The organism is Desulfonauticus submarinus (genome assembly GCF_900104045.1).
GTDB classification, from domain to species: domain Bacteria; phylum Desulfobacterota; class Desulfovibrionia; order Desulfovibrionales; family Desulfonatronovibrionaceae; genus Desulfonauticus; species Desulfonauticus submarinus.
Map to the genome: position 1 here is coordinate 57,672 of NZ_FNIN01000006.1, position 54,855 is coordinate 112,526.

Here is a 54,855-nt window from a genome sequence, read left to right on the forward strand (position 1 = left end):
ATAAACAAGATTCCTTCTAAGTGATCTATTTCGTGTTGGAGACAAATCGCCAGTAATTCTTCAGCTTCTAACTCTATTTTTTCTTTGTCTAAATTTGTAGCAACTACTTTTACCTTGGCTGCTCTTTTAACTTTTGCTCTATAACCAATAACACTTAAACATCCTTCTTCGCTTTCTATTTCACCTTCTCGATAGATAATTTCAGGATTAATCAAGGTTAAAAGAGATTCTCTTTTTTTAGGTCCAGAGATGTCCACAGTTATTAAGCGAATATTTTGGCCTATCTGGGGAGCAGCTAAACCAATTCCGTCATTTTCATACATGGTAAGGGCCATATTTTGGGCCAATGTTTTTATTTCTTCATCTATGGTTTCAATGGGTATAGATTTGCGGGTCAAAATTTCATTAGGATAGGTAATAATTTTTAAAACTTCGCTCATTATCTTTTAAACCTCTTTTAACACTATTGTTTTGTGAGAAAATTTGTAACATGCTTAGCTTATTTTTTTTCTTTTACTTTAAGCCCCAACTCTCTTAATTGTCTTGAGCTTACTTTTGACGGAGCTTCTGTTAGTAAACAAGTTGCTTTCTGAGTTTTTGGAAAAGCAATAACATCTCTAATTGATTTTGCCTTTGTCATAAGCATAATAATACGATCAAAACCAAAGGCAATACCTCCATGAGGAGGAGTCCCATATTTTAAGGCTTCAAGTAAAAAACCAAATTTTTCTTCTGCTTCTTGGGAATCAATGCCAAGTACTTTAAACATTTTATTTTGAAGGTCTTGAGTATGAATACGAATAGAGCCACCGCCAATTTCATGACCGTTTAAAACTAGATCATAGGCTCTGGCGAGGACCTTTTCAGGTTCTTTTTCAAGTAAAGCTAAATGTTCTGGTTTAGGTGCTGTAAATGGATGGTGTCTGGCTACCCAACGTTTTTCTTCTTCATCCCATTCTAGAAGAGGAAAATCAACAACCCAGGTAAAGGCATAAGTGTCTTTTGGAATTAGATTAAACATTTCAGCTAATTTTATTCTTAAATAACCTAGGGCTGTATTTACTATCTCAGGATTTCCTGCTTGGAAAAAGACAATATCCCCTACTTTTAGATCTAGAGCATTAGTTATTCCTTGTTTTTCTTCTTCACTTAAAAATTTAGCAATAGGAGATTGCCATTCATTATCCTTGATTTTTATCCAAGCCAGCCCACCAGCTCCATATATTTTCACTAATTCTGTTAAATCATCGATTTCTTTTCGGGATAATTTAGCTCCTTGGGGTAATTTTAAGGCCTTTACTAAAGAGGCTTGTTTAAATAATCTAAATTCAGAATTTTGAACAATATGGGTAATATCTTTTAACTTTAGATCAAATCTAATATCTGGCTTATCTAAACCATATTCTTCAATAGCTTGGGCATAACTTAGTCTTGGAAAAGGCAAGTTGACCTCTATATTTAGAATATCTTTAAATAGCTTGGCAATAAGTCCTTCTGCCATTTGAATTACATCTTCTTCTTCTACAAAAGACATTTCTATATCAATTTGAGTAAATTCTGGTTGTCTATCTGCTCGTAAGTCTTCGTCTCTAAAACATTTAACAATTTGGTAATACTTATCAAAACCAGAAAACATTAAGAGCTGTTTAAAAAGTTGTGGTGATTGTGGAAGTGCATAGAAACTTCCTTGGTTTAATCTACTTGGGACTAAAAAATCTCGAGCCCCTTCAGGAGTTGATTTAGTTAAAATGGGTGTTTCTATTTCTAAAAAACCACATTCATTGAGGTATGAACGGACGCTTTGGGCGGCTTTGCTGCGTGTAATAATATTTTTGGTCATATAAGGCCGTCTTAGGTCGAGATAGCGATATTTTAAACGAAGATTTTCCGAAACTTCTGCTCTGTCTTCAATAAGAAATGGAGGAGTTTTAGAATTGTTTAATATCTTAAAATCCTTAACAACAACTTCTATTTCTCCTGTTTTTAATTTTGGATTAATCATGTCCTTAGGCCGAGGTCTAACTAGACCTTTAATAGCAATAACATCTTCACTTCGTAAGATATGAGCTTTTTCTAAAGCATCTTTGTTTACTTCTGGAGCAAATACTACTTGAGTAAGGCCTTCTCTGTCTCGTAGATCAATAAAAATAAGTCCACCATGGTCTCTTCTAAATTGAACCCATCCCATAAGACAAACTTCTTGGCCATCATTTTGCAAAGTTAACTCTGCGCAGTGGTGGGTTCGTTTCCAACCGTTTAGTTCATCTAAAATAACTTTTCTTTGTGTTTCCATATTTATCCCCTTTTAAGCTATAGTGCGTAAAATTATATAATTAAGAAGAGTAATCTTAAAAATTAATGCCTAGAGCTTGTTCTATATCTTCTAGAGCAATGGTTTGTTGAAGACCTGTTTCCATGTTCTTTGCCTGAATTACTCCTGAGGATAATTCATCTTCCCCTAGAATAAGGCAAGTTTTAACCTCTTTTTTGTGAGCGTATCGTAGTTGGCTTTTTAGACTTTTAGCCTCAAAACTTACCTCGCCTTTAAAACCTTTATTTCTAAGTTTTTGGGCAAGTAAAATTGCCTGATTAAGGGCTTTATCAGAAAGCACAGCTAGAAAAAAATCTTGTTTAAAGTTGTTTTGTTTGTCTAGCAAAAGGGCAATACGCTCCATGCCACAGGCAAAACCTAGACCTGGAATATCAGGTCCACCTAAATTTTTAACTAACCCATCATATCTACCGCCCCCTGCAATAGCGCTTTGAGACCCTATATTAGGATTTTCTGCAATTATTTCAAAAGTGGTTCTTTGATAATAATCTAAACCTCGAACTAGGAGGTGGTTTAATGTATAATTGAGCCCAGCTTTATCTAAAATAGCAAGAACATCTTTAAAATGTTTTTGACATTCTAAACAGAGAGAGTCTATTATTTTTGGTGCAGACGCAACCATTTCTTTGCAGGTAGAGACCTTACAATCTAATACTCGTAAAGGATTGGTTTGTTTCCTTCGTTTACAATCAGCACATAACTTTGATTCATCAATATGTTGAAGAAAAGATAAAAGTTTTTGTTTAAACTGTGGCCTACATTTGGGACATCCCAAAGAATTTATTTCTAAATGAAAATTATCTAATTTGAGGGCAGTAAGATAATGCCATAACATAAGAATTAACTCACCATCAGCCTGAGGAGTAGTAGGCCCAAAAAATTCTACATCGATTTGATGAAATTGTCGCATGCGCCCTTTTTGAGGACGTTCATACCGAAACATAGGCCCAAGGGTAAAATATTTGGCTATACTTCCTTGGGAAGGGCCTGATTCGATAAAAGCTCTTACCATTCCTGCTGTTGCCTCTGGACGCAAAGTGAGACTTCTGCCCTTACGATCTTGGAAAGTATACATTTCTTTTTGAACAATGTCTGTTTCTCCGCCAATAGTTCTAGCAAAAAGCTCTGTTTTTTCTACAATAGGAATACGGACTTCATTACAGCCATAAGCACTAAAAACTTGTCTTGCTGTTTCTTCCATTTGCACATACACAGTGCTTTCAGGTGGAAATAGATCTGCAAAGCCTTTGATTTTAGTTATTTTGTTCATTTGTTTACCTTTAAGATTATAATAATTGCTTTGTATTAAATTTTTTCTTAAGAAACTGATTTTTGTAGTGCAAATAAGGTAGACTTGTCAAAGTTTTAAAGGGAGTGGATATGAAGGGTGAGTTAAAGGCTCTTGGTTTTGTAGGATATAAAAATTCAGGGAAGACTTCTTTAATTGTAGAAGTGGCTAAAACCTTAACAGCTCAAAAATATAAGGTAGTGATGGCAAAATTTTCTCATCATGACTTTGATCGTGAGGATACAGATACAAAGAAATTTAAAAAATGTGGGTGTATAAGCATAGGATTAAGTGAAAATGAAACGTTTATAAGTTGGCCTTTTTTTAAGTCCTTAACAGATATTTTGCCATTGTTAGACGCAGATGTTTTACTAGTAGAGGGCGGAAAAGATTTAGGATGGCTTCCGCGTATAGTTTTGCCTAAAGACGAAGAAGATTTTGATAAATTGGATAATGGTTTAGTGTTGGGTTATTATCACAATTCGCTTAAATTTAAGTATAAACAATTTAAAAATCCTGCAGAAGTAGCTTCTTTAGTTTTAGAAAAAGGTTTTGCTTTGCCTGGTTTAAACTGCGGAGCCTGTGGATTTGAAGATTGTTCTGGACTTGGAAAAGCTATTGTTCAAAACAAAGCAGATATTTCTTTTTGTAAGATATTAAATAATAGTGAGACTATCGTAAAAGTAGATAATAAGAGGATTTTACTAAATCCTTTTGTAGAACGAGTATTAAAAAATAATATTTTAGCTGTTTTAACAGAGTTAAAGGGTTTTAAAAAAGGCAAAATTGAGGTTAAATTTACAGTATAGATTTTATTTTTCCACCTTTATTTTCATATTTTTTTGTCTAATTAGAATTGTTAAATTAGTCGTTTTTTATTTTTGGTTAAGATTTTTTGAATCATTTCTTTAAGTCTAATTAAATATTTTCTTTTAATAAAATAATAAAAATATGAGAACATAAATTCCTTCCCGATTTGTATCTTTTGTTGACATAAAATAATTTTTTTCTTTAAGATAATAAAGACAAATTAATTTTTAGGAGGAGAGAGATGCGAGTATCCCTTAAAGTGAAATTATTGTTTTTGATTTTAGGCGGGGTGTTGTTTTCTGGGGTGATAAGCTTTGGAATTTTCGGCTATTATATAAAAGATATATCTCTCTCTTCTTTTCAGGATTCGATTCAGAAATATTTAAATCAATTTGACCGCAGTATTAATATATTTATTAACGAGTCCAAAGCCAATGTAGATGCTATTACTAAATTTTATTTAGTAAAAAAAATAGACGATAGTCTTACTTCTCATATAGATACCAATGAAGCTACCAAGACCATTCCGCGGGAAGATGATAAGTTAGGCCAGAAAATAGTTTTATTTATGAAAGCAATTCAACAAAGTCATCCTAATTATTTAGATGTGTATATAGGAACAAAGTATGGAGGATTTTTATTAGCTAGGGTAGATACTCTTCCTGCCCATTATGATCCGCGTAAAAGACCTTGGTATAAAGAAGCTGTCCAGCAAGCAGGAAAAATTATTATATCTAAAGCCTATACTTCTACTACAGGAGATGCAACCATAAGTATTGCCAAAACCATTTCTAAAAATGGAGAAATTTTAGGAGTTGCTGCTATAGATATTTCTTTAAAACTGCTTACCGAAATGGTAAAAAAAGCAAAGATAGGGCATGCAGGTTATATGTTGTTGATTCAAGATGATGGAGTAATTTTAGCTGACTCTAAAGATCCTCAGAATAATTTTAAAAAAATTAATGAAGTTAAACCGATTTATTCTAATTTATTTCAGTATGATAATACTTTTAAAGAAGTAAATATAGATGGAGTTAACTATTATGTTCAAGTTAAGACTTCAAAAATAGGTTGGAAGTTTTTTGTCTTTATCCCAGAATCTGAAATTATGCAAAATGTGTATAACTCTATTACTACAGCTACAATTTACTCAGGTATAGTATTAGTAATTATTGTAGCTGTCATTTTGTTAGTAACTCAGTTTAATATTTTGAAACCTCTTAGTAAAACAGTTGCTTTTTCTCAAGAAATTGCAAATGGAAATTTAAATGCAAAAATTAGCTTAAAAAATAGAGATGAGCTTGGAGATTTGGCAAATGCTTTGAATAATATGGGAGAAAGACTTAAAAGTATGTTTAGAATAGATGAGCTTAGAGAACTTACAGAAGTCCTTACTCGTTCTTCAGGATCAATGAATGAAATGTCAGATGAATATGCAAAACGAGCAGAAAGTATTGCAAGTAGAGCAAACACTGTTGCTGTTGCTGCCGAAGAAATGAGTGTAAATATGAGTAATGTAGCTCAAGTTATGGAAAGGTCGGCAGAATCGAGTAATACAGTGGCAACAGCTTCAGAAGAAATGAGTGCTACTATTGCTGAAATATCTAATAATACAGAAAAAGCAAAATCAATGACCACTGAAGCAGTAGGCAAAGCCCAGAATACTTCTGAACGAGTAAATAATTTAGGTGAGGCTGCTAAGGAAATTTCAAAAGTCACAGAAACTATTACAGCTATATCCTCGCAAACTAATCTTTTAGCTTTAAATGCCACCATTGAGGCAGCCAGAGCTGGGGAAGCTGGAAAAGGGTTTGCTGTAGTGGCTAATGAAATTAAAGAATTAGCCCAACAAACAGCAAATGCTACAGAAGAGATTAGGCAAAAAATTGACAATATTCAAAAAGCAACAGAGGTTACTGTAGAAGATATTAAGGACATTACCCAATCTATTAGTGATATTGACTCCATTATTTCTACTATTGCAGCAGCAGTAGAAGAACAATCTACCACCACTAGAGACATTGCAGAAAATATAGGCAGTGTTTCTCAACATATTGGAGAGGTAAATGAAAATGTAAATCAGAGCTCTCAAGTTGCAGGAGATATAGCCAAAGATATTTCTACAATTAATAGTGAAGTAAATGAAATGGCCACAAGCTCTGCTTTGTTAAAGGAAAGTGCTAAAGAACTTATTGCATTAGCCCAAAAATTAAAACAAATTATTAGTAATTTTAAAGTTTAATCATGCGTAGAAAAGATAGGGAAGCCTCTTATGAACAGGGGATAGAAATATTAAAAAAAGCAAAATACGGAATTTTGTCTTTAAGTTCTAAAACAGGCACTCCATATGGAGTGCCTGTTAATTTTTGTCTTGTAGATACATATATTTATTTTCATACAGCTCGTACAGGTCAAAAAATAGACTATATTCCTAAAAATCCATTGGCTTGTTTTTGTGTTGTAGAAGATGTTCGGATTTTAGCAAAACAGTTTACTACGCTTTATAAAAGCGTAATTGTCACAGGACAGATAAAAGAAGTATTTTGCAGAGAAAAAGAAAAGGTCTTGAAATCTTTGATTCAAAAATATTCTCCCGCCTATCTTTTAAAAGGCGAAAACTATATTCGTGCATTTCAGCATAAAGTTAGAGCCTTCAAACTATCTGTTTCCTCTCTTAGCTGTAAAATCAATGATATTTCTTAGGTTTTTTGCGTGTTCATGAGAAAATAGCTAACCAAAAGTTAGTTTTTACTAATTTTTCTTGACAGGGAAATTGCGTTTGGTTAATCAGGAGTCGTCTTTTGTGAATGTTTTAACTTTTGAGGAGGGCAAAATGGAATTTTGGCTAATAATGTTTATTGTAGGCATAGCTTGTTTGGGTTTGGTGTTTAGAGTAAAAAGAATTTTTTATTCCAGCGTTAGCAGGAAAGGGTCGTGTTCTTCTTGTGGAGGTGGTTGTAGTTTTTGTGCCAATAAAATTATGGATTTTTGGAGGTAATTTTTTTGCTTTTAAAGTTAGGAATACCTAATTAAAAATTAATTTTTTTATTTAAAATTCTTGTTTTTGGTTAGTTATGGCAAATTAATTTAAAGGAGGGTTTAAAATGAGAGAGGTGGAAGCGATTCGTCAAAGTGTTTGTTTACGTCATATGAAGAAAAGGCAAAAGGGGAGAATTTGTTTTGTTGAGGCTAGGGGAGAGCTTGGGCGAAGAATAAAAGACATGGGGCTTATTCCTGGAACAGAAGTAGAGGTTATTGGCAGAGCACCTTTAAAAGATCCTGTTGCTCTACGTTTAAGAGATTTTGTAGTTACTTTAAGAAATAATGAGGCAGATTATATTTATGTTCTTCCTGAAGGAGGGACAAGCAATGAATAAAAAGACAGTGTTAGCGGCTTTAGCTGGAAATCCTAATTCTGGCAAAACAACATTGTTTAATCTTTTGACTGGAGCAAGACAAAGAGTAGGAAATTATCCTGGAGTTACAGTAGAAAAAAAAGAAGGAAGTTTGGCTTATGGAGATAAGGTAATTAATTTTGTTGATTTGCCAGGAGCTTATTCTTTGACTGCTTATTCAGAAGAAGAGCTTGTAGCCAGAAGGTTTATTTTAGAAGAGAATCCAGATGCTGTGGTACAAGTTATAGATTCTACTGTGCTTGAGCGTAGTCTTTATTTAACTGTTCAACTTATGGAAATGGGGGCTTCAGTTGTTTTGGCTTTGAATATGATAGATGAGGCTGAGAAAAAGGGCATAACAATTAATGAAAAGCAACTTTCTTCTTTATTAGGCGTTCCTGTGGTTAAAACAGTAGCTAAAACAGGAAGGGGTAAGCAGGAATTAGTCCAAACTATTGTTGAATTAGGGTTAGGTAAAAGAGAGGGTACAAACAGAGCTCAGCTTGTGGTGTTTTATGGAGAAGATGTTGAATTGGCTATTAAGCAAATGTTGCAGTTAATGGAAAAACATCATTTTTTAGAAACCAAATATCCTTTGCGTTGGGTGGCCATAAAATATTTAGAAAACGATGAAGAGATTATTAAAGAGGGTAATGAGTGTTCTTTGGTTGTGAGTGAACAACTTTTGCAAATAAGGTCCAGATTAGAGCAACACATTAAAGAAACTCTAGGCACAGATATAGAAAGTGTTATTGCAGATTATAGATATGGATACATTGCTTCTTTGCTCAAGCAAGGAGTTTTAAAAAAAGAAATAAGCAGTCAACAGCGGCGTTCGTATTCTGAGCAAATTGATATGTTTTTGACTCATAAGGTTTTAGGCCCTGTGGTGATGCTTTTGGTACTGTATGGTCTTTTTCAGTTAACTTTTTTAATTGGTGAAATCCCTATGGGCTGGTTAGAGAGTTTTTTTGGCTGGCTTGGAGATACTGCGACTAATTTAATCCCTGAGGGTTTTTTGCAGTCGCTTGTTGTCTCTGGAATTATTGATGGTGTTGGTGGTGTTATGGGATTTGTGCCATTAATTTTGGTAATGTTTATTGGGATCTCATTTTTGGAAGACTTAGGATATATGGCTAGAATGGCTTATATGTTGGATAGGGTTTTTCGTTTTTTTGGTTTGCATGGAAGTTCTGTTATGCCCTTTATTGTTTCTGGAGGAATACCGGGAGGGTGTGCAGTTCCTGGAGTTATGGCTACAAGGACTTTGCGGAGTCCAAAGGAAAAATTAGCTACTGTATTAGTCAGCCCTTTTTTGGTTTGCGGGGCAAAAGTCCCTGTATTTATTTTGTTGGCAGCTGCATTTTTCCCTAATAATGGAGCAAATGTTCTTTTTTGGATTACTTTGTTCGCCTGGGCAATGGCACTTATTACTGCTATGTTTTTGCGATCTACTGTTATTAAAGGCGCTAGCACTCCTTTTTTGATGGAGCTTCCACCCTATAGGTTACCTAGTATTAAGGGAGTATTGATCCATGCTTGGGAAAGAGCTTGGATGTATATTAAAAAGGCAGGTACTGTAATTTTAGGAATTTCTGTTTTAGTTTGGGCAAGTATGACTTTTCCCCAATTACCACAAGAAAAGCTACAGTTTTTTGAGCAAAAGATCGCAGCCTTAGAACAACAAATGCAAGCAGCTTCAACTGAAGCAGATAGAGAGGAATTAAAGACAAAGATTGTTGATTTGGAAGATCAACTTGCAGAAGCTTCTTTAGAAAATTCTTTTGCTGGGCGTTTGGGTAAATTTTTAGAACCTGTCTCAAGATGGGCAGGATTTAATTGGAAGACAAATATCGCCTTAATAGGAGGCTTTGCTGCTAAAGAAGTAATAGTATCTACCTTGGGCACAGCTTATTCTTTGGGCGAGGTAGATCCAGAAGAAGCAGAGCCTTTAGTAAAACAATTACAAGCTGATCCTCAATGGAGTAAAGCCGTTGCCATTAGTTTGATTGTCTTTGTCCTTTTGTATGCTCCTTGTTTTGTTACGGTTGTGGCTATGGCCAAGGAGACTTCTTGGAAGTGGGCTATATTCGGAGTTTTTTTTAATACTTCTTTGGCTTTTGCTTTGTCTGTTTTAGTTTATCGTCTTTTATTTAATTTGATATAATTGTTCTTTATGCCTTTTCCCTCCCTCCTATTTCAGGCCATTGTCTTAGATAGCAATGGCCTGAATATAGGGTATATTTTATTAAATTATAAATAAGAGGTATGAAATATAATGTATAATTTAGAGATGTTAACACCTTATAGTAAGTCTGATAAAAATATTAAATTGAGAAACTTAGATAAATGTTCGAAAATCTTTCATCAATTGGCAGAAGTTTTAGGAACAGCTTTAGATGCAAGAGATAGACATACATACCTGCACTCTGTTCAGGTTGCAGATATTAGTTCTATTTTGAGTAATTACCTGCACTTTGATTCCCAAGAAAAAGAAATTTTACACATTGCAGCGCATTTGCACGATATTGGCAAAATAGCAATACCTGACTCTATTCTCCAAAAAACAGAAAAACTTAATGCAGAAGAATGGCAACTTATAAAACAACATCCAGTTGTAGGATGTAAGATTATTTCAGCCTTAAAAGAATGCTTAGGCAGTGTGATAGAAGAGGTTGTTTTACTGCATCATGAACGATTTGATGGGCATGGTTATCCTTATGGGCTTAAAGGGACAGATATTCCTCCTAGTGTAAGAGTGGTTTCTTTGGCTGATGCTGTTTCAGCAATGTTTCAAGATAGACCATATCGTCGGGGACTTGGTTTTGAAGAAATTAAAAGAGAGATATTGTTGAATAAAGGTAAACAATTTTGTCCAGTGGCAGTAGATGCATTCTTGAAAGCAGAAAAGGCAATAAGATTTTATTTAGGTAGATTTAAAAAATGCTCTTTCTTAGAGAAGAAGTAAATTATGGCTAAGATAATTTATAAACCTCATGCTAAAATATACAAAGATTGGATTTTAACTAAAATATTTATTTATTGCTTTTATGTTGCTGTTATTTGTTTTTGTTTAATAGGTGTATATTTTATTGAAGTTAAAAATATAGAATTTTTAAAATATATCTTTATTTTTTTTGTTTCAGTTATGTTAATTTTTTTTCGTCCCATAATTAAATTTTTTATGTATGTTTTGTTTTTTAATAATATAAATAAAATAAGAAAGGTTATAAAAGATTTAAAGGAAGGAACTTTTTCTGTATCTATCAAATTGCCACCAGAAGGTGAAGATGAAGATGAGTTTGTAAAGTTTTTAAGGGATATAAATTGGATGATACATTCTATAGTTAATGAATATTTAAAACTTGAAAAAGAAAAAAAGCAAGTTGAGGAGAGGGCACGTTTTTATCTTCGAGCATCATGTACAGATAGTTTGACAGGTCTTTATAATAAAAAAGCATTTTTTAAATTAATGTATAATATCTTAAGCCAAGGACAAACAGGTTTTTTGATTTTTTTAGATATAGATAATTTTAAAAGAATAAATGATAGATATGGACATTTAGTGGGAGACGATTGTCTACAAAAACTGGCCAAGATAATTTTGCTTTCAATTCGAGAAAAAGTTGATTTTGCTTGTAGGTATGGTGGAGATGAATTTTGTATTTTTTTAAAAACTTTGAAGAAGGAAGTAGTAAAAAAAGTTTTAAAAAGAATGTTTTTATTGTTTCAAAATGAGATAAAGTTGGCTGAAATTTCTTTTAGTTGTGGAATCGTGAATGTAGAAAAAATAAATTTACCTAATAGTCTTGATTTAAAAGATTATTTAGATGATGTTTTCAAAAAAGCAGATGTGTCTCTTTATAAAGCAAAAAAAACTAAAGGAAAAATTGTTTTTTATAATAAAAGTTTTAAAAAATAGGAGATTAAAAATGTGTATAAAAATCAAAAGTTCCATATCAAGTACCGATAAAAAAGAGGAATTAAAAAGATTTATCTTTAAATCATTTAAAGAGATGGGATTACAATTAACAAAGGATAAAGAGCAAGGAATTTTTTTAGAAAGAAAACATAATAAATTAATTGAATGATAAAGTGGTAAGAGTCGTTAATAAGCTTTAAATAATGTTTATCTAGATTTTTAAAGGAAATAACAATGGACAAATCTATACATTTATTAATTCCTACTTTTGCCTTTGCTTTGTTTATTTTATGTCCGCGTATGGCAGCTATGACCACTCTTATTCATAAAAATTTTCCCCAGTGTTCTATTTATGTGTTGGTTTTAGGAGGAGCGTTAATTAGTATCCCTTTTTTGTTTGTTTTAACTTGGTTAGTAGGAAAGTATGGAATACTAGCTGGTTTGGGTTTTGCAATACTGACTGATTTTTTATCTGCTTTGTTGTTAAGTTTTGTTAGTTTAAAGGCAGGTGTAGAAACTTTAATTATTGCTATTTTTGTAGTTATAGGAAGCAAAGTGGCCTCTACTTTAACGGCTAAATTGTTTCCTTAAGATATAAGAATCGTCAAAACTATTTTCAAAGGTTGAGTTTAAACGTTATATTGAATTGATTATGTGTAAGTGCAAAAAAAATATAGATAATGATTTTTTACTAGATTGTAATTGCTGCAAAAAGTGTGGTTGTAGGCATTGTTGCAAAAAGATATTAATTGTTGGAGGAGTTACTAAATTAAAAAGACACTATAAAGATTTAATAGAGTCTTATAATTTTGAATTTATGTATCATGATGGATATGTAAAAAGTGGAGTTAAAAAGTTGGAGAAAATGGTAAAAAAAGCAGATATTATTCTTTGTCCTCTTAATTGTAATAGTCATGGTGCATGTAAATTAACTAAAAAGTTTTGCAAAAAATATAAGAAATGTTGTAAGTTTGTGAAAAGCTCAGGTGTAGCTACGCTTAGAGAAATTATTTTTGAGAGTGTTTAATCTTTTTAATTTTTACCATAAATCTAGTAGATGGGAGATATGTAATAATATAGGTATGTCCTTTTTGATATTCAAAATGGGTAAAATAACTTAAGTCTTTTATTGTTAACTTATTTTCACAATAGATTCTTTTATTTTTAAAAATATTTATTGTCGTTAGTATTCCATTGGAATAAGATATAGGTAGATATACTGGCTTGGAAATAGATTTTACTTTACAGTTTGTTGTTTTTAAATATTTTTTATCATGAAGAAAAAAATTAAAACTATCTTTGATCACAGGTAAACTAAAAAAGAGCATTACAGCAATAGAATTTATTGCAAGTATAATAAAGAGTATCTTTACAAATTTTTTTTCTACATCTTCTTTTTTAGACTGGATAATAGATAATATTATTTTAAGAGTTAAAAAAAATCCTCCTAAATATAAACAATATTCTAGTCCCTTTGCTCCTAAAATGAGCCATGGACTTACTTCTGCACTGCTCATTTTTTTATTTAATGTTTTTAATAAATTTAATTAATAACTTTATCCTCCAAAATACCAATCAACTCCTTTTTTAAATCCATTAGTGAAGCCTAAGTATTTTTCCTTAAATTTATCCCATGTGTTTTGACCTAATTCTTTAAATGTGCTGCTAGAATCCAAAATTTCTTTTCCTTCTTCAAAAGTCCATGCTTGAGCCTCTGCGTCTTCTTGAAGTTGTTTTTGTAGTTCTTGTGAGCTTATGCAATCGTAACTAAACGATGACAGGCCTGCTATTCCAGGGATGTTTCCGGATAAACCAGCTTGGATTTTTTCTGTATTTGGAGTTAAAGCCTCTTTTGGTTGGGTTGCAGCTTCTAAATAAGATGCTAGACTTCGAGCAAAACCATGAGCGCACGTTTTAATTTCTGACCACTTATCTAATACCAAAGAAAAGCTTGCGGTTGACCATACTGAAACTTCTACTCCCATCCAAAAACCTGTTAAGAAGTCGTTTATGGCTGCGATGTCTTCGCCTAAGATGAGTTCTGTTGCCCCTCTTTCTCCTGTATCTAAAAAGGACCATACTCGGTAGGTATCTGGATCAATTTCTAGCCAAGCTATTTTGGCTTTGTTTCCAAAGATTAGGGGGTTGTTCGGAAAAAGTACTATGTTTTTACAATTTTTCATGTGATGCCAAACAGTATATGGATACCCTGTGTTTTTTAAATTGGTTGCAAAAGTGTCCATGTCTTCTGGAGAAATAGGGATTAGTTTGGTATTCTTAGGAAATTTTGAAAATAGAATAAAGGCATTAATTCCTTTACCTTTAGGTAAAGCCTTGGCTTCTAAGAAACTATAATAAAATCCTGCTAAGCTGTTAAAGGTTTTTTGTTTATTTTCTGGTCCTCTTAGCTTTGGATAAGGCCAAAGTAGATCTAAACTAGTTAAGTATTTTTTAGATTTAGATGTAGGTAGTACCTGAAATGTTGTTATGAGTATTCTTGGTGTTTTTAAGCGAACTGCTTTTAAGCCAAGTTTAGCTGTTAATTTTTGTTCATAAGTAGTTTGTGCTCCTACAAATCTGGCTAATATTCCTCTACCAAGCCATTTTAGACTAGAAATAGTATCTGGATTTTTTGCTTTTTTATATGCTGTGCTCCATATAGAGTTTGTTTGTTTTAATTTAGACAATGGTAAATCAGGCATATTAATTCCTATTACAAAGAAAAATTCTGTAGGCCATTGTTTAGGTTTTAGCTCTCTTATAGTTTCCAATGTATCTGTTGGAGTATATATTTTTAAGCGAATCCTTTTAGGTTCGTATTTTGTTAATTCTAATTTTTCTTCGCCTATTTTTCGCCCTTCTGGAGTGTCTAGAATAGCAAAGATAACTTTTCCGCTGGTTGGGTTCATTGTTTCAGCAAATCCCAAGTCTAGTGCATCTGTGCTGGCTGAGGAAAGGGATATTTTTTGAGATAAAAGGGTGATGGATTCTAGATGTTCTTCATTTTTTGCCGCCAAAGCATCAGTGAGCATTGCGCTTACTTGGTTTTGGCTAGAAGAAAGGGGTTTTGCTTCAATAATTACTTCTATAGATACGCTTGGGAAGCTTGAAGTATATTCATTTATATTTTTTATAAAAGATTTTAATTCCTGTTTTTCTTTAAACCAAGGGAAAATAAGAAAGTGTCTTTTCCCTAAATCATCTTCATAAGCTAGGGCAGGAAGTTCATATAAATCTACGTTTTGGTTTTTATATAGTTTTTTAATAGCTTGTTTTCCTTTATCATTTAAAGCTACTACTAACCTAGAAACTTCTAAACCTTGTTTGCTTAAAATCTTTTCTGCCATAAAAGCTATTTCATTCTCTGTACACCATCCTTGAGTAAATACTGCTTGAGGGGAATAAACTACTTTCCAGGCGCGCCAATTTGAAGGGATAATTTTTATTTGCTTAATGGCTTTTTTAAGGTCTGTAATGGTTTTAATATTTTCCCATGTTTTCCCTCCTGCTTGGATGAGAGAAGGAGGAGAGATTGGAAGTCCTGTGGGCTTAGTCCCATCTAAGGTAGTGGCTGCGGTTTTAATACTACCAGGTTTGACAAAGCCTTGAGCTTTCCTGATTTGGGTTAATTTAGCAAGGACTGTTGCAAGTTCTTGAGTAAAAGTATCATCTGTTTCATATTTAGATACTTTGGTTAATAAGTTTGAAAAGGGGAATTTTTTGGGGGATGTTAAGGGATAATTTAATTTTTTAAAAATCTTAGAAACAAGTACAAAATCAGAAAATTTAGTTTTTTCTGGCAAGGTAAAGAAAACAAAGTATCTTCTTGATTGCCCATTTAAGACGATTGTTTCCCAACTTACAGTGGTTAAGAAATTTTTTATATCATAAGATATATCTCCTGAAGGGATGTCTATTATATTTCGACCAAAATTACCTAACCCTTTTCTTTTTATATAAGAAGATTCGATTTGAGAAACAAGTTTTTTAAGACGTGCTCGCGCAGTTTGAGTAAATTTAAGCCCTATGAAAGATGATAAAGCAGTAGCAGAGTCATCTGGTTTGTCTTTTAAGGTAATATCAACAATAATCTGTTTAGCATTTATTTTATAGATATTATTTATACTTAAGTTAATACCATCACCTTCAACAGTAGTAAGAGGTTGCTGGGCTTTGAGGTTAGTTTTTTTAAGAGGTAATGTTACATTTCCTCCTTTTAAATCTACTAACAGAGAACAAGGATTGTTCTTAAGTGCTTTTGGTATTTCAAAGACCAGTCTTAGTTTGTTATAAGATCCAGGAGTAATTAGTCTGGAATGATAAAATCCTAAAGGAATGCGTTGAGTTATTGGGTGTAGCTTAAATATAAAGGGTCCGTATTCTGTGTTAATAGATAGAAAGAAGCGTTTTTTAGGATTAATAGCTAAATGAGCCTGTACTTTTGATTGTAAAGATAACTCTACTATCCTATAGACATTTTTTTCCTCTGGCCTATATTCAAAAAGCTGAGCAGTATCTTTGAGAGCATCAGCCGTTAGAGTAAAGGTGTCAGATAATTTTGTTTTTACTTTTTTCGGGAGTTTAGTAATTTCTTGATGTTTTATTTTGAGAATGCCACTAATAGGTAAATCAATATGTCCATAGGCAGTATCATAAAGATGTAAAGCACTTTGTTCCATGAAATCATTAGGCACAATAAAAATCAATGTCCCTTTGATTGGTTGATTTGGTTTTAGGTATATTTCATTTTCTGAAGGCAAAATTAAAGGTGTTTGGGCTAAATAAGTAGCATCTGAAAGGGGAAAACTGGTTTTATTGTTCCAGGAAAGAAAAAAGTGCATTTTAGCGTCAGGTATGAGATAATCTGGAATTTTTTCTTCTATACGTGCATTTTTAGTAGAGCCTCCACTTATCCAGCTAGCAGGATGAGCAGAACCATCTGGATAAACAATCACTTTTTGAGGTTTTAAAATATTTTTTAACTCTAAGGTAAGAGCGAGAAATCTTCCTCTTGGAGGAGTAATCCCTCTAAATTTTGACATAAATACTGCTTCTTTGAGCTTAATTTCTACAGCCTTGTTTTTGGCTACTATATTTAAGGGGATTCTTTTTAAAATTTGTACTTGTTTTCCAATAATATCATCACCAGTAATTAGATTACTTATTTCTCCTCCATACGGTCTTAATTTTTCTCCTTTTTTCCAAAATACTACTTCAGGATTTTGGGTTTTTTTAGAGGTTGTTGGAAGTTGTAAATTGGATATTGTAGCTGCTGAATAAATGCTGCTGCGTCCAAATTTGTCTCTACTTTTAAATACAACTCTTAAGAGGTGAGAAGCTTCTTCTTTAGATTGAAATGTGCTTGCCAAATTTTCTAGAGCAGTTTTCAATTTTTCTGGAGTTGGAGCTAATACTGCTTTGCCTCCTGTTAACTTGGCAGCTTTTTTAAAAACATGGTTTTTATCTTGATCTATCATGCCTACAAAAAGAGATTTGACCCCATCATCTTTGAGTTTTTGAAGGAAAAGATCGAGCTTGTCCCTCTCGTGTTCTTCTACATCCAAAGCTTCATCTGTAATATAGACAAGGTAACGATTGTTGCTAGGAACGGAATGTAAAAACACATAAGCACATTTTATTGAGTGTAAAATATTTGTTGCCGAGAGAGGTTTCATCTCTGAAATTGCTCGGAGCAAAGCTAACTTATTATCTGTAAGTACTTGCTTTACCTCAACATTGTTGCTGAAGATAAAAAGTTGAACTAAGAAATTGTTTGGTAGTTTTTGAATAAAATCGTGTAGTATTTGACGAACTTTTTCTAAACGTGTTTCCATTGAACCGCTATTATCTACTACTAAAGCTAAAACTGGCTTGGTGCTTAAAATTCCTTGCTTAGGACGTTTATAACAAATTTTCCATTGATGACCTAAATTGCTTTGAATTCTGGCAAATACCTTAGCTAGAGCTTTGGTATTGGAAGCTGAATAATAGGCTCCACCACTTAAGGACGCCAGTCTAGAAAGAGTAGAGGTATCGGGTTTTTTGCCAAATCCAATAGTAAAAATAGGGATATTATGTTTTTTTACTTCAGCAAAAACTTGTTTTTGGGTAGCCCTACTTCCAGGGCCAGAGTCATTCCAATTGGAATCCTTTCCATCAGTAAATAAGATAAGAGTAGGTCTGTTTGCTTTTTCAAGGAGCGTCAGGCCTTGTATTACAGCATCATAAAGAGCTGTAGCTCCATTAGCTTTTATTTTTTTAAGAGCTTTTAAAATTTTTTGTGGATTGCCAGAAGCAATTGTTTTTGGTTGAGTATCAAAATCTATTAATGTAATTTTAGAGTTTTTAGGCAATCCTTGTAAGAATTTTGCTGTAGCTTGCAGAGCTTTTTTCATAGTTTTTTTCATAGATCCAGAAGAATCGAGCAATATCACTATCTCAGGTGGAGTTTTGAGGCGTTCAATGGATAAAGTCTTTCCTGCCAAACCTGCTTCATAGATTGTAATATCTTTTGGCTTAGGAAGAATTTTTTGTTTTTTTACATTTAAGAGAGAAATATTTACATATCCATTTTCTTGTTTAGCTCCAAAATTTAATATTTCTAAGCGAACATTATCGTCTCGGCTAAATAATCGAGCAATAGAAGCAGGCCAATTTACTTCAGTTAAGTAACCGGGAAAAACAGGGATAAGGTGGGTTTCTAAATGACTTACTTCTTCATCTTGAAAAGGAAGAACTTTAAGTTTCCAATACCCTGGTGCGAGCCAAAATACTACATCTCCGTTAGGAGTTAAATCTCCTTCTAAATTATCGTCTGTTATGGCAGAGTGTAAATATTCTGCACCTTTTTCGGCTATTGCTTTTGCTCTGCCATAGGGAACATTTTTTAAAAAAATGCCACCTATTTTATCTCCATTGGGAATAGGACTTAATTTCCCTTCTTTGCAAAGAGAAATTTTAATATTTAAAGGTAGAGACCCACTATACTTTGAAATAGACCATAATTGTCGGCCTGCTACTAGCGGTAAATCATAAAGTATATGGCGAAGACTTTCTTCAGATTTTAATACTTTATTATAAGAAACTTTTTTAACCAGTTTTTTATTTTTGAAATAAGCTTCAGCTTCTACTTTAATCTCTGCTTTTTTAGGTATTTCTATACTTAGGGATAAATAAGCATCTTTAGGATAATCAAGATAAAAGAAAAATTTATCTTCAGAAGATAAATTTATATCTAATGTATCATTATTTAAAGATATGATATATTGTTTTAATATTAAAATCTGATTTTCATCATTATTAAATCGAATATAAATTTTTCCTTCAGGAATTTTTTTTGTTGCTTCTAATTTTTCAGAAGTTTTTGTTAATATGCTTAATCCATTGTTTTTTAAAATCGGAATAAGCTTATCAAGAGGGGAAAGTTTTTGTTTTTTGCATATCCAAGCGTTTCCATAAATATTAGTATTTTGAAAAATAAAATAATTCTGAGATTGTTTTATTTCGCCTTTACATAGTTGCAGTTCATTCCATAAGTTTTGTAGTGGTAAGTTTTGAGCCAAAGTATTAGCAGGAAATAGAAATATACTGATATAAATAATAAGTATAAGCCATTTTCTCATCATCTCCCCCGCTTTAAAGGTTTAACGATGTTTAAATAAAAAATTTTTTTGTTGTCAAACATAAAATAGCAATATAATAAGATATTCTAAAATTTGTTTTTGAGGATTACGAATTAGATGCATCTATAATTTAGTTTTTGTAAAAGAAAAGGTAATATGGTTTGATGATTTTTTATGGAATAGGTATGGACTTTTCTCTAAAGGTGAAATTGTATAATGCAAAAGGATTTTGATAAAATAGAGTACTGTAAAATTATTTTAGTTGTTGGTCCTAGTGGGGCTGGCAAGGATACCCTTATAAGGTATGCTAAGAAAAAATTTTCTGCAGATAAAAATATTATTTTTTTAAAACGTTATATTACCAGAAAGTCAGATGAGTACGAGGATAATTATTATATTTCTTCTAAAGAATTCTATATTTTAAAACAACAAAATTTTTTCTTTACTACTTGGGAAGCATATAATTATCAGTATGGAATAAGTTTCAATAATGTTGAGCTTAATGGAAAAAAAATTGTAATCTCCATTTCCAGGACTAAGGTTAATGATTTTGAGAAAAAGTTTAAAAATGTATTAACTCTTTTTATTACAGCAAGTCCTGAGTCTTTAAGAAAGAGATTAAAAAAACGCCATCGGGATAGTTTTTGGGAAAATAGGCTTGAAAGGCAACTTTTACCTTTTAATGCTAAGAGGTTGGTTAAAATAATTAATGAAGATATTGAGCTTGCCAAAAAACAATTTATTAATGCGATTAAATTTTTTTAATCCGTATTTGCATTTGCTGGAATTTTTAGTGTCACTTAAGAACAAAATAGGAACATTATTGTTTTTGTAAATAGTATAGACACAATTTTACTTAAAGGATATAAAAAAATAAATTTTAGAGGTTAATGTAAAAAAGGGGAGTTATATGTTGCGAAAAGTCGTTAAAGTAAATAAAAATACATATACTATCCAACTCCCAGATGAATATCTTAATCAAGAAGTAGAAATAGTTATTCAGCCATTGGGTGGAAGTGAATTTTTTGATCTTTCTAAGCTCACTTCAGGATTGTTGGCAGATAAAAATATAGAACCTATAAAATGGCAAATGAAGATGAGAAATGAGTGGAAATAGTAAACGTTTTTTAATTGATTCTAATATTTTTATTTATCATTTCAAAGGAAATGAAGAAGCTACTAATTTTTTATTAGCTTATGTAAAGGAAAGCTGTCTTTCTATTATTACCTATATGGAAATTTTATCGTTAGAGCTTTCTCCTTATGAATGTAATTTAATAAAACGATATTTAGAAAATTTTCAAATAATATATACAGATTTTACTATAGCAAGGCAAGTTGTCTTTAATAAAGAGTTTGAGAAGACATATCAATCTATCTTTAATCCAAGATTAAAGAAAATAAGACTACCTGACAACATTGTTCTGTCTACTGCACAGGTATATAACTTGACCCTTGTAACAAGTAATATTGATGATTTTAGAAAATTTAATGTAGATTTATTAAATCCTCTTTCTTCTCATAATAAAGAGAATTATTTTTTTAAAGATTTAAAAAGGCAGCATAAAAGAACAACTGCATTAGTTTAATTGAAGATTTTGTAGTTCTTGTTTAATTTTATCTAATTGATTCTGTTTTATTCCTTGTTTTTTAAGTTTTGATTCAATCTCTTTTTTTATTTCTTTTAATTCTCCTAAATTTTTAAATGTTAATCCTAAGTTGGGTAGGATTTTTTTAATAATTTCATTAGTAATTTTTTCTATCACTTGAGTAGGTGTTTGATTTTTACCCCCTAAGTTAGTGAGATGGATTTTATCTATAACAACAATTCGTTTTTGTTGTAATTTGGGTATATAAATTTCTACTTTTGCATTTTTAATGATAAAATTTTTTATAAATACACTTTTTGGGTCCTTATCTCCCTCCGTAGTTTTATTTTTTCTGTTTTCTGTATTGGATATTTTTTCTTGAGATGTGTTTTTCTTAGAAATTTTTTGTTGAAAACTCTGAATGTTTGATGTTGCGCCTTGTATCTCATAGCTAATATATGGAGATTCTATTAAAATTTTATTTATAATAATTTCATTTTTTAGTATTGATGCTGGTTGTAAGTCAATATAGAACTTTTTCACTTTAAACAAATATGGTAATTTTGAATTTTTAGGATTACTAAGAGCAAAGTTATACAAAATACCTTTTCCTGAAAAAATAGATATATCTACTTTATCTAAATACACTTTTGTATGTGTTATTTTAGGGCCTATTGTTTTTACTCCCTCTAAAATAATAGTATTTAACATAAAATATATTCCCACCATTGCAGCAATTAAAATAGCAATAATAGAACTTAGAATAATAATGAATTTCTTCATAGCGAGATCCTTTTTTAGATTTTAGATATTTTTTTTGAAGCTATCCTAAAAAATTATAAAATCCAAGATTTTTTTAAAAATTTTATGTCAGGGGTTTAAACAGGTTAATTTTTATAAAATGTCAAATTTGGATAACGATATTGTAACATTACTTATTTAACCATTTTTTACATATTTTGATAAGAGGAGGATATAAGTATGAGTAAAAAATGGTTTAAAGGAAAAAATTTTTTTATTTTATTTTTTATTTTTTGTTTTGTTTTTACAACACTCTCTATTGTAGAAGCAAAGAGGGTAAAATATATTTTTTTGTTTATTGGAGATGGAATGGCTTTTCCGCAAAGAGTGGCTGCTGAGCAATATTTAGGTAAGAAGCTTTTAATGAACACATTTCCTGCTCAAGGGATGACTACAACTTATGCAGCTAACAGATTTATTACTGGTTCTGCTGCTGCAGCCACTGCTTTAGCTTGTGGAATAAAGACCAATATAGGAATGATAGGTATAACTCCAGATGGGAGGATAGTGAAAAGCATTGCTGAGATGGCTAAAGAAAAGGGTATGAAAGTTGGTATTATTTCCTCTGTATCTCTTGATCATGCTACACCTGCTGGTTTTTATGCACATGTAAAAAAACGTAATCAATATTATGATATTGCTGTGCAACTGGCAAAAAGTAATTTTGATTTTTTTGGTGGTGGAGGACTTAAAGATACATTAAATAAGAAGAAAAATAGTGTTAATTTTCAAGGTGATGCTTTGAAAATAATAAGAGATAGTGGTTATCAAATTATAAAAGACAAACAGATGTTTTTAAAATTAAAAAAAGGAAATGGTAAGGTTGTAGTAATAAATCCATGGCTTCAAGATGCTGCTGCAGAACCTTATAGTATTGACCAAACAGATAAAGATATTTCTCTTGCTGAGCTTACAGAAAAAGCCATTGAAATATTAGATAATCGTCATGGTTTTTTTATAATGGTTGAAGGTGGTAAAATAGATTGGGCTTGTCATGCCAACGATGCTGTAACTGCCATTAAAGATACTATTGCTTTAGATGAGGCTATAAAGGTTGCTTATAATTTTTATAAACAACATCCAAAAGATACCTTAATTGTTGTTACAGGGGATCATGAAACAGGTGGTTTAACTTTAGGTTTTGCAGGCACTAAATATGCTACGTACTTTGATATTTTGCATAGGCAAAATCTTTCTTTTAGACGTTTTACAGATGAGTTTGTTAAAAAAATGAAAACAAGTAAAAAATTTACCTTTGAAGATGTAATGCCACTTATTAGCAAATATTTTGGTTTGCAATTTACAGGGTCAGCAGACAATCCCCTTCTTTTAAAACCTTACGAGGTTGTAGAGTTAGTAAATGCCTTTGCCATGACTATGAAAAATAATATAGATGAACATGATCCAGCTACTTATTTGCTTTATGGTGGATATGATCCACTTACTGTTACAATTACTCATATTCTAAATAACAAAGCAGGAATTGGTTGGACATCTTATAAACATACAGCAGTTCCTGTACCTACTTCTGCTATAGGCGTAAATGCAGGTATATTTAATGGGTACTATGATAATACAGATATTGCTAAAAAGATTATGCGCTGTCTCGGTATAAAGCCAAAAGTTTATTTTGTAGAGAAACAAGGTGAAAAGATTAAATTGGTAGCTAACTGGTAATCTTTAAAAAGGGGTAGGAACTTACTTCTACCCCAATTATGTATATTATGCAAAATATTATGCAAAAAAATGAGATAATTATTTCTATTATTTTTATTTTAATTAGTATTATTTTGTTTTTTATCCCAAATAAATACGAAAAACGTATTGATAATACTTCAATACGTTGTAAAGGTGTTATTTTAAGTATAGATAATACAGATATACATCAACAAGGACTAATTAAGGTAGGAACACAGGAAGTAAAATTAAAGATATTAAGCGGAAAATTTAAGGGTAAAATATTTTCTGCAACTAACCAGTTAATGGGTTATTTGGATCGAGACAAAATTTTTGAAGTAGGTGATGAGGTCTTGGTTGTATTATCCCTTAATAGCAAGGGAGAGGTTGTTTTTGTTCATCCGCAAGATATTTATAGGTTAGATTTAGAGTGGAAATTATTTTTGAGTTTTCTTTTTATAATTATTTTTTTTGGAGGTTGGACTGGTACAAGGGCATTAATTTCTTTTATTTTTACAGCGTTGGTACTTTGGAAGATATTGATTCCTTTGGCTTTAGATGGAATTAATCCCTTACTAATTGCTTTAGTTGTTGTATGTATTTTAACCACTAGTATAATTTTTCTAGTGGCAGGTTTAAATAAAAAGGCAATTGTGGCGCTTATTGGTTCGTTGCTTGGTATAATAATTACTTGTTTACTGGCTATTTATACTACATATCAAGCTAAGATACATGGGGCGGTTATGCCATTTTCTGAGCCTTTATTATATGCAGGTTTTGGGTATTTAAATTTAACAGCCATTTACATAGGCTCTATTTTTTTAGCCGCTTCAGGAGCGGTCATGGATATTGCCATGGATATTTCTGCAAGTATGAGTGAAGTGTTGCTTAGAAGGCCGGATATCTCGCGTATTCAACTGGCATGGTCTGGGGTAAGAGTAGGACGAGCAGTTTTGGGTACGATGGTTACTACTTTGCTTTTGGCTTATTGTGGAGGTTATATCAGTCTTTTGATGTTTTTTATGGCTCAAGGCATTCCCGTAGGAAATATGTTTAACTTGGTTTATGTAGCTGCTGAGGTTATTAAAACTTTGTCTGGTAGCTTTGGATTAGTTCTAACTGCTCCTTTTACTGCTTTTATAGGCGCTTGGATATTGAAACCATAATGCTATCTCTTTGACATAAGGTTGTCATTTATTGGAATTATTTGTTTTTATCCTCTCCTCCTAATATATAGAGGAAACTTTGCGCTAACGCACTCTTTGAAATGAAGAGTGCGTTTTTTCTTTTTAGATTGTAACTGAAAATATATTTTTTGACTGGCGTTTTATTTAAGAGTGTTTTAAGTCAAAAAAGACATGTTTCTGGGAGGTATAAGAATGGAAAGAAATATTTATTTAAATATGGTTAGTATTGAAGAGGCTATAAAAAAGATCAAATCTTTATTATTAGGTAAAAAGAATATTTTGGGATCAGAAGTGATTCCCACAGATAAGGCCTTATATAGGGTTTTAAGCAGACCTGTATTTGCTTGTTATTCCTCTCCTACTTTTCATGCAGCAGCAATGGATGGGATAGCGGTGCATTCAAATGATACGTTTGGAGCACGGGAAGGAAATCCTAAGATTTTAATAAGAGATAGAGATTTTATCGAGATAAATACAGGAAATCCCCTGCCAGAGGGATTTGATGCTGTAATTATGATAGAAGATGTAGTATTTTTAGATGAGAACACAGTTAGTATAGAAAAACCAGCATTTCCTTGGCAGCATGTGCGGCGTATTGGGGAAGACATTGTTGCTACTGAGCTTATTTTCCCTGCAGGACATAAAATAAGTCCCTATGATTTAGGTACACTTTTAAGTGCAGGTATTTTTGAAGTGGAAGTAAGGGAAAAGTTGAAGGTTGGTATTGTGCCTACAGGAGATGAGGTTTTGGACTTTACCTTAAAGCCGAATCCCAAAGCAGGAGAAGTAATAGAGAGTAATTCTCAAGTCTTGGCTAGTTTATTAGAGGATTGGGACTGCGAGCCTGTACGTATACCTCCTGTGGGAGATGATTTTGATCTTTTAGTAAAAAAGACCCAAGCTCTTTTAGAGGAAGTGCATATTTTGGTTATAGGAGCAGGTTCTTCTGCAGGAAGCAAGGATTTTACTAAAAAAGTTATGCAAGCACTAGGTGAAGTGGTGGTGCATGGCATTAAAGCAATGCCAGGTAAGCCGTCACTTTTAGGAATTAGTAGAGAAGGCAAGTTAATAGTAGGCGCTCCAGGTTATCCTGTGAGTGCTGTTATTTGTTTTGAATATTTACTTCGGCCACTTATTTATTGGTTAAGAGGAGAAAATTTGGATGATTTTGAAACCATAAATACAGTATTAACCCGTCCTCTTCCTTCAAAGCTTGGAATGCGGGAATTTATACGAGTAGGGATAGGTAAGGTAGGTGGGCGTTATGTATCCATTCCTTTACCCAGAGGAGCAGGCATGATTACTACTCTTAGCAGAGCCACAGGTTTAATTTCTATAGATGAAAATAGTGAGGGGTTCTCCGAAGGAGAGGTTGTTAGCACAAGAGTGCTTAGGCCCAAAAGAGAGATTGAGAATGCGCTTGTGGTTATTGGTAGCCATGATAATCTGTTAGATTTATTGAAAAACGAGCTAATGTCCTTAGGTGAGCCAGTATTTTTGTTTTCTGCGCATGTTGGTAGTTTAGGAGGTCTTAAAGCTATAAAAAATAAATATGCTCATTTTGCAGGAACGCACCTTTTTGATCCCGCAACAGAGGATTATAATTTTCCTTTTATTGAGAAGATTTTACCTGAAGAAGATACTGTTTTAGTTAATTTAGCTATTCGAAAGCAAGGGCTTATAGTTGCTAAAGGCAATCCTAAAAATATTAGGACATTGGAAGATTTAGTAAGAGATGATGTTGTTTTTATTAATAGGCAAAGAGGCGCAGGCACAAGAATTTTATTAGATTATTATTTAAATAAATTGAAAATTAAGCCAACTCAGATAAAAGGATATGACCAGGAAGAATTTACCCATATGGCTGTAGCTGTAAATGTTTTAACAGGTACTGCTGACTGTGGTCTTGGGATAATGGCTGCAGCTAAGGCTTTGAACTTAGATTTTATTCCTTTAGTTGATGAACGTTATGATTTGCTTATAAGGCGAGAGACTTTGAATGAGCCAGCCATACAAAAGGTACTAGAAATTATTTCTAGCGTCACATTTCGTCAAAAGGCCGAATCCCTGGGTGGATATGATTTGAAGTTCAGCGGAGAGATAATGCAACCAAAAAAATGATTTCAGAAAAAACGATTGTGGCGCCTAAAAAATCTCCATTGGCGCCACGATGTTTTCTGGCAAGGAATAAAAGGTAAAAACTCCATATTAGAAGCCCTAAAAAGGCCAAAGTATAAGTTAAAATATCAAATATTATAGTTATAATAAGAGCTGAAAGAATAAGGTTTAAGAGTACTTTTTGGAAAGAAATAGAAGAAAAAAATATTTTTCCCATACCTTTTTTAGCCCATTTTTTTAATGTCCATGCTGTAAAGATAAGGTTGCCTCTGCTAAAAACACAAAGTCCTACAATGGCCCAAAAGGAATGAATGTTTTTCAAAAGTATCCACATACTTAAAATGCCAAGAATAAGTCCTGTTACGCCAAATACTCCTATTCTGCTGTCTTTTAAGATATTAAAAAAATTTTCTTTTTGTGTATTGCTTCCTATGCCATCTAAAAGATCAGCAAATCCATCCCAATGAAAACAGCGGGTAAGAGATACAAGTAATACTAAACTAAGAAGAGCTTGAAGGTCAGGTTTGAGTGGAAAAATAAAGGGTAACCCAGCTATACTGCCTAATATAAGTCCTAGGGGGACCATATAGAACCAAGTTTTAGCCATCTCTTCTTCAGAGGCGATTTTTTCTGTTTTAACAAGAACTGTAAAAAATGAAAGAGTAAGGGAGAAATCGTTAAAAACGGTTTGTATTTTTTTGGTGAAAAAATTAGAAATAGATTTCAATAGATTCTCCCACAGTTAAATTTAATTTTTTAGCGAGATTGTCTTGATTTAAGCACAGTTCAACAAAGCCATGACTACCTGGCAATATTCCTACTTCATTGGGTGCTAGTTGAGAGTAAGTTTGGACTACTTTTAGAGGAAAAGATCTAAATGTTCCTTTTTGTTCTAATTTAGGGCTCCATTTTTTATTTTCGAGGTTTAGTATAACATTTCCAAATTTATCTATATAACAAATAGTAGCGGTTATTTTGTCTTTAGAACAACAGGCTGGCAGTATTTTTAAACTAATTAAATCGCTTAAATTGAATTTTTCCCACCAAGAAGAAGGACAGGAGTCAGTTATTATTTTTGCTGCTATAGGCGCAAAGATGTCTCGGCCATGGAAGGTAGTGCTTGCATTAACAAAATGATTTGTGTTTAATTTAAAAATTGTGGATATATTTTTTTTCCATATAAAAAAGCTAAGCAAACCATTATTGGGGACTAAAAAAGAATATTTTGATGTTTTAGCAAGAATGATTTCTCGCTCACTTCCCACGCCAGGATCAATGATGCCTACAAATAACGTATTAGCAGGAAAATAATGATAAGAAGTATATAAGACAAAACTAGCAGATAAGATATCAAAAGAAGGTATTTGGTGAGATATGTCTATTATTTGTATGTTCGGGGCATAAGACACTAAAGTTGCTTTAACTTCTGCTACATAAGGGTCTTTTAGACCAAAGTCAGTTAATAAAGCTATTAAGTAAGACATAACGTCTAGAAAAAAGTCTTTTTTTATTTAATATATCTTACGTCTAGAAAATCCTTTGCCCAATACGTTTAAAGTGTTATCTTCAATTACAAATGCGTGAGGGTCAAGAGAAAAAATAATTTCTTCTAATCGTTTTAATTGCACGCTATCTACAACAGTTAAGATTACTTTTTTATGTTTATGACTATAACTTCCTTGTCCATAAAGATAAGTGGCGCCTCTATGAAGACGTCTACTTATTTCTTCTACTATTTTTTCTGGCTGCTCAGCTATTATAATTACCATTTTGCGTTGATTAAATAAACCTAAGAAATATTCTCCCACATAAGCTGCTATGCCAATGGCAATGAGAGAATATAATATTAAATCCAAGGATAACACCTTTAAGCCAAAGCTAAAGATAATTAGAGTGAGAAGAAAGTTTGTTTGACCTATTCTAAGATTAAATTTATTATATAAGATTATGGCAATAATGTCTGTGCCTCCTGTTGAACCAAGACTGCGATAAGAAAATCCAAGACCTGATCCTAAAAGAGTGCCAAATGCTATAGTTGCCAAAAATGTATCTTTTATGTTTATTTGAAAATTTAAAACAAATAAAAATACAGAAGTAATAAACATACCATATAAGCTATATAAAAAAAACCTTCTACTCACATATACATATCCAAGAAGAAAGATTGGTACATTAAGGATAAAAAAGATATAAGATATTTTGAACTGAGGATATAGATAATGTAAAATTAAAGAAAGGCCAGATATACCTCCTGAAATAAGGTTATGATGTAGTCCAATTCCTTTAATGGCTAAAGAAATGAGTAAGGCTGAGATAGTGAGTAAAATTAAATTCCACCAAGGGCTATAAGTAAAAGAAATAAGTTTTTTTTTCATAAGTGCTTCCTTTTTAAATTTTTAGAAAAGCTAGAGGAGTTTTTATGCAATTTGAACCAGTTAGCCTTAGTTGGCAAGATGTTTATTTAAATTATTTTGTCAAGATGCAAGAAAAACCTTCTGATTTGAGTTTTGTCAATATATTTGGTTGGGCAGAAGAATATGGTTTACAACTAATTGAAAAAAATAATTTTCTTTGGCTGAAACAAACTTCTCCTACAGAGATTTTTTGGCCCCCAGTAGGAGATTGGGAAGTAGAGTGGAATAACGTGCTTACTTCTCTTCCATTTCCTGTATATTCTTTAGAAAGAGTTCCAGGTAGTTTAGCTTTTATATGGGAAAAACAATTTTCTAATATTAGGATTATTCCTCAGAGAGAACACTGGGATTATGTTTACTTAGTGAAAGAATTAATTGAGTTATCTGGGAATCGTTTTCACAAGAAAAAGAATTTACTAAATCAGTTTTTCAAAAAATATAACTATGTTTATAAAGAGTTACAACCTAAAGATATTGAGGAAGTCTTAACTTTGCAAACAGAATGGTGTTTATGGAAGGAGTGTGCAGACTCAAAGGCATTGGAGGCAGAAAATAAAGCCATTTTTCGAGTTCTTAGTTCTTGGGAACAACTTAAGAATCTTTTTGGAGGAGCTATTTGGATAAATAATCAGATGGTGGCTTATACCATTGCTGAACCTTTAGATCATGAGACTTTGGTAATACACTTTGAAAAAGGTTGTCCTAAAATAAAGGGTATATATCAAGCAATTAACTATCTCTTTTTAAAAAACTCTGCGGATAACTTTAAATTTGTCAATAGAGAACAAGATTTAGGGGACATTGGCTTACGTAAAGCCAAAAAGTCATATAATCCATATGGTTATGTTAAAAAATATAAAGTCGATTTAGGATTATCTTAAAATAGAGATATGAACTTTTACAGGTAAATTTTTAGACTAGATAGTAAGTAAGCTAAAACAGTATAAATCTTTAATTTTAAAAAGAATATTAAAATTAAATTTTGTTTTATAATTAAATTTTGATAGGCAACTGTATATTTTTAGCGTTCTCTTTTTAAGTTTTGTAATTAAATTAAAATAAAAAAAATATAAATATTTTTAAGCAGATGCTTATTGACAAATTTTTAAAATGTAATAAAGTCTACCTAAAATAGGGTGGAGGATTTTAAAGTTATTTGAATTTAACTTTAGGAGGGGGAGAGATGGAAGAATATTTAAAACAAGCGTTAGACATAGTTAAAGCACAGGCTTCTGTTCGTTCAATGACAGAAGAAGAAATTACATCTATGGTGCACAAGATTGCAGAAGGTATTAAAAGAGTTGTGGAAGGTAGAGAAGATGCGTCTCAAGCTCCTGTTATAGATCCTAAAAAAGCTATTAAAGAGAGAACTATTGTTTGTTTAGAGTGTGGTAAGAGTTTTAAAGTATTAACTAAAAAACATTTAGCATCTCATGGGTTAACTCCAAAAGAATATAAAGAAAAATGGGGTTATAAGAAGAATACTTCTTTGGTTTGCAAGTCTTTAGCTCGGGAAAGAAGAAAGAAAATGGAATCTATGAAACTTTGGGAAAGGCGTAAAGCTAGATAGTATTAGTAGTAGGTTGTAAGTCATTTTTTGAGTTAGGTGAAAAAGGGCTTTAGGAGTTCCTAAGGCCCTTTTTTTGTGTTTTTTTTCTCATACTTGCCCTTATCCAGATTTTTAGGTTGGGAAGAAGTAAACTAGACTATACAGCGATAGATTGATTTATTTTTTTAAAGTGTGGTTAAAGTTAATTTTAAGATAGGATAGATATTTATGAATTGGTTATTTAATTTTTATTTGGCGATAGATCCTTATTTAATTTTTTTCTTTAGGCTTATAAAGATTCCTATTTTAGGTTTTTATTTAGGAAATTTTGTTTTGGCTTTTGTTGCTACGTTGATTGGTGAAACTACCATGGTAATAATCTATCGGGCGAACAAGTCATATTTTGATTCCTTAAATAGGGAGATGTTAGATAATCATTCTTTATCTATTCGAGCGATTATGGTTAAAAGTAAGAAACATTTTAAAGCAGCCAATACTTTAGCTAATGAGGCTTTTGGAAAGGCATTTTTTGCTAGTTTAGCCCTGTTTGCTTCCTCTCTTTGGCCAGTGCCTTTTGCTTTAGGATGGCTTGGTTTTAGATTTTCGGGTATAGATTTCCCTCTTCCTTTTATAAATTTTAATGTTGGTTATTCATCAGTTTTTATTCCCATTTATATTTTAAGTAGAATGTTATTTGGTAAAATTAAACCATATTTTTCTTTTTTTAAGATAGGAGAGGATGTAAAAGAGGAGAAAGAATTTTTATCATGGTCTGATTTGCATAAAAAATAATTAACAAAGATTCTAAAGGATAATTTTTTTAAGCTAACATATGTTTTTTTTAACTTAAGAATAGAGGTAAATTATGAAGATAGGAGAATATTCTTTTTCTGAATTTAAAAATTTAGTCCGAGAATTTCATGGGAGTCCTGCTCCTGGTATTTTTTTAGGAGCAGTAATGGTGAAAAAGGCAAAAAGTCTGCTTTCTCCAGACATATTATTTGATGCTATTTGTGAGAGTGCCAAATGCTTACCAGATGCAGTGCAGTTGTTAACTCCTTGTACTATTGGAAATGGGTGGTTAAAAATTTTTCATTTGGGAAGATATGCACTTACGTTGTATGATAAATATAGTGGAGAAGGAGTAAGAGTATTTGTTGATACCGAAAAATTAGATAGTGCTCCTATAATAAAAGAGTGGTTTTTTAAGTTAAAACCCAAGCAAGAACAAAATTTGGAGGAAATTTTAAATGAAATAATGGAAAAGGGAGAGGAAATTTTATCTTGGCAAAAAGTTAAAGTACATCTTGATTTAGTTGCTAAAAAAAAGAGATCGGGCTTTGCTGTTTGTCCTTTGTGTAAAGAGGCTTATCCTGCAGCAGATGGAAGTATTTGTAGAGCGTGTCAAGGAGAGAGTCCTTATCAGGAGTTGGCTGAAGCTGAAGTTTCTTTGCAAACTGTTAAAATAGAAGAGGCTATTGGTAAACCATTAGTGCATGACCTTACTCAAATTATTCCTGGTAAAAGTAAGGGAGCAGTTTTTAAAAAAGGTGATGTAGTTTCCGTAGGAGATTTATGTAGATTACAACAAATGGGGAAAAAACATGTATATCTTCCCCTAACAGACGAAAAAGACTTTATTCACGAAGATAAGGTGGCTGAAGAATTTGCTAAGTATATGGCAGGAGATGGAGTAGATGTGGTGTTGCCTCCTAGTGAAGGAAAAGTGAATTTAGTGGCAGGTCGTGATGGTTTATTTGTGGTTAATAAGGAGGCTTTGATTGCTTTTAATCAGGTCCCTTATGTTATGTGTGCGAGTAGACAGAGTTTTTCTGTAGTAAGAAAAGGAGGATTGTTAGCAGGAACAAGGGCAATCCCTTTATATTTAGCTAAAAAGTATTTTCTACAGGCTCTTAGTTTTTTACAGACGCCAATATTTAAAGTAATTCCTTTGGTAAAAAAACGCGTTGGTTTATTAATAACAGGAAACGAAGTATTTTATGGTCATATTAAAGATAAATTTGAGCCTATAATACAAAACAAGGTAAAGGCTCTTGGTAGTGAGGTAGTAATAAGTTTAAAATCTCCAGACGATACAAATAAAATCAAGGGAGCAATCACTAAAATATTATCTGCTGGAGTTGATATAATTATTACTACGGCTGGTTTATCTGTAGATCCTGATGATGTAACTAGAAAAGGCCTTATTGAAGCTGGATTAGAAAATTTTGTTTATGGAGCTCCTATTTTACCTGGAGCTATGACCTTGGTTGGAAAGATTGGCCAGGTAAAGGTCTTAGGAGTACCCGCTTGTGCCTTATTCTTTAAAAGAACAAGTTTGGATCTTATTCTTCCTAGATTACTAGCTGGTTTAGATGTGTCTAGAAAAGATTTTTCTTATATGGCTGAAGGGGGGTTATGCCTCAACTGTAAGGAATGCACATTCCCTAAATGTTATTTTGGGAAATAAGTTTATTTTTAGTTGAGATAATTGTATTTAGTCAGACTTAATATCTTTTTTTAAAGTTGCAATTAATCTAGGGCGAAGGCGGGAGGTGAAATCAAAGTCAGCTAATGGTTCTAGGCCTGGCAAGATAGCTCTAACCACAGGTATCTTTAAGTATTTGTGTGTGAGGTCAACATAGAGAGGATAAATGTTTTGTTTAAAAAGATGCTTTTCTAGAATAGTTAAATCTTGCGTGGGATTAGAAGTAGAAAAGTTTTGAAAATCTGTCCATTTTTTAAGAGGCGCATTTAGTTTTTGGGTGGGCTCATCTGTTAGAGAATAGGGAATTTCTGTAAGGGCATTTATTAGGGCTAAAATAGGATTTAGGTTCGCAGCGGTGCCTTTAATAAGATTGTTGTGTTTATCTAAAACAAAGGCCTTAAAGCAAGGAACATTATGAACGTGGCTTAAATCTTGGAAATAAACAAATATTTCTCTTTGTAAGAGTTTTTGTTGAAAGTTTTCAAAAAAAGAGCCGTTAAAATCAACTTGAAAAATGTTTTTTTCATCATATAGGCTTAGAGTTTCGCTATCTCGTTCAATAATCTCTAAAAGTGCGTTTAGTTTGGCCTGATCTTGATTTATGCCCGCAGCTAGGCCTGTGGATCCTAGGTTAGATATAAGAGATACTTCTCCTGGATTAAAAAATAAAAATACTAATTGGGCGGGAATTAAAATATCTTGATTTTTCTCAGGCAGAGATATTTTACCTTTTAGCCAAAATATTTTTTCGTCTAAGTAAGGGGCATCTAATGCAAGGGAATTGGGATCTAATAAGTTAAATTTTTTGTTTTTTAGATTTGAATAAGAGTCAAAAACTAATTTTTGAGGTTTTAATAAATTAGTTAGATGTTCTTCTTCAATTTGAGCATAAGCTGAAAATCTTTCAACCATTTCCATATATAGTCTGATTCTTGCTTGGTCGAAATTAAATCCTCTTCCAAAGCTTATTTGTTCACCTTTAAAAACATATTCTAAAAATCTAGTTTTTATTTTTCTTTGGAAAACCCATTTGCGCCAAAGATTTATAGGAGCTAATCCATTTTTGTGTTGGTATTCGCTAGATTTAAATAGGTGTAGTTTTTTTAAATTTTCATAAATAGAATTTAATGTATTAAAGTCAAAAGAGGAGTCTTTTTTTATTAGGGGCAATGCTTGTAAGGAAAATTTATTATGAATATTGTTTGCTTGGCGAATTTTGGGAAATTTTTTGGGGATATTTGCTTGTTTTTGTGGTTTGTCTTGACGGAATTTTAAATAATTTATCCATTGTTGATGTAGGTCGTGGTCTTCCATGTATATAATTTTACTTAAAACTAAAGGAGATGGAAATTTTTTGGCTTTTTGTGTTGATTTTAAGATATTTGCAATATTAGGACTTAAGAACACAAGTTCTTTTATTAATAAATTTTTGAGATCAGAATCTGGCAGAGAATTAAAAAAATTTTCAAGTTCATTGATTTTTTTTATTTGAAGTTCTTCTAATAGATATTTATGGGCAAATAAATCTAAAGGGTGTTTTTCAAGATATGCAAAAAGTGCTTTTAAATTTAAGTTGGGTTGAGTGGAATAAAACCCAATTCCATTTTTTACTTTTTTTAAACTTAATAAATAAGTAAGCATTATAAAAAGTTAGCAAAAATTACCAATCCAGAGTCTTTTTCCAAGCGTAAGCTGCTTCATCTAGATTTAATTTAAAAATTTCATCCCCTTTGTATTGAAATTGTAATTCAGGTATTGCTGTAGTTTTTCCAATTAAAGCAATTCGTTGCCCCCAAAACAAAGATTCTATTTGCTGAGAATGTTCTGGTTTGACGGTTATAAGAAATCTACTGGCACTTTCACTGTAAAGAATTTCTTCTAAAGTTAGATCTTCGCAAGTAGGTATTAAACTTAGATCAATACTGGCACCTAATTTTCCACCAATAGCCATTTCTGCTAGGGCTACTCCCAAGCCCCCATCAGACAAATCATGACAAGCAGTAACAAGTCCTTTTTTTATAGCTTGGTGAAGGGTAAGATAGCGTTTTCGAGCAGAAAGAGCGTCTACTAAAGGGACCTCCCCTCCTTTTAGGCCAATTTCGTCTAAAAATTCACTTCCTCCTAATTCTTTTCTAGTGATACCTAGAATGTAAATATGTTCTTCTGGAAGCTTAAGATCAGAGGTTTGGCACCAGTTTATGTCATCGATGACACTAATTAAGGAGAAAAGCACAGTAGGAGGTATGGAAATTTTTTTCCCTCCTCCAGTATAATCATTTTTCATTGAGTCTTTTCCAGAAATACAGGGGATTTGAAATGCTTGACAAAAGTGAGCCAAAGCTTTGTTAGCCCTTACTAATTGAGCCAGTTTATAATAGCCATCAGGAGTTTTTTCTGATTGAACAGGATCACACCAACAAAAATTATCTACTCCAGCCATGTAATCTGGATTTGCTCCAACTGCCACACAATTTCTGATAGCTTCATCAATGGCATTTGCCATCATCCAGTAGGTGTCAAAATCACTAAATTTAGGACAAATGCCATTGCCTATTACTAGACCTTTTTCTTTATCCAAGACAGGGCGTATTACTGCGGCATCTCCAGGACCATCACTAACTAAGCCTACTAAAGGTTTAACTACACTGCCACCTTGAACTTCATGGTCGTATTGTCGAATAACATATTCTCTGGAACAAATATTTAAACGGCTAAGCATCTTTTTTAAAAACTCTGTATGGTTACCTATTTTTGTTTTATTAGTGTCAATTTGAGGAAATTGTGGTTTTTGCCAGATAGCTGTTAAGCGCATTTGGGGAACACCATGGTGTAGGAAGTCCATATCCAAATAAGCTACGATTTTTTCTCCATAACGAACTAAAAATTTTCCTGAATTTGTAAATTTTCCCAAGACACTTGCCTCTACATCCATTTCTTTGGCTAATTCTAAGAATTTATCTAAATTTTGAGGAGGAACAGCTAGTGTCATTCTTTCTTGGGCTTCAGAAAGTAAAATTTCCCACGGTTTTAAACCATCATATTTAAGAGGAGCTTTGCTTAAATCTAGATCGCATCCTCCAGTATCTTCTGCCATTTCGCCTACGGAAGATGATAAACCTCCTGCTCCGTTGTCAGTTATAGCATTGTATAATCCCATATCTCTTGCACGCATAATAAAATCGTACATTTTACGTTGCGTAATAGGATCGCCTATTTGGACTGCTGTGGCTGGAGAACCTTCGTGCAGTTCTTCTGAAGAAAATGTTGCCCCATGGATGCCATCTTTGCCAATACGTCCCCCGGTCATTATAATATAATCTCCAACTTGAGCTTTTTTTTCATATCCTGGTTTGCCTTTAATTTTGTGTGGAATTGTCCCTACTGTCCCACAAAAGACCAAGGGTTTCCCAAGATAGCGTTCTTCAAAGATGATACCTCCATTTACTGTAGGAATACCTGACTTATTTCCTCCGTGTTCTACTCCTTCTCGTACACCCTCAAATACTCTACGCGGATGAAGTAAACGAGGAGGGAGTTTTCCTTTATAAAAAGGAGAGGCAAAACAAAATACATCTGTATTACAAATAAGATTTGCTCCTAAACCTGTGCCCATTGGATCTCTGTTGACACCTACAATACCAGTTAAAGCGCCTCCATAGGGATCTAAAGCAGAGGGACTATTGTGTGTTTCTACCTTTATACACACATCAATATCTTCATCAAATTTTATAACTCCTGCATTATCTTTAAAAACAGAAAGGCAATAGTCTTTTTTTCCTTTTATACGTCTAATTTGTTTAGTGCTTCCAGCAATATAGGTATTAAAAAGGCTGTTTATTATTTCAGTCTTGTTGTTTTCCTTGTTTTCATATTTTATAAGAGCATTAAATATTTTATGCTTGCAGTGTTCAGACCAAGTCTGCGCTAAACACTCTAATTCTGCATCTGTAGGATTGGCAGGCAAACCTATTGCCTTCCGCTCTTGTTGGATATTTTGTTGCTGATAATAAGATCGAATGATTTTCATTTCCTCTAAGCTCAAGGCTAATACTCTTTTTTTACTTAGTTCAAGCAGCTCAGAATCATTAAGAGTCTGGAGGTCTATAATTTCTACTTCAGAATTTGCTTTTCCTGTTACTTTTGGTTCTATGACAGGAAATCCTGGTTCTTTTTCCCACTGTTCTTTACTTTTGATATAGAACCTTTCAATTAATTCATTGGCTAAGAGGCCTTTTGCAATTTGTTCTACTTGTTTTTGAGTAAGATCACCTTTTAGAAGGAATTGTTCTGCTGTATAAACTTTAATATTTGAATTTTTTAAGACTTTTTTTAAGGTTTCAGAAGCAGTACGTCCTTCATTGTCTGTTACTCCAGGCCTAAATCCAACTTCTATTATCCAGTCAAAATCCTTTGCTAAAGGAGAAGTACTTACAACATGCAATACAGGGTCAGATAATAAATGTTCTTCTATAACAGTTTTGATTTCAGATTCATTTATATTGGCAATAGTATATGTTTTTATAATTTGAACTGAGGATATATTAATATGTAAATGACTTTTAATCTTACGTGCGATATTTTCTCCTCTAACATCTCTAATATTTGATTTTAGGGAAACATCTATTTTAATAAGAGCCATATTTTACTCCTTAAGTTATTTTTATTTTCTATAGGATTATTCCCATACGATTTTATCTCCACCCATTCTTTTGGCCTTATAGGCCGCATTGTCTGCTCTGGAAATAAAAGATTCTTCTGTGTCATTATCTCGGAGAGTAGTTAATCCAATGCTTAAAGAAACTTCTTTTTTATATAATCTATCAAAACAATTTTTTATTCTTTTAGCGATAATGTCGAGAGCTTCTTTGCTTACTTCTGATACTAAAAGGACAAACTCATCTCCTCCATATCGACATGGAAAATCTAAGCCTTGACGAGAATTTTTTATAAGGATTTGTCCAAATTGCCTAATAATATTATCTCCTTGCTGATGTCCATGCAGATCATTGTATTCTTTAAATTTATCTAAATCGAAAAATATAAGTCCAAGACCTTTTTGAGTGCGTCTAGCTCTTTTTATTTCTCTGCCCAAGAATACTGCAAACTGATGGCGATTATATACCTTGGAAAGGTGATCAAAAGCTGCTTGTTGTCTTATTTTTTGTTCTAATCTTTTAATTACAGTAAGATCGCGGCCTACAACTAAGTAAGAAGCTTCTTCTTTTAAGGGGGAAACAAGTATTTCTAGAGATAGACTTTCACCATTAAGACAAAGATTTATTTCAAAAGGAACATTTTGTTCCTTTAAAATTTCCCTTCCCCATCTAAACTTGATAGGAGAAGAAGGAGAACTGACTTTAAAGAAGTTCTTTCCTTTTAAGTGGGATATGCAAGGAGAGGTGAAAATTATTCGTCCATCTTGATCAACTGTTAAAACAATATCTTGCATTGAAGAAATAAGAGCCTTTAAAAAATTTTGTTGATAAAGTATTTCGTTTTCTAAATTGGTAATTTCTTGAATATTTTGAACTATAACTAAAATTTGTTCCGTACCTTCTAGTATACGCCACGAGGCAGAAAAATTAAAACAAGGTGAATTTTCAATACTTTTTTCTGGGCTTAAGGGACAATATAGTTTTGAGTAAGAGGAAATTTTCTTTTGTAAAAAAGATTTCCATTCTTCGTCTAATTTTAAACCCAAAAGATTTTTCATAGCATTATGAAAACTTAAGCCCCTTAGTTCACTTTTTACTTGAAAAATTTTTTTAGCAAACGAATTTATTTGGAGTATTTTTCCTTTTTTATCCAAGCGCATAATACCTACAGGAATTAAGTCTAGGACCAGCGCTTTTCCTTTGGTTTCAAGATAGCGAAAATAAAATGTTTTATATTTTTGAGTTAAAAGAGATGTGTAAAGTTGGAGTTCTTTCTCATCAGGAGAGACAGGTTGAGATAAACAAATACAGCCAAACAGCTTATTATTGGCCTTAAGTTTAAGGCATGTTTTTTTAGAACAAATTTTAGAACAACTATCAGGAACACAATCTGTTTCTTGTAAAATACTAATTTTGCCTTCATTGATTTCAAAAGCTAATCGTTTGCCAGTAATAGGGGAGGAAAGTCCAAGACAAAAATTTTTAATTCCCCAAAGCCAAAAGAAGTGTCTAGAAATTAAGTGAGCAACTTCTTGGACATCTTTAGCAGTTTCTACTTCTTGGAGAAGATGATAAAAATTTTGTATTTTTTCTATAGGAAAAGTATAAAAACAGACTTTTTCTTGTTCTTCTTTTAGACCTAATGTTTCACATACAGAAATAAAGTTAGTATGAATTAAAGTCCTTAGTTCGTAAAATTTTTTATCATCAATGTTTAAAAGTAGGCGTAATAACTCTTTTATTTTGAACAAAGCTACTGTTGAGCTATCCTCAAACTCTGCTTCTGCCCATAATGTGCCTAAGATCATGGCTTGGACACTAGGAATATGGGATTCTACATGGTCAATGTCATGGTGATATTTAATTCCTTGAAATATTTCATTTAAAGGGAAATTCCACGTTTTTAGTAAAGCTAAAGTTATTTCTGGATGGCTAACACCCCATAATTCCCTTTCACGTTCTATTTGATCTTTTTTTAAAGAAATTAAATTATCTCCATCATAACATATTTGAGTGAATTCATCTACTTCCTCATCTTCAAGGCAGCAAATTAGAAGAAGACTTAAATCTTTAAGCAAAGTTGCTGTATAAATGATATCAGCTTCTTCAGGACATAGAAGGCTGGCTAAAACTTCGCTGCTTACTGCAGCCCATACAAGTTGCCTCCATGTCCTATACTTTAAGACATCACATGATTGAAACTTAAGGCTTAAATTTTTTTGAAAAGTCACAGACAATGCTATCTTTAAAATTTCTTTTGTTCCTAGAATGACAGCAGCTCGTTTTAGATTATGTACTTTTTCTTGTAATCCATAGTATGGAGAGTTTATTAAGGTCAGAATAGTAGTAGTAAGAGCAGGATCATAGCTAATTATTTGAGCTAGTTTATTAAAGTCTGGTTCAGAACTAGTAGCTTCTTGCAGTAAAGAAGACATTGCAGGTGGGAATGTGGCAGACATAGCCTCTTTAAGAGATAATTTGAGTTTTGCTGGTATTTTGCCTTTGTTCATACTTATTTCTCTCTCTCTAGTATGTAGTCAAGGATTGCAAACAGTAGAGTAGTTTCCTTAGAAGATGGGAAAACTTTTAAACTTTGTTTAGCAGAGCTTAAAAATGTTTTAGCCTTTTCTCTTACTTGAATAGCAATTTTATTATTTTGAATTGTCAAGGCAATCTGTTCTATTTCTTCTATATTTAAAGAGTTAGTTAGTATTTTTTGGAGAGTTTCTTCTTTTTTTAAGTCGGGAAGTTCTTTAAGATAAAGGATAAGAGGGAGGGTTATTTTACCTTCTTTTAAATCCCCCCAATTGGGTTTACCTAAAGTGGAAGCATTTTGAGTATAATCTAGGGCATCATCTACCAATTGGAAAGCTATTCCTATATTAAGCCCATAGTTTTTTGCTGCAAGAATAAATTCTTTATCTCTTCCGCTTAAAATAGCTCCACATTCACAAGCAGCTTGAATTAAAAAGGCTGTTTTGCCTTTTATGATTTCTAAATATGTTGTTTCTGTAATATTTTGTCCACTTAAACTAATTTCTTGGATTTCTCCATAAGCAGTGGCTAAAATTGCCTCAGATATTGTGTGGGTTAGAGCAGGGTTATTATACCTAGCTACAATAAGATTTCCTAGGGCTAATAGACCATCTCCTGCTAGGATTGACTCTTTTATACCAAATACAAGGTGTGATGCAGTTTTACCTCTTCTTAGATGGGCGTTATCTAAAATATCATCATGAATTAAAGTTGCAGAATGAAATATTTCTAATGCACTAGCAAGTGGGTAAATATCTTTTTTATTATAACCTAGTGCTCTAGCCGTAAGAATAGTAAGTAGAGGGCGGAGTCTTTTCCCTCCTGCGTTTAATACATGTTTAGCTACCTTATAAATAAAAGGGGGGAGAGACTTTATTTCAGTCTCTAGAGAAGTATTAATTTTAGGTAATTCATCTTTTAAATATTTTTTTAAATTAATTAAATTATTCGCCAATGTCCTATCCTACTATTTTTTTTAGTTTAATAAGAGCCTTTTCTCCATCCGATTGAATTTTTTTAGAATATTGATTTACATACGCTTTTATGTGTTTATTTAAGGTTTCTTCTTCCATTTCTTGGGCAAATGTTCGTAGTAGTGGTTTAATTTCTTGTGTTTTTAAGTAGGCAATGTCAAGACTTTCTTGAATTTTGCTTTCAACTTCTTTTTGAATATGTAAGTATTTTTTATGTAATAAAATTACTCCCAGAGGCAGTGGCAAGCCGTTTGTATTTTTTTCCCACCATTTACCTAAGTCTAGGAGAAGTTTAAATCCTTTTTGTAAATAAATAAGGGCAGTTTCATGGATTAATAGACCAGCGTCAACTATTTTTTGAGTGATAGCGTTAGGTATCTCGTTAAAGATCATTGGCACTGGTTTAAAAGGCTGTGCCCAACTAGCTTTAAGTAGATGATAAGCTGTGGTATTTAAGCCAGGAACTGCAATAGTTTTAATATGTTGAGGTAAAGTATTAGGCAGACTAACAAGTTTGGGACCATCTTGTATTCCAAATGCTCCTCCTGATTGTAAAATTTGATATTTTGAGGTAAGTTTTAACCCTGTGATAGCCGAAACTTTTATTAAATCGAATTGTTGTTTAAAAGCAGAGTTATTTAATTTTTCCACATCTTTAAAAACAAACTTTGAATGAAAATTTTTTAAATCATGGGTTAATCCCAGGATCCATGGGCCAAAGATAAAGATATCATTAGGACAGGGAGAGATCGCTATTTTAAAGATTTTCATAGGAAATATTCCTTTAATTTAGCTAATGAGGACAAAGCTTTGGCTATATCCCAAAATTTTTTGTCTTTTACCCCAACAACATTAGAGATAGTACGAATTTCAAGAAATGGAACTTTTAAAATATAGCAGGCATAAGCCAAGGCAAACCCTTCCATATTTTCTATATCTGCTTGAAAAGCTTTTTTTAATGTCTGAGCTTGTTTTTCAAATCCGCTGACTCCGGATACGGTTAGACTAGTAACTTTAGGAAAGGACAAGTTCAATTGAAATTTATGTAAAATTTTAGTTGGGTTTAAATCGATTTTATTGTCAATTGTGTCCCAAAGAGGAAATTTAAGTAGTTTTCTGTTTACCCCAGCAGGCATATATATACCAAGTTCTGGCCAGATTTCTGTTTTACAAATTACAGTAGAACCTAAACTATAAATGCTAGGAGAAAATGTCCCTGCAATTCCTAGATTTACTACTAAGCTGGGCTTTATTTTGGGGATAGTTAGAGAAAGGAAAAGAATACTATTTAAAATACTAATTCCTGTAACTAAAATCCAATTAGAAGCATTAAGTCGATATAACTCTCCTTGAGATACGCGTATTTTCTTACTTAAAAAAGATTCTGCTTCTTTTAATGTTGCAAAAACAAATAGTATTTTATGAGACATGGTATAAAATTATAATCTCCAATAGACTATAGATGTATTTTTAAAGTCTATAGGAGAAAACATTCCTTTTATATCAATAATTATAGCCTTATTGGGGTTTTTAAAAAATTTTAATAAATCTTGAGCGGAAAGTCTTTTATATTCTTCATGACAAACAGCTAAAATTATTGCATCAAGATCTTTTAATTTATCTATAGAACATAATTCTAAATTGTATTCCTGCTTAGCCTCTTCAGGTGAAGCTAAAGGATCATGGACAAGAACATGAATACAAAAATCTTTTAATTCTTCCACAATATCAATAACACGTGTATTTCTTAAATCAGGCACATTTTCTTTAAAGGTAAAGCCTAGTATTCCTACTTTTACTTGTCCCAAAAGACATTGCTGTTGGACAAGTAGTTTAACTGTTTTTTCAGCTATAAATTTTCCCATAGAATCATTTATTCTACGCCCTGCTAAAATTACTTGAGGATGATAGCCTATGGCCTCTGCTTTAAAAGTAAGATAATAGGGATCAACTCCGATACAATGTCCACCAACTAATCCTGGTCTGAATGGTAAGAAGTTCCATTTTGTTCCTGCAGCTTGTAGAACTTCGAGTGTATCTATACCCATTTTATCAAAGATAAGAGCAAGTTCATTCATAAGAGCTATGTTTAGATCTCTTTGGGTATTTTCAATAACTTTAGCAGCTTCTGCAACTTTGATAGAACTTGCTTTATGGATGCCAGCTTTTACTATTGTTCCATATACTTTAGCCAAAAGATCAGTTACTTCAGGTGTTTGTCCTGCAACAACTTTCACAATTGTCTCCAAAGTGTGTTCTTTATCTCCAGGATTTATTCTTTCTGGTGAGTATCCTACCCAAAAATCTTGTCCACATATAAGTCCTGAAGAACTTTCTAATTGAGGGATACATTTTTCTTCTGTAAGCCCAGGATAAACAGTGGATTCATACACAACTATGCTTCCTTTACTTAGCTGTTGGCCCACGGTTCTACTTGCGCTTAAAATAGGGTTTAAGTCTGGGCGGTGATATTTATCTATAGGGGTTGGCACAGCAACAATGATCAATTTAGCCTTTTGAAGTTCTTTGGGGTCAGAGGTATAATATATTTGGCTAATCTTAAGTTTTTCTTCTTCCACTTCTCTTGTAGAATCTATGCCTTGTTCAAGCTCTTTAATACGGTTTGGTTTTATATCAAATCCTATAACATCAAAGTGATGGGAAAGATGCACAGCCAAAGGTAGGCCTACATATCCTAGTCCCACCACTGCAATTTTTTCTTTTTTCTTTTTTAGATCCTCAAAGTTGAACATTTAGATTCCTCCAAATTTTTTATTTTTTTATGCCACTGGACTTTTTTTAAACTTCTCTTTAGAATTTTTATATGCATATCAATTGGGATTTCTTTTTTTCTGCTTTGGGATTGGCTTTGGTTTTAGAAGGCATTCCTTATTTTTTGTGGGCAGAGCGAATGCCTTCTGTTTTAAGATTATTGGCTTCTAAATCCCCTGCAAGTTTACGTAAAATGGGATTGACTTCTATTTTATTTGGCCTCCTTCTTATTTATTTTTGTAAAACTTAAGGTTTTTCTCCTACATGAATATAAACAATTCCTGAAGTTAGAGGAAAATATTTTACTTTTTTAAACCCACTTTTTGTCATCTCCCAAGCAAGTTCATGGGGTTGAGGAAAGTGGCATATAGTGTCAGCTAAATATGAGTAAGCACTCTTATTTTTAGAAACAAGTCCTCCTATCCAGGGTAGAAGTTTTTTTAAATAGAAGTTATAGAGTCCGCCCCATATTTTTTGTCTTCCACTACCAAATTCAAGGATATGAAAAGTCCCTCCAGGTTTTAGTACTCTAAGGATCTCTTTGTAGGTTTTTTCTCTAGGAGATATATTTCTTATTCCAAAAGCAATGGTTATTGCATCAAAGCATGCATTTTTAAATGGGAGAAATCTACCATCTCCCTGAAGAGGAAATATTTTAGCTGATTTAGTAATCTTTTTTTGGCCTGCTAGAAGCATAGCAAAGGTATAGTCTACTGCAGTGATAGACACCAAAGGATAGGTTTTTTGTATAGCCAAGGCTACATCAAAAGTGCCACATGCAAGATCAAGAACTCTTTGTTTTGAAGATAAATTTAAGGTATTAATTAAGCATTTTCGCCAATAAAAATCTATTCCTAAGCTTAGAGTGTGGTTTAGAAAATCATACCACGGTGCAATATTGGCAAAAAGTTTATTTACGTTTTGTTTTTTATTAGAATTATTCTGATTTTGATTCACAGGACTTGGTGATAGTTTCTAAAATATGATTATAGATTTTCGCAAAATTTTCTTGAAAATTGGTGGGAGATATTCTCCCTACTTCAATAAATTTAACCACAATTTCTTTTGCTACTTGAAGCGCTTGTTTTTGTAGTTTATCCATAAAATTTTCCTTTTTTATTTTAAAATATAAAATAAAAAATCCGCCCGGAAGGGGGGAATGGCTTTGACCTAACAAAAGGTCTTGCCGGGCGGCCAAGAGAAGAACCCATTAAGCCCTCCTCTTTAAAAAACAAGTTTTTATTTTTTAGAGTAAGTATGAAATATCTTTTACTTTTTATTTTTTCGTTTAGCCAATAGATTGGCAATTTCTTCTCTAATGACTTTTGCAGCCTCCTTGGGGACTTTGCTTGTTACGCATTCTTCTAATTCAAGACGCATTTGTTTAGCTAAATTTTTTAAATCTTCTCTGGTAATAAAGTCTATGCTTTTTATGACTTTGTTTACTGTGTTTTTAGTGTCTTCTTCTAATGCTGAAATTAGTTCTGCACTAAAATCTTTAATTTTTTGTTCCAAGCCCTGGTATTGTTCTTTGATTTCTTGAATTTTGGTTTCTACTTTTTCTTCTATATTATCAGAAACAGTTTCTTTTGGTGTTTCCTGCAATTTGGTTTCTAGATTGGAAATTTGTTCTTGGATGATATTTAAATTTGCTTCTAATTCCCCTATTTTTACTTCTAAGTTGGAAAGTTTTTCTTCTAGTTTTTGTTTAATACGTTGTTCTAGGGCTTCTAGCTTTTCTTCACTTATTTCTTGTCCAGAATCACTTTGTTGATCTGTTGGGGATTGTACTTCTGGTTCTGAATTCATGTCTTCAAGTTCTTCTAAATTAGAGAGCTCTTTATCAAGATCTTTGGCTTCTGCTTCTAGCTGAGCCAGATTTTCTTCAGGTTCTTGAGCTAGATCTTGGGAAGTTTCTGGTGCCACTGATTCTTCTGTTTCTAATAAATTATCTATAGATTCTTCTGCAGGCGCAGTGCTTTCCTCTTTTTGTCCTGATGCGGTTTCTTCTTTTAGAGATTCTTCTTTTTTCTCCTCTGTTTCTAAATTTAAATCTTCTTCAAAGAGGTCGTCAAAGTCTAGAGTTTCTTCTGATTGAGAAGATGTGGATTCTTCTTGAACTTGAGCCTTTTCTTCTTTTTTTTCTTCTGAATTTTCTGAAGAGTTTTCTACTTCAAACAGATCATCGAAATCAGAAGCAAAGTCGTCTTTTTCCACAGCGGTTTCTAACGGGAACTCATCTTCTGATTTTTTTTCTTCAGGCTCCTCTACAATATCTGTTAGTTCAATAATTTCTTCTTCTAAGCTTTTATTTTTTTCTTCAGGCATATATGCCTCCAAAGTTTAAAGAAAGCGGAAGACAAATTGCCTTCCGCTGTTTTTAAAAGATTAACAGTTATTTTTTCTTTTTAGCATGACACTTATTACAAGCTGTTGGGCCAGTTTTTTTGCCTGCTTTCTTTTCTGCTTTATGACAGTTAATGCAGTTTTTGTGAAAAGCTTGATAATAGTATTTAATGCTCTTCTTTTCTTTACCTTTAGGATTTACAATGTCATGACAGCCTGCGTCTGTACATTTTTTAATTTTTCCCTTGCCATCCCAAGTGTGATGGCATTTTTTACAATCCACAGAAGCATGACTAGCATGAGAGAATTTTGCAGGACCCTTTCGCACTTTTTTTACTCCAGCAGGTGGGGTTAACAACATATCCCCAGTAGGAGCTTTTACTGCCCATAGATTGGGGATGAGAAATAGCGCAGCTACCACAGCAGCCATCGCCCCAACCAACCAAGACCTTTTCATTGCTCTAACCTCCTTTTAAAAATGGTTTGTTCTTTTTAGAACAAATTTCTCCTTCTTATTTAGAGTAGGAGAAAATCTCATGTCAAGTAAACTTTTAAAATTTTAGATCTTCTGCTACCTTTAAGGTGAATTCCCATTCATTTTGAGTATGAGCGAAAGAATTAAAAGTTGTTTCAAAAGCAGAGGGAGCAAGATAAATGCCACCAGCACGCATTTGTTGATAAAAAGAAATGAAAATTTCTTGATTGCTTTTTTGTGCGGATTTAAAGTTAATTACAGGGTTTTCTGTAAAAAATAAAGTAAACATCGATGCAATTTGGTTAACTTGTACAGGTAAACCTTTTTTCTCTAAGATTTCTTTTAATTTAAGTGCCAACATCTGAGTATTTTTTTCCAAAGAAGCATAATCCTCTTTTTTTAGTTGAGTTAAAGTTGCAATACCTGCGCTCATGGCTAATGGATTTCCTGATAGTGTGCCTGCTTGATAGATTGGTCCACATGGCGCTACTTGTTCCATAATTTCTTTTTTCCCACCATAAGCTCCTACAGGAAGTCCTCCGCCTATTATTTTTCCTAGACAAGTTAAGTCTGGATCTATTTTAAAGTATTTTTGAGCTCCTCCATAACTTACACGAAAACCTGTTATTACTTCGTCAAAGATTAATAAACTACCATATTTATGAGTAAGTTCTCGCAGTCCCTCTAAAAATCCTTTTTGGGGCAGTACTGTTCCCATATTGCCTGCTACTGGTTCTACTAAAACTGCTGCAATATTATCTCCGTGTTTTTTAAATAGAGTCTCTACTTGATCTAAATCATTATACTCTGCAAGTAAGGTATGGGCTACTGTATCAGAGGGAACTCCTGGGGTTCCAGGAATAGAAAGAGTTGCCACCCCAGATCCAGCACTAGCTAAGAAACTATCTGCATGGCCATGATAACAGCCTATGAATTTGATGACTTTATCTCTTTTTGTGTAGCCTCTTGCTAACCGTAAGGCGCTCATAGTAGCTTCTGTTCCAGAATTTACCATTCTAACCATTTCAACACTTGGTAAAGCTTCTATTATTAATTCAGCTAATTCTACTTCTAGTTCGCATGGGGCTCCAAAGCTAGTTCCTTTTTGTAAAGCAGATTCTACTGCTTGTTTAACTTGAGGGTGTAGATGGCCTAAAATAAGAGGACCCCATGATAAAACATAATCTATGTATTTTTGATCATCTACAGAGTAAATAAAAGGACCTTCTCCTTTTTCTATAAATATTGGATCAGTTTTTACGCTAATACACGCTCTAACAGGACTATTTACTCCTCCTGGGATAACTTTTTTAGCTTTATCAAATAATATTTTTGATTTTTCCATATTTCCTCCTTAATCTTAAAAATATTGCATAGATGTCTTTTTTAATTCTTCAATGCTTTCTAATACCTCATATTGGGTAATTCCAGTAGAATTGGATAGTTCTTTGATTATTTTTTGGCATTCTTTTTTTGTTGTTGCATGAATCATTGTATAAATATTGTAGGGCCAGTTCGATGTAGTTTTGCGTTCATAACAGTGGGTTATCTCTGGTCTAGATGTAAATGTTTTGGCTACGTTTTCTACTTTTGACCTTGGAACATACCAAGCCACCATAGCATTTTGGCTATATCCTGCTTTTTGGTGGCGAAGTGTTGCTCCAAATCTTCTAATATATCCTTCTGATTTGAGTTTTTTTAAAAGTTCTAACACTGTTTCTTCTTTTAAGTTAACTTGTTTAGCGATTTCTTTAAAAGGAGTAAGGGTCTCTGGTAAATCAGTTTGTACGATTTTAAGTATTTGTAGTTCTAGGGGAGATAATTTTATAGAATAACTCAAATGTACCTCCTTTTTAAGGAAATAGAAATTTACTTATAGACAAGACTTTTGCTCTAGGCAAGCAAATTAGCTTAAAATAAGAAAGTTTGGTTGTTTTTAAAATTTACTTTAAAAATAAAAATAGGGCTTGATATTAAATATTATTTTATATAACTATGGCGTAAGTCAACTCTAATAACTAAAACAAGGAGTATGAAAGTGAATAAAAACATAACCATTAAGACAAAATTGATTGGTGGTTTTATTATTATAGGGTTGATTGTGTTAATCGTTGGATTAGTTGGCTTGCGAGGAAGCTTGGTGCTATCTGATAAAGTGGCAGAATTAAGTAAAATAGAAATGGTAAAAATTGAGAAATTACTTAAAATTAAAGTGGAATTTGAGCAAGGAAGGAATGTTATAGATGCATTATTAAATCCGGAACTAAGTTTTCAAGAAAGAAATGCACTTTGGGATAAATTGGCTCAAATTAGAAAAAATTATACCCAGTATAAAAAGATATATGCTAATTTACCTAGAAGTAAGGAAGAAGACAAAGAATGGAAAAAATTTTTAGTTAGCTTAAAAGCGTGGAAGGAGGTAGATGATAGATATTTTGCATTGGCAAAAGAAATACAGAAAAGTGGTATTACTAATCCGATAGAGTTTTGGGCAGTTTTAGAAAAGTATAAAGGATATCATTTTAGAATATTAGAAAAAATTTATAAAATGTTTATAGATAAAAGAGTTTTTGCTGGTAGTGTAAAAGTTGATGATTGTATATTTACATCTTGGCTAGACAAATTACAGGTGGATAATAAATCCTTAAAGAGGGATATTCAAGATTTAAAAGAATGTCATAAGTGTTTTCATAATTTATTAGTTAAGATTAAAGAGTTGTTTTCTCAAAAGAAAATTAAAGAAGCTAAGGATATTTTGCAGTGGCAACTATATCCAAAATCGAATGATATGTTTTTGTGTTTTGAAAGGTTAATTTCAACAGGCTCTGTTATAAAGAATAAATATGATAAAATGGTTAAAATGAATAAAGGAGTTGTTTTAGATAAACAAAGAAAAACTTTTTTTCATTTGGAGAAATTATTGAATATAGTTTCTAAAAATGCAGAGCTTAAGGTAAGAGAAGCAGAAAATATTTCAAAAGAGGTGGTATGGTATTGTATTCTTGGAATGAGTGGGGGTGTAATTTTGGCTTTAGGTTTAGGATTGTTGCTTACGCGTATGATAATTGGTCCTCTTAGGAAAACAGTTGATTTTGCTCAAGAGGTTGCTAGAGGCAATTTAGATGCTAAGTTAGAGTTTGATAGAAATGATGAAATTGGGAATTTAGTTAAAGCGATAAACCAGATGCTTGTTTCTTTGCGGGAAAAGATTTTAGAAGCAAAGCATAAAACTGAGGAAGCAGAGTCAGAGAAAATAAAGGCAACAAAAGCTTTAGCAGAAGCAGAAGAAGCAAGAAGACAGGCTGAAATGGCTAAAAAACAAGGGATGCAGGAAGCTGCTTCTAAAATTCATAAACTGTTAGAAACACTTACTCTTGCCTCGGATAATCTTAGTAGTCAGGTGGAGCAAACTGTTAAGGGAACGCGCTTTCAACAAGAAAGTTTAGAAGAGATTGCTACAGCTATGGAAGAAATGAATGCTTCTGTTTTGGAAATAGCAAAAAATTCCTCAGGAGTAGCTGCATCTTCTGAGCAAGCTCAGGCTAGAGCAAAAGAAGGAGAATCTCTTGTTGGAGAAATGGCAGATAAGGTCCAATTAGTTCAACAGAAAGCTAAAGAAACTAAAGTTAGCATTGATGAGCTTGGGCGTAGGGTAGAAAAAATAGGGTCTATTATTACAGTAATTGAAGATATTGCAGATCAAACTAATTTGTTGGCTTTAAATGCTGCAATTGAGGCAGCTAGGGCAGGAGATGTAGGAAGAGGTTTTGCTGTAGTAGCAGATGAGGTAAGAAAATTAGCAGAAAAAACAATGTCTGCCACGAAAGAGGTGGCTGAGGTAATTGCTAATATTCAGACTCAAACTAAGGAAAGTATTAATAGTGTTGATAGAGTAGCTAAAACAATAGAAAATACTACTGTTTTAGCTAAGGATTCAGGGCAGGCATTAAAAGAAATAGTTGACTTTGCCCAAAGAGTTGCAAGTCAAATTCAAGCTATTGCCACGGCTACAGAAGAACAATCTGCCACTAGTGAGGAAGTCAGTAGAAGCATTGAAGATGTGAATAGAATTGCAGGAGAAACTTCTGAGGTAATGCAACATGCTTTTAAAAATTTGAAACAGGTATCTGAACTTATTGATGAGTTAGAGGCTATTGTCCAGTCTATGCGGCAAGAGTAAATATATTTGTTTGGAATAAAAAGAATCCCGCCTTAAGGCGGGATTCTTTTTTGGGCGTTATCTTTTTCTCAACTTGAAATCTGTTTTAAAAGGTGAAAAGATAGATGCGGTTTATGTATAGAATTAGAGATATATTTGTAAAAAGGAGTTAGGATGTTAGATTTAAAGTTTGTTAGAAAAAATTTAGATGTGGTAAAAGAAGCTTTAATAAAAAGAAATATGGATTTTCAATGGGATGAATTTTTGAGTTTAGATGAGGAAAGAAGAAGTTTAATTCACAGGGTAGAGAAGTTAAAGGAAGAAAGAAATAGATCTTCTCAAGAGGTAGCCCAGAAGAAAAAGAAACAAGAAGATGTTCAAGATTTAGTTGAAAGATTAAGTATAATTTCCAAAGAGATTAAAGAACTGGATGCTAAGTTAAGAAAAATAGATGAGAAGTTTAATAATATTTTACTTACTATACCTAATATACCTCATCCTTCTGTTCCTATTGGCAAAGATGAAAGTGAGAATAAGGTGATAAAGGTATGGGGAGATGTTCCAACCTTTAACTTTCAGCCAAGAGAACATTGGGAAATAGGAAAAATTTTACAAGGATTAGACTTTAGTAGAGCTGCAAAGCTCACAGGAAGTAGATTTGTAGTAATGTGGGGATGGGCAGCTAAATTAGAAAGAGCTCTTATAAATTTTATGTTGGATATTCATACCAAAGAACACGGATATCTAGAAGTTTTGCCTCCATTTATTGTAAATGCAGATTCTATGCAAGCTACTGGTCAGCTCCCAAAATTTAAAGAAGATTTATTTAAGTTAGAGGGGTTAGAATATTATTTAATTCCTACAGCCGAAGTACCAGTGATTAACTTGCATAGAGACGAAGTTTTGCAAGCAGAACAATTGCCGATTAATTACACAGCATATACCCCTTGTTTTAGGTCAGAAGCTGGTTCTTATGGACGGGATACAAAGGGTATAATTAGACAACATCAATTTGATAAAGTAGAGCTAATTCGTTTTGTTCATCCCGAAGACTCTTATGAAGAGTTAGAGAGGTTAGTTAGACATGCAGAGAAAATTTTACAACTTTTAGAGCTTCCTTATAGAGTAGTTGCTTTATGTACAGGCGATCTTGGATTTTCAGCAGCTAAGACTTATGATTTAGAGGTGTGGTTGCCTGGGCAAAATAAATATAGAGAAATATCGTCTTGTTCTAATTGTGAAGATTTTCAGGCCAGGAGAGCGAATATTAGACTTAAGGATAAAAAAAATAAAAAAATAAAATATCCTCATATCTTAAACGGTTCCGGATTAGCAATAGGAAGAACCTTGGTAGCGATTTTAGAAAATTATCAACAGGAAGATGGTACTGTAATTGTCCCCAAGGTATTAAAACCATATCTTAATGGATTATCCAAAATAGAGCCTAGGAAATAAACTTTAGGCCTCCATCTTTGTTTACCTAAAAAAGGGGGATTTTGGGTAAACAAGAAGAGGGAAAGATATGGCCAAGCTACACCCATGATGGAGGCCTAAAGTTTATTAAACTCTTTCTCTTTTAAAATACTTCTATAGTTATGTCAATTTTGACTTAATTTTTATTTTAAATACTTTTTTGTCTGGTCTTTATTTTTAACTATATAACATATTGGTTTTTTTGGTCTATTTTTAGGTGTCATGGAAATTTTTTTAAATAAAGTTACATTTCCTGTTTTTGGGATACAATTAAAATATAGTTATGAGAGTTATAGAGCCTAAGCAGTCGGTTCTTGAATTCGGGCGATATAGGTTTGAATAGATAGTATGATAGTTAGCAATTTTTCTGTTTTTGGATGAAGTCAAGTATTAACTTTGAGAGGGATGGACTATTTTATTTGTAGGTAGAACCAAATACTTAGGAGTACAAGTGTACTTATTCCTATGAGTAAAAATAGCCATTTTTTATAGGGAGTTTTATTAGTGATAAGCGTTTTATGTTTGTTATATTTTATATTTGGGAAAAGTATTTTTTCTTCTTTGGCAATACGGGTACGTAGTGCCAAAATAATGGTTTGGGTATCTGATATAAAAGAGGAAGAAGACGATTTTATATTTTCTAAAGGTTTCCATTTATTTATGTAAGCACTAAAGGCTTGTTTTAATCTTCCCATTTCTTTGGAAAATTTTTCAGCTAATTCTCTTATTTCTTTATTTGGATGCTCGCGTAAAACAGGGTACATAAAGTCATCTTCTAGCAAAAGATGTTTTTTTAGAGTTGAGGATAGCGTCGATAAGATTTTTTTTAATTCTGGGATATTATTAAACTTTTGGGTTTCTTTTATTTTTAAAGTCTCTTTTTCCAATGAAGTTAATAAATATAAAATAGTTTGGTGTTGTTCTGTTAGAGATTGATAATAGTTCATGTCTTTTCTCCATTAGTTTTATAGTTAAAGTAAAGATACTTTATTTTTTTTATAGAGATTTGTAAAGTTCAGTTTAAATTTTAGATAGAGTTGTTTTATTAGATTTTTTAAGGTTATTTGAGATAATGTTTAAGAAGTTATTTAATTAGGTGTAGGTATTGAAGAAAAAACACAGCGAGAGAGAACTCTCGCTGTGTAAAGGTAAAAGAAGTGGATAAGTAGAGGTTTTTAGAAGGGAGGCAGTATGCTATATCCTAAGAATCCTTTGGTTGTGTAGCGAATACCTACATAAAAAGCCAACACTACAAACAATCTCTTCAACCAAATGTCTGGAATATATTTGGAAGTCCTTGGACCAATCACTGATCCTACTATTATTCCTAACAATTCCACTCCTATTAAAGGCCAAAATACAGGAGTACCTTTAACAAACATATAAGAAAATATACTTGTAATCATACCTATCAATACTGCTAATGCTGAAGTTCCTGCAACCAAATACATGGGCAAACCTGCAACACTAGTCAAAAATGGTACTAATAAAAATCCACCACCTACTCCCAAAAAGGAAGCTATTGCAGCAATAAAAAATCCACCAACTACTGGAATCAATGGATTAAAAGAAAATTCTACTCCATAAAATGTAAATACTACTCTGGTTAAACTAAATGACCTTACCTTTACTCCTAACTCACTCTCATCTATCTGAGCACCTTCTTTTTGCTTCTTCACACTCTCCTGAAATGCTTTGGCTGCCTCTTTGGCCTTCTTCTTCTTAGCCTGACCTGCTGGAGTGGTCTCGTAAAATAAATAACACCCCAAAAACAACACAAATAATCCAAAATATCCAATATATTGCTTTAAAGAAATCTTACCAGCTGTAATTACTGGTACCAAATAACTACCACTAATAGATCCAATGGCTAACGCTAATCCCAACGGCAATACAAGTCTGCCCATCTTCCAATAATTAAATGATGATATTGCTGCACTCGTACCTACCAACCATTGGTTAGATACCCTAATTGAGTCCGTTAATACCTTATTTAATACTGGAGATGTCTTCTTAAAGGTAGAGGCATAGTTGCCTAAACCATACACCGTAATATGACCAACTCCTGCCATTATCCCACCAAATGCTCCTACTGTAGAAAATATCCAACCTACCCATATGGCCCAAAAAAAACCAACTATTAAATTAATCTGAGGAGCTCCTGGTATCCCTAAATAACCCTTTGCTGCCCCTTCATTAATCATCCCCGCTCCCTCTCCCTTAGGAGCCTGCGCTATCGCTTCACCTAACCTGTCCGCTAACGCAGGATGACTA

Annotated in this window: 48 protein-coding genes (1 of these 48 cut by a window edge); 24 read left to right on the forward strand and 24 right to left on the reverse strand. The window is 32.6% G+C overall.

The window, feature by feature from the left end:
- The 3 genes in view from def to hisS are tightly spaced (at most 59 nt apart) and all read right to left on the reverse strand, a layout consistent with a single transcriptional unit that may run on beyond the window.
- Positions 1–440 carry the 5' portion of a peptide deformylase gene (gene def / locus BLP60_RS06715; RefSeq protein ID WP_092065325.1) on the reverse strand. Its footprint begins 76 nt before the window's first position, so 440 of the gene's 516 nt are visible here — the first part of the coding sequence; its start codon is at positions 438–440; its stop codon lies beyond the left edge, outside the window.
- Between the two features lie 59 nt (positions 441–499).
- Positions 500–2,293: an aspartate--tRNA ligase gene (gene aspS, locus BLP60_RS06720; protein WP_092065327.1), complete on the reverse strand. Its 1,794-nt coding sequence runs from the start codon at positions 2,291–2,293 to the stop codon at positions 500–502.
- A gap of 55 nt (positions 2,294–2,348) precedes the next feature.
- Complete coding sequence (gene hisS, locus BLP60_RS06725) at positions 2,349–3,602, reverse strand: histidine--tRNA ligase (protein ID WP_092065329.1); 1,254 nt, start codon at positions 3,600–3,602, stop codon at positions 2,349–2,351.
- 110 nt (positions 3,603–3,712) lie between these two features.
- Between hisS and BLP60_RS06730 the strand changes: the two genes are divergently transcribed.
- From BLP60_RS06730 to BLP60_RS06780, 11 genes are all read left to right on the forward strand, one after another.
- Entirely contained in the window at positions 3,713–4,429 is a 717-nt protein-coding gene (locus BLP60_RS06730; RefSeq protein WP_092065331.1) for a molybdopterin-guanine dinucleotide biosynthesis protein MobB, read from the forward strand.
- 242 nt (positions 4,430–4,671) lie between these two features.
- A complete protein-coding gene (locus tag BLP60_RS06735; protein WP_092065333.1) occupies positions 4,672–6,672 on the forward strand; it encodes a methyl-accepting chemotaxis protein in 2,001 nt (666 codons plus the stop codon).
- Positions 6,673–6,674: 2 nt separating this feature from the next.
- Positions 6,675–7,133, forward strand: coding sequence for a pyridoxamine 5'-phosphate oxidase family protein (locus BLP60_RS06740; protein WP_092065335.1), 459 nt, complete (start codon positions 6,675–6,677; stop codon positions 7,131–7,133).
- Positions 7,134–7,263: 130 nt separating this feature from the next.
- The gene (locus BLP60_RS10595; protein WP_159427702.1) at positions 7,264–7,428 is read left to right on the forward strand and encodes a hypothetical protein; all 165 of its coding nucleotides are present in this window, start codon (positions 7,264–7,266) and stop codon (positions 7,426–7,428) included.
- Between the two features lie 106 nt (positions 7,429–7,534).
- On the forward strand, positions 7,535–7,807 hold the full coding sequence (locus BLP60_RS06750) for a FeoA family protein (RefSeq protein WP_092065339.1): 273 nt from the start codon (positions 7,535–7,537) through the stop codon (positions 7,805–7,807).
- Positions 7,800–9,992, forward strand: coding sequence for a ferrous iron transport protein B (gene feoB / locus BLP60_RS06755; protein ID WP_092065341.1), 2,193 nt, complete (start codon positions 7,800–7,802; stop codon positions 9,990–9,992). The genes BLP60_RS06750 and feoB overlap by 8 nt, the downstream gene beginning before the upstream one ends.
- A 111-nt stretch (positions 9,993–10,103) precedes the next feature.
- Positions 10,104–10,793, forward strand: a complete 690-nt coding sequence (locus BLP60_RS06760) for an HD-GYP domain-containing protein (protein ID WP_092065343.1) — start codon at positions 10,104–10,106, stop codon at positions 10,791–10,793.
- A 3-nt stretch (positions 10,794–10,796) separates the two neighbouring features.
- Entirely contained in the window at positions 10,797–11,747 is a 951-nt protein-coding gene (locus BLP60_RS06765) for a GGDEF domain-containing protein (RefSeq protein ID WP_092065345.1), read from the forward strand.
- Between the two features lie 10 nt (positions 11,748–11,757).
- Positions 11,758–11,916: a hypothetical protein gene (locus BLP60_RS10600; RefSeq protein WP_159427703.1), complete on the forward strand. Its 159-nt coding sequence runs from the start codon at positions 11,758–11,760 to the stop codon at positions 11,914–11,916.
- 65 nt (positions 11,917–11,981) lie between these two features.
- Positions 11,982–12,338, forward strand: coding sequence for a hypothetical protein (locus tag BLP60_RS06775; RefSeq protein WP_092065349.1), 357 nt, complete (start codon positions 11,982–11,984; stop codon positions 12,336–12,338).
- Between the two features lie 61 nt (positions 12,339–12,399).
- Positions 12,400–12,774 (forward strand): DUF2325 domain-containing protein, encoded by a 375-nt coding sequence (locus BLP60_RS06780; RefSeq protein WP_092065351.1) that lies wholly within the window; start codon positions 12,400–12,402, stop codon positions 12,772–12,774.
- Here BLP60_RS06780 and BLP60_RS06785 read toward each other — a convergent pair.
- Positions 12,755–13,264 carry a hypothetical protein gene (locus tag BLP60_RS06785; RefSeq protein ID WP_092065353.1) on the reverse strand — a complete coding sequence of 170 codons (510 nt, stop codon included), beginning with the start codon at positions 13,262–13,264 and terminating at the stop codon, positions 12,755–12,757. The two genes, BLP60_RS06780 and BLP60_RS06785, sit on opposite strands and share 20 nt — an antisense overlap.
- A gap of 39 nt (positions 13,265–13,303) precedes the next feature.
- Complete coding sequence (locus BLP60_RS06790) at positions 13,304–19,372, reverse strand: vWA domain-containing protein (protein ID WP_092065355.1); 6,069 nt, start codon at positions 19,370–19,372, stop codon at positions 13,304–13,306.
- Positions 19,373–19,585: 213 nt separating this feature from the next.
- Between BLP60_RS06790 and BLP60_RS06795 the strand changes: the two genes are divergently transcribed.
- The 3 genes from BLP60_RS06795 to BLP60_RS06805 all read left to right on the forward strand — a co-directional run bounded on the left by BLP60_RS06795 (position 19,586) and on the right by BLP60_RS06805 (position 20,958).
- Positions 19,586–20,134, forward strand: a complete 549-nt coding sequence (locus BLP60_RS06795) for an AAA family ATPase (RefSeq protein ID WP_092065357.1) — start codon at positions 19,586–19,588, stop codon at positions 20,132–20,134.
- Between the two features lie 145 nt (positions 20,135–20,279).
- A complete protein-coding gene (locus tag BLP60_RS06800; protein WP_092065359.1) occupies positions 20,280–20,486 on the forward strand; it encodes a hypothetical protein in 207 nt (68 codons plus the stop codon).
- The gene (locus tag BLP60_RS06805; RefSeq protein WP_092065361.1) at positions 20,473–20,958 is read left to right on the forward strand and encodes a type II toxin-antitoxin system VapC family toxin; all 486 of its coding nucleotides are present in this window, start codon (positions 20,473–20,475) and stop codon (positions 20,956–20,958) included. The genes BLP60_RS06800 and BLP60_RS06805 overlap by 14 nt, the downstream gene beginning before the upstream one ends.
- Here the strand turns inward: BLP60_RS06805 and BLP60_RS06810 are convergent.
- Positions 20,950–21,741 (reverse strand): AsmA family protein, encoded by a 792-nt coding sequence (locus BLP60_RS06810; protein WP_092065363.1) that lies wholly within the window; start codon positions 21,739–21,741, stop codon positions 20,950–20,952. The genes BLP60_RS06805 and BLP60_RS06810 overlap by 9 nt on opposite strands.
- A gap of 198 nt (positions 21,742–21,939) precedes the next feature.
- Here BLP60_RS06810 and BLP60_RS06815 point away from each other — a divergent pair, with 198 nt between their 5' ends.
- From BLP60_RS06815 to BLP60_RS06825, 3 genes are all read left to right on the forward strand, one after another.
- Entirely contained in the window at positions 21,940–23,436 is a 1,497-nt protein-coding gene (locus tag BLP60_RS06815; RefSeq protein WP_092065365.1) for an alkaline phosphatase, read from the forward strand.
- Between the two features lie 59 nt (positions 23,437–23,495).
- Positions 23,496–24,602: a YibE/F family protein gene (locus BLP60_RS06820; protein ID WP_234970969.1), complete on the forward strand. Its 1,107-nt coding sequence runs from the start codon at positions 23,496–23,498 to the stop codon at positions 24,600–24,602.
- Positions 24,603–24,815: 213 nt separating this feature from the next.
- A complete protein-coding gene (locus BLP60_RS06825) occupies positions 24,816–26,744 on the forward strand; it encodes a molybdopterin biosynthesis protein (protein ID WP_092065368.1) in 1,929 nt (642 codons plus the stop codon).
- Here BLP60_RS06825 and BLP60_RS06830 read toward each other — a convergent pair.
- From BLP60_RS06830 to BLP60_RS06840, 3 genes are read right to left on the reverse strand one after another with little or no spacing between them, the layout of a single operon-like run.
- Complete coding sequence (locus tag BLP60_RS06830; RefSeq protein WP_159427704.1) at positions 26,713–27,468, reverse strand: adenosylcobinamide-GDP ribazoletransferase; 756 nt, start codon at positions 27,466–27,468, stop codon at positions 26,713–26,715. The two genes, BLP60_RS06825 and BLP60_RS06830, sit on opposite strands and share 32 nt — an antisense overlap.
- Complete coding sequence (locus BLP60_RS06835) at positions 27,452–28,225, reverse strand: SAM hydrolase/SAM-dependent halogenase family protein (protein WP_092065372.1); 774 nt, start codon at positions 28,223–28,225, stop codon at positions 27,452–27,454. The genes BLP60_RS06830 and BLP60_RS06835 overlap by 17 nt, the downstream gene beginning before the upstream one ends.
- Before the next feature lie 27 nt (positions 28,226–28,252).
- Entirely contained in the window at positions 28,253–29,116 is an 864-nt protein-coding gene (locus BLP60_RS06840; protein WP_092065374.1) for a YitT family protein, read from the reverse strand.
- Positions 29,117–29,160: 44 nt separating this feature from the next.
- Between BLP60_RS06840 and BLP60_RS06845 the strand changes: the two genes are divergently transcribed.
- The 4 genes from BLP60_RS06845 to BLP60_RS06860 all read left to right on the forward strand — a co-directional run bounded on the left by BLP60_RS06845 (position 29,161) and on the right by BLP60_RS06860 (position 33,174).
- Entirely contained in the window at positions 29,161–30,036 is an 876-nt protein-coding gene (locus BLP60_RS06845; RefSeq protein ID WP_092065376.1) for a DUF2156 domain-containing protein, read from the forward strand.
- A gap of 302 nt (positions 30,037–30,338) precedes the next feature.
- Positions 30,339–30,725, forward strand: a complete 387-nt coding sequence (locus tag BLP60_RS06850) for a Ros/MucR family transcriptional regulator (RefSeq protein WP_092065378.1) — start codon at positions 30,339–30,341, stop codon at positions 30,723–30,725.
- A gap of 207 nt (positions 30,726–30,932) precedes the next feature.
- Complete coding sequence (locus BLP60_RS06855) at positions 30,933–31,496, forward strand: hypothetical protein (RefSeq protein ID WP_092065380.1); 564 nt, start codon at positions 30,933–30,935, stop codon at positions 31,494–31,496.
- Between the two features lie 73 nt (positions 31,497–31,569).
- On the forward strand, positions 31,570–33,174 hold the full coding sequence (locus BLP60_RS06860; protein ID WP_092065382.1) for an FmdE family protein: 1,605 nt from the start codon (positions 31,570–31,572) through the stop codon (positions 33,172–33,174).
- A gap of 27 nt (positions 33,175–33,201) precedes the next feature.
- Here the strand turns inward: BLP60_RS06860 and BLP60_RS06865 are convergent, their stop codons facing one another.
- Genes BLP60_RS06865 through BLP60_RS06895 form a run of 7 tightly spaced genes read right to left on the reverse strand, consistent with a single transcriptional unit; the run spans position 33,202 to position 44,109 of the window.
- Positions 33,202–34,833, reverse strand: coding sequence for a YcaO-like family protein (locus BLP60_RS06865; RefSeq protein ID WP_092065384.1), 1,632 nt, complete (start codon positions 34,831–34,833; stop codon positions 33,202–33,204).
- A 19-nt stretch (positions 34,834–34,852) separates the two neighbouring features.
- The gene (locus BLP60_RS06870; RefSeq protein ID WP_092065386.1) at positions 34,853–37,831 is read right to left on the reverse strand and encodes a phosphoribosylformylglycinamidine synthase subunit PurS; all 2,979 of its coding nucleotides are present in this window, start codon (positions 37,829–37,831) and stop codon (positions 34,853–34,855) included.
- Positions 37,832–37,867: 36 nt separating this feature from the next.
- Positions 37,868–40,357 (reverse strand): HDOD domain-containing protein, encoded by a 2,490-nt coding sequence (locus BLP60_RS06875; RefSeq protein WP_092065388.1) that lies wholly within the window; start codon positions 40,355–40,357, stop codon positions 37,868–37,870.
- A 2-nt stretch (positions 40,358–40,359) separates the two neighbouring features.
- Positions 40,360–41,337 carry a polyprenyl synthetase family protein gene (locus BLP60_RS06880; RefSeq protein WP_234970970.1) on the reverse strand — a complete coding sequence of 326 codons (978 nt, stop codon included), beginning with the start codon at positions 41,335–41,337 and terminating at the stop codon, positions 40,360–40,362.
- Between the two features lie 4 nt (positions 41,338–41,341).
- The gene (locus BLP60_RS06885) at positions 41,342–42,127 is read right to left on the reverse strand and encodes an MqnA/MqnD/SBP family protein (protein WP_092065390.1); all 786 of its coding nucleotides are present in this window, start codon (positions 42,125–42,127) and stop codon (positions 41,342–41,344) included.
- A complete protein-coding gene (gene mqnB / locus BLP60_RS06890; RefSeq protein WP_092065392.1) occupies positions 42,124–42,786 on the reverse strand; it encodes a futalosine hydrolase in 663 nt (220 codons plus the stop codon). The genes BLP60_RS06885 and mqnB overlap by 4 nt, the downstream gene beginning before the upstream one ends.
- A gap of 9 nt (positions 42,787–42,795) precedes the next feature.
- Positions 42,796–44,109: a nucleotide sugar dehydrogenase gene (locus tag BLP60_RS06895; RefSeq protein WP_092065394.1), complete on the reverse strand. Its 1,314-nt coding sequence runs from the start codon at positions 44,107–44,109 to the stop codon at positions 42,796–42,798.
- A gap of 71 nt (positions 44,110–44,180) precedes the next feature.
- On the opposite strand from BLP60_RS06895, the gene BLP60_RS06900 reads away from it, so the two are divergent.
- Positions 44,181–44,378 (forward strand): DUF2065 domain-containing protein, encoded by a 198-nt coding sequence (locus tag BLP60_RS06900; protein ID WP_092065396.1) that lies wholly within the window; start codon positions 44,181–44,183, stop codon positions 44,376–44,378.
- On the opposite strand, the gene ubiE is transcribed toward BLP60_RS06900, so the two are convergent.
- The 6 genes from ubiE to ahbB all read right to left on the reverse strand — a co-directional run bounded on the left by ubiE (position 44,375) and on the right by ahbB (position 48,789).
- Positions 44,375–45,085, reverse strand: a complete 711-nt coding sequence (gene ubiE, locus BLP60_RS06905; protein WP_092065398.1) for a bifunctional demethylmenaquinone methyltransferase/2-methoxy-6-polyprenyl-1,4-benzoquinol methylase UbiE — start codon at positions 45,083–45,085, stop codon at positions 44,375–44,377. The genes BLP60_RS06900 and ubiE overlap by 4 nt on opposite strands.
- Entirely contained in the window at positions 45,066–45,230 is a 165-nt protein-coding gene (locus tag BLP60_RS10650) for a hypothetical protein (RefSeq protein ID WP_200779118.1), read from the reverse strand. The genes ubiE and BLP60_RS10650 overlap by 20 nt, the downstream gene beginning before the upstream one ends.
- Positions 45,231–45,397: 167 nt before the next feature.
- Positions 45,398–46,456 (reverse strand): GumC domain-containing protein, encoded by a 1,059-nt coding sequence (locus tag BLP60_RS06915; RefSeq protein WP_092065402.1) that lies wholly within the window; start codon positions 46,454–46,456, stop codon positions 45,398–45,400.
- Positions 46,457–46,523: 67 nt separating this feature from the next.
- Positions 46,524–46,931, reverse strand: coding sequence for a cytochrome c3 family protein (locus BLP60_RS06920; protein ID WP_092065404.1), 408 nt, complete (start codon positions 46,929–46,931; stop codon positions 46,524–46,526).
- Positions 46,932–47,025: 94 nt separating this feature from the next.
- A complete protein-coding gene (hemL, locus tag BLP60_RS06925; RefSeq protein WP_092065406.1) occupies positions 47,026–48,294 on the reverse strand; it encodes a glutamate-1-semialdehyde 2,1-aminomutase in 1,269 nt (422 codons plus the stop codon).
- 15 nt (positions 48,295–48,309) lie between these two features.
- A complete protein-coding gene (gene ahbB / locus BLP60_RS06930; protein WP_092065408.1) occupies positions 48,310–48,789 on the reverse strand; it encodes a siroheme decarboxylase subunit beta in 480 nt (159 codons plus the stop codon).
- A gap of 198 nt (positions 48,790–48,987) precedes the next feature.
- Between ahbB and BLP60_RS06935 the strand changes: the two genes are divergently transcribed.
- Positions 48,988–51,129, forward strand: a complete 2,142-nt coding sequence (locus BLP60_RS06935; protein WP_159427705.1) for a methyl-accepting chemotaxis protein — start codon at positions 48,988–48,990, stop codon at positions 51,127–51,129.
- A gap of 153 nt (positions 51,130–51,282) precedes the next feature.
- Positions 51,283–52,563, forward strand: coding sequence for a serine--tRNA ligase (gene serS / locus BLP60_RS06940; RefSeq protein ID WP_092065412.1), 1,281 nt, complete (start codon positions 51,283–51,285; stop codon positions 52,561–52,563).
- Positions 52,564–52,991: 428 nt separating this feature from the next.
- Here serS and BLP60_RS06945 read toward each other — a convergent pair whose 3' ends face one another.
- Together BLP60_RS06945 and BLP60_RS06950 are read right to left on the reverse strand one after the other, a co-directional pair.
- On the reverse strand, positions 52,992–53,528 hold the full coding sequence (locus tag BLP60_RS06945) for a hemerythrin domain-containing protein (protein ID WP_092065414.1): 537 nt from the start codon (positions 53,526–53,528) through the stop codon (positions 52,992–52,994).
- A gap of 228 nt (positions 53,529–53,756) precedes the next feature.
- Positions 53,757–54,855: sulfite exporter TauE/SafE family protein (locus BLP60_RS06950; protein WP_092065416.1), on the reverse strand; the 1,099-nt coding region annotated here is incomplete at its 5' end.

Bases quoted from the DNA above. Each gene is read 5' to 3' on its own strand.
- aspS (WP_092065327.1), bottom strand. From the start codon at position 2,293: ATGGAAACACAAAGAAAAGTTATTTTAGATGAACTAAACGGTTGGAAA.
- hisS (WP_092065329.1), bottom strand. From the start codon at position 3,602: ATGAACAAAATAACTAAAATCAAAGGCTTTGCAGATCTATTTCCACCT.
- BLP60_RS06730 (WP_092065331.1), top strand. From the start codon at position 3,713: ATGAAGGGTGAGTTAAAGGCTCTTGGTTTTGTAGGATATAAAAATTCA.
- BLP60_RS06735 (WP_092065333.1), top strand. From the start codon at position 4,672: ATGCGAGTATCCCTTAAAGTGAAATTATTGTTTTTGATTTTAGGCGGG.
- BLP60_RS06740 (WP_092065335.1), top strand. From the start codon at position 6,675: ATGCGTAGAAAAGATAGGGAAGCCTCTTATGAACAGGGGATAGAAATA.
- BLP60_RS10595 (WP_159427702.1), top strand. From the start codon at position 7,264: ATGGAATTTTGGCTAATAATGTTTATTGTAGGCATAGCTTGTTTGGGT.
- BLP60_RS06750 (WP_092065339.1), top strand. From the start codon at position 7,535: ATGAGAGAGGTGGAAGCGATTCGTCAAAGTGTTTGTTTACGTCATATG.
- feoB (WP_092065341.1), top strand. From the start codon at position 7,800: ATGAATAAAAAGACAGTGTTAGCGGCTTTAGCTGGAAATCCTAATTCT.
- BLP60_RS06760 (WP_092065343.1), top strand. From the start codon at position 10,104: ATGTATAATTTAGAGATGTTAACACCTTATAGTAAGTCTGATAAAAAT.
- BLP60_RS06765 (WP_092065345.1), top strand. From the start codon at position 10,797: ATGGCTAAGATAATTTATAAACCTCATGCTAAAATATACAAAGATTGG.
- BLP60_RS10600 (WP_159427703.1), top strand. From the start codon at position 11,758: ATGTGTATAAAAATCAAAAGTTCCATATCAAGTACCGATAAAAAAGAG.
- BLP60_RS06775 (WP_092065349.1), top strand. From the start codon at position 11,982: ATGGACAAATCTATACATTTATTAATTCCTACTTTTGCCTTTGCTTTG.
- BLP60_RS06780 (WP_092065351.1), top strand. From the start codon at position 12,400: ATGTGTAAGTGCAAAAAAAATATAGATAATGATTTTTTACTAGATTGT.
- BLP60_RS06785 (WP_092065353.1), bottom strand. From the start codon at position 13,264: ATGAGCAGTGCAGAAGTAAGTCCATGGCTCATTTTAGGAGCAAAGGGA.
- BLP60_RS06790 (WP_092065355.1), bottom strand. From the start codon at position 19,372: ATGATGAGAAAATGGCTTATACTTATTATTTATATCAGTATATTTCTA.
- BLP60_RS06795 (WP_092065357.1), top strand. From the start codon at position 19,586: ATGCAAAAGGATTTTGATAAAATAGAGTACTGTAAAATTATTTTAGTT.
- BLP60_RS06800 (WP_092065359.1), top strand. From the start codon at position 20,280: ATGTTGCGAAAAGTCGTTAAAGTAAATAAAAATACATATACTATCCAA.
- BLP60_RS06805 (WP_092065361.1), top strand. From the start codon at position 20,473: ATGAGTGGAAATAGTAAACGTTTTTTAATTGATTCTAATATTTTTATT.
- BLP60_RS06810 (WP_092065363.1), bottom strand. From the start codon at position 21,741: ATGAAGAAATTCATTATTATTCTAAGTTCTATTATTGCTATTTTAATT.
- BLP60_RS06815 (WP_092065365.1), top strand. From the start codon at position 21,940: ATGAGTAAAAAATGGTTTAAAGGAAAAAATTTTTTTATTTTATTTTTT.
- BLP60_RS06820 (WP_234970969.1), top strand. From the start codon at position 23,496: ATGCAAAAAAATGAGATAATTATTTCTATTATTTTTATTTTAATTAGT.
- BLP60_RS06825 (WP_092065368.1), top strand. From the start codon at position 24,816: ATGGAAAGAAATATTTATTTAAATATGGTTAGTATTGAAGAGGCTATA.
- BLP60_RS06835 (WP_092065372.1), bottom strand. From the start codon at position 28,225: ATGTCTTACTTAATAGCTTTATTAACTGACTTTGGTCTAAAAGACCCT.
- BLP60_RS06840 (WP_092065374.1), bottom strand. From the start codon at position 29,116: ATGAAAAAAAAACTTATTTCTTTTACTTATAGCCCTTGGTGGAATTTA.
- BLP60_RS06845 (WP_092065376.1), top strand. From the start codon at position 29,161: ATGCAATTTGAACCAGTTAGCCTTAGTTGGCAAGATGTTTATTTAAAT.
- BLP60_RS06850 (WP_092065378.1), top strand. From the start codon at position 30,339: ATGGAAGAATATTTAAAACAAGCGTTAGACATAGTTAAAGCACAGGCT.
- BLP60_RS06855 (WP_092065380.1), top strand. From the start codon at position 30,933: ATGAATTGGTTATTTAATTTTTATTTGGCGATAGATCCTTATTTAATT.
- BLP60_RS06860 (WP_092065382.1), top strand. From the start codon at position 31,570: ATGAAGATAGGAGAATATTCTTTTTCTGAATTTAAAAATTTAGTCCGA.
- BLP60_RS06865 (WP_092065384.1), bottom strand. From the start codon at position 34,833: ATGCTTACTTATTTATTAAGTTTAAAAAAAGTAAAAAATGGAATTGGG.
- BLP60_RS06870 (WP_092065386.1), bottom strand. From the start codon at position 37,831: ATGGCTCTTATTAAAATAGATGTTTCCCTAAAATCAAATATTAGAGAT.
- BLP60_RS06875 (WP_092065388.1), bottom strand. From the start codon at position 40,357: ATGAACAAAGGCAAAATACCAGCAAAACTCAAATTATCTCTTAAAGAG.
- BLP60_RS06885 (WP_092065390.1), bottom strand. From the start codon at position 42,127: ATGAAAATCTTTAAAATAGCGATCTCTCCCTGTCCTAATGATATCTTT.
- mqnB (WP_092065392.1), bottom strand. From the start codon at position 42,786: ATGTCTCATAAAATACTATTTGTTTTTGCAACATTAAAAGAAGCAGAA.
- BLP60_RS06895 (WP_092065394.1), bottom strand. From the start codon at position 44,109: ATGTTCAACTTTGAGGATCTAAAAAAGAAAAAAGAAAAAATTGCAGTG.
- BLP60_RS06900 (WP_092065396.1), top strand. From the start codon at position 44,181: ATGCATATCAATTGGGATTTCTTTTTTTCTGCTTTGGGATTGGCTTTG.
- BLP60_RS10650 (WP_200779118.1), bottom strand. From the start codon at position 45,230: ATGGATAAACTACAAAAACAAGCGCTTCAAGTAGCAAAAGAAATTGTG.
- BLP60_RS06915 (WP_092065402.1), bottom strand. From the start codon at position 46,456: ATGCCTGAAGAAAAAAATAAAAGCTTAGAAGAAGAAATTATTGAACTA.
- BLP60_RS06920 (WP_092065404.1), bottom strand. From the start codon at position 46,931: ATGAAAAGGTCTTGGTTGGTTGGGGCGATGGCTGCTGTGGTAGCTGCG.
- hemL (WP_092065406.1), bottom strand. From the start codon at position 48,294: ATGGAAAAATCAAAAATATTATTTGATAAAGCTAAAAAAGTTATCCCA.
- serS (WP_092065412.1), top strand. From the start codon at position 51,283: ATGTTAGATTTAAAGTTTGTTAGAAAAAATTTAGATGTGGTAAAAGAA.
- BLP60_RS06945 (WP_092065414.1), bottom strand. From the start codon at position 53,528: ATGAACTATTATCAATCTCTAACAGAACAACACCAAACTATTTTATAT.